Source organism: Staphylococcus durrellii (assembly GCF_015594545.1).
Taxonomy (GTDB): Bacteria; Bacillota; Bacilli; order Staphylococcales; family Staphylococcaceae; genus Staphylococcus; species Staphylococcus durrellii.
In genome coordinates this window covers 173,015-230,685 of the sequence record NZ_JADIIO010000001.1, presented here as the reverse complement: position 1 = coordinate 230,685, position 57,671 = coordinate 173,015, and the positions used below count along the sequence as shown (strand labels likewise).

General features: G+C 32.6%; 57 protein-coding genes and 2 pseudogenes (1 of these 59 cut by a window edge). 17 read left to right on the top strand and 42 right to left on the bottom strand.

Translation table 11 applies throughout. The features are described 5' to 3' along the window. Both ISP02_RS01000 and ISP02_RS13240 read right to left on the bottom strand, forming a co-directional pair. Nucleotides 1-307 carry the 5' portion of a CHAP domain-containing protein gene (locus tag ISP02_RS01000; protein WP_408020140.1) on the bottom strand. The gene continues 317 nt to the left of window position 1, outside the view, so only the first 307 of its 624 coding nucleotides appear in the window; it begins with the start codon at nt 305-307; its stop codon lies beyond the left edge, outside the window. After that, nucleotides 281-451 (bottom strand): annotated as a pseudogene (locus tag ISP02_RS13240) (CHAP domain-containing protein); the annotation flags it as partial. The gene ISP02_RS01000 and the pseudogene ISP02_RS13240, both read right to left, overlap by 27 nt. Before the next feature lie 516 nt (nt 452-967). Here ISP02_RS13240 and ISP02_RS00995 point away from each other — a divergent pair. After that, complete coding sequence (locus ISP02_RS00995) at nt 968-1,885, top strand: AEC family transporter (protein ID WP_195719809.1); 918 nt, start codon at nt 968-970, stop codon at nt 1,883-1,885. Nucleotides 1,886-1,961: 76 nt separating this feature from the next. On the opposite strand, the gene ISP02_RS00990 is transcribed toward ISP02_RS00995, so the two are convergent. Further along, on the bottom strand, nt 1,962-2,711 hold the full coding sequence (locus tag ISP02_RS00990) for a class I SAM-dependent methyltransferase (RefSeq protein WP_195719808.1): 750 nt from the start codon (nt 2,709-2,711) through the stop codon (nt 1,962-1,964). A gap of 205 nt (nt 2,712-2,916) precedes the next feature. Here ISP02_RS00990 and ISP02_RS00985 point away from each other — a divergent pair, with 205 nt between their 5' ends. Then, a complete protein-coding gene (locus tag ISP02_RS00985) occupies nt 2,917-3,489 on the top strand; it encodes a histidine phosphatase family protein (protein ID WP_195719807.1) in 573 nt (190 codons plus the stop codon). Nucleotides 3,490-3,733: 244 nt separating this feature from the next. Here the strand turns inward: ISP02_RS00985 and ISP02_RS00980 are convergent. Continuing rightward, nucleotides 3,734-4,206 (bottom strand): annotated as a pseudogene (locus ISP02_RS00980) (peptide-methionine (S)-S-oxide reductase). A gap of 134 nt (nt 4,207-4,340) precedes the next feature. Here ISP02_RS00980 and ISP02_RS00975 point away from each other — a divergent pair. Together ISP02_RS00975 and ISP02_RS00970 are read left to right on the top strand one after the other, a co-directional pair. After that, a complete protein-coding gene (locus tag ISP02_RS00975) occupies nt 4,341-5,273 on the top strand; it encodes a VOC family protein (protein ID WP_195719806.1) in 933 nt (310 codons plus the stop codon). Nucleotides 5,274-5,424: 151 nt separating this feature from the next. Continuing rightward, nucleotides 5,425-5,796, top strand: a complete 372-nt coding sequence (locus ISP02_RS00970; RefSeq protein ID WP_195719805.1) for a YbaN family protein — start codon at nt 5,425-5,427, stop codon at nt 5,794-5,796. 44 nt (nt 5,797-5,840) lie between these two features. Here the strand turns inward: ISP02_RS00970 and ISP02_RS00965 are convergent, their stop codons facing one another. Further along, nucleotides 5,841-7,952: a DUF4064 domain-containing protein gene (locus ISP02_RS00965; RefSeq protein WP_195719804.1), complete on the bottom strand. Its 2,112-nt coding sequence runs from the start codon at nt 7,950-7,952 to the stop codon at nt 5,841-5,843. Between the two features lie 325 nt (nt 7,953-8,277). On the opposite strand from ISP02_RS00965, the gene ISP02_RS00960 reads away from it, so the two are divergent. After that, nucleotides 8,278-9,063: an arylamine N-acetyltransferase family protein gene (locus ISP02_RS00960; RefSeq protein WP_195719803.1), complete on the top strand. Its 786-nt coding sequence runs from the start codon at nt 8,278-8,280 to the stop codon at nt 9,061-9,063. A 175-nt stretch (nt 9,064-9,238) separates the two neighbouring features. On the opposite strand, the gene ISP02_RS00955 is transcribed toward ISP02_RS00960, so the two are convergent. Beyond that, complete coding sequence (locus ISP02_RS00955; RefSeq protein WP_195719802.1) at nt 9,239-9,823, bottom strand: type I secretion system protein; 585 nt, start codon at nt 9,821-9,823, stop codon at nt 9,239-9,241. Between the two features lie 214 nt (nt 9,824-10,037). Between ISP02_RS00955 and ISP02_RS00950 the strand changes: the two genes are divergently transcribed. Beyond that, the gene (locus ISP02_RS00950; RefSeq protein ID WP_195719801.1) at nt 10,038-10,256 is read left to right on the top strand and encodes a hypothetical protein; all 219 of its coding nucleotides are present in this window, start codon (nt 10,038-10,040) and stop codon (nt 10,254-10,256) included. A gap of 179 nt (nt 10,257-10,435) precedes the next feature. On the opposite strand, the gene bla is transcribed toward ISP02_RS00950, so the two are convergent. Next, nucleotides 10,436-11,281 (bottom strand): BlaZ-like penicillin-hydrolyzing class A beta-lactamase, encoded by an 846-nt coding sequence (gene bla / locus ISP02_RS00945; protein WP_195719800.1) that lies wholly within the window; start codon nt 11,279-11,281, stop codon nt 10,436-10,438. Nucleotides 11,282-11,389: 108 nt separating this feature from the next. On the opposite strand from bla, the gene ISP02_RS00940 reads away from it, so the two are divergent. Both ISP02_RS00940 and ISP02_RS00935 read left to right on the top strand, forming a co-directional pair. Further along, nucleotides 11,390-13,147, top strand: coding sequence for a BlaR1 family beta-lactam sensor/signal transducer (locus tag ISP02_RS00940; protein WP_195719799.1), 1,758 nt, complete (start codon nt 11,390-11,392; stop codon nt 13,145-13,147). Further along, nucleotides 13,137-13,517, top strand: a complete 381-nt coding sequence (locus tag ISP02_RS00935) for a BlaI/MecI/CopY family transcriptional regulator (protein WP_195719798.1) — start codon at nt 13,137-13,139, stop codon at nt 13,515-13,517. Before ISP02_RS00940 ends, ISP02_RS00935 begins: the two co-directional genes overlap by 11 nt. A 278-nt stretch (nt 13,518-13,795) precedes the next feature. Here ISP02_RS00935 and ISP02_RS13115 read toward each other — a convergent pair whose 3' ends face one another. From ISP02_RS13115 to ISP02_RS00915, 5 genes are all read right to left on the bottom strand, one after another. After that, nucleotides 13,796-13,930: a hypothetical protein gene (locus ISP02_RS13115; RefSeq protein ID WP_268933153.1), complete on the bottom strand. Its 135-nt coding sequence runs from the start codon at nt 13,928-13,930 to the stop codon at nt 13,796-13,798. A gap of 126 nt (nt 13,931-14,056) precedes the next feature. Beyond that, on the bottom strand, nt 14,057-14,401 hold the full coding sequence (locus ISP02_RS00930) for a DUF4064 domain-containing protein (protein ID WP_195719797.1): 345 nt from the start codon (nt 14,399-14,401) through the stop codon (nt 14,057-14,059). 28 nt (nt 14,402-14,429) lie between these two features. Further along, on the bottom strand, nt 14,430-15,458 hold the full coding sequence (locus ISP02_RS00925; RefSeq protein WP_195719796.1) for an RNA-binding protein: 1,029 nt from the start codon (nt 15,456-15,458) through the stop codon (nt 14,430-14,432). A 221-nt stretch (nt 15,459-15,679) separates the two neighbouring features. Then, a complete protein-coding gene (locus tag ISP02_RS00920) occupies nt 15,680-16,018 on the bottom strand; it encodes a nucleotide pyrophosphohydrolase (protein WP_195719795.1) in 339 nt (112 codons plus the stop codon). Between the two features lie 4 nt (nt 16,019-16,022). Next, entirely contained in the window at nt 16,023-17,753 is a 1,731-nt protein-coding gene (locus ISP02_RS00915; protein WP_195719794.1) for a DUF2075 domain-containing protein, read from the bottom strand. Nucleotides 17,754-18,226: 473 nt separating this feature from the next. Between ISP02_RS00915 and ISP02_RS00910 the strand changes: the two genes are divergently transcribed. The 3 genes from ISP02_RS00910 (at nt 18,227) to ISP02_RS00900 (ending at nt 21,242) form a co-directional block, all read left to right on the top strand. Continuing rightward, on the top strand, nt 18,227-18,769 hold the full coding sequence (locus tag ISP02_RS00910) for an RNA polymerase sigma factor (protein ID WP_235980485.1): 543 nt from the start codon (nt 18,227-18,229) through the stop codon (nt 18,767-18,769). Further along, nucleotides 18,759-19,607 carry an anti-sigma factor gene (locus ISP02_RS00905; protein WP_195719792.1) on the top strand — a complete coding sequence of 283 codons (849 nt, stop codon included), beginning with the start codon at nt 18,759-18,761 and terminating at the stop codon, nt 19,605-19,607. The genes ISP02_RS00910 and ISP02_RS00905 overlap by 11 nt, the downstream gene beginning before the upstream one ends. Before the next feature lie 162 nt (nt 19,608-19,769). Then, the gene (locus ISP02_RS00900; RefSeq protein WP_195719791.1) at nt 19,770-21,242 is read left to right on the top strand and encodes a Mur ligase family protein; all 1,473 of its coding nucleotides are present in this window, start codon (nt 19,770-19,772) and stop codon (nt 21,240-21,242) included. 49 nt (nt 21,243-21,291) lie between these two features. Here ISP02_RS00900 and isaB read toward each other — a convergent pair whose 3' ends face one another. Continuing rightward, nucleotides 21,292-22,185: an immunodominant staphylococcal antigen IsaB family protein gene (isaB, locus tag ISP02_RS00895; protein WP_195719790.1), complete on the bottom strand. Its 894-nt coding sequence runs from the start codon at nt 22,183-22,185 to the stop codon at nt 21,292-21,294. 709 nt (nt 22,186-22,894) lie between these two features. Between isaB and ISP02_RS00890 the strand changes: the two genes are divergently transcribed. Beyond that, the gene (locus tag ISP02_RS00890; RefSeq protein WP_195719789.1) at nt 22,895-23,251 is read left to right on the top strand and encodes a DUF488 domain-containing protein; all 357 of its coding nucleotides are present in this window, start codon (nt 22,895-22,897) and stop codon (nt 23,249-23,251) included. Nucleotides 23,252-23,292: 41 nt separating this feature from the next. On the opposite strand, the gene ISP02_RS00885 is transcribed toward ISP02_RS00890, so the two are convergent. The 5 genes from ISP02_RS00885 to ISP02_RS00865 form a co-directional block, all read right to left on the bottom strand. Next, nucleotides 23,293-23,466: a hypothetical protein gene (locus ISP02_RS00885; RefSeq protein ID WP_208455759.1), complete on the bottom strand. Its 174-nt coding sequence runs from the start codon at nt 23,464-23,466 to the stop codon at nt 23,293-23,295. A gap of 393 nt (nt 23,467-23,859) precedes the next feature. After that, a complete protein-coding gene (locus ISP02_RS00880; protein ID WP_195719788.1) occupies nt 23,860-24,897 on the bottom strand; it encodes a ferrated catecholamine ABC transporter substrate-binding lipoprotein SstD in 1,038 nt (345 codons plus the stop codon). Between the two features lie 103 nt (nt 24,898-25,000). Next, on the bottom strand, nt 25,001-25,801 hold the full coding sequence (locus tag ISP02_RS00875) for an iron ABC transporter ATP-binding protein (RefSeq protein ID WP_195719787.1): 801 nt from the start codon (nt 25,799-25,801) through the stop codon (nt 25,001-25,003). After that, nucleotides 25,798-26,757 (bottom strand): iron chelate uptake ABC transporter family permease subunit, encoded by a 960-nt coding sequence (locus tag ISP02_RS00870; RefSeq protein WP_195719786.1) that lies wholly within the window; start codon nt 26,755-26,757, stop codon nt 25,798-25,800. The genes ISP02_RS00875 and ISP02_RS00870 overlap by 4 nt, the downstream gene beginning before the upstream one ends. Further along, nucleotides 26,747-27,715 (bottom strand): ABC transporter permease, encoded by a 969-nt coding sequence (locus ISP02_RS00865; RefSeq protein WP_195719785.1) that lies wholly within the window; start codon nt 27,713-27,715, stop codon nt 26,747-26,749. Before ISP02_RS00865 ends, ISP02_RS00870 begins: the two co-directional genes overlap by 11 nt. 414 nt (nt 27,716-28,129) lie before the next feature. Between ISP02_RS00865 and ISP02_RS00860 the strand changes: the two genes are divergently transcribed. The 3 genes from ISP02_RS00860 (at nt 28,130) to trhO (ending at nt 31,933) form a co-directional block, all read left to right on the top strand. Next, nucleotides 28,130-29,296 carry a hypothetical protein gene (locus tag ISP02_RS00860; RefSeq protein WP_195719784.1) on the top strand — a complete coding sequence of 389 codons (1,167 nt, stop codon included), beginning with the start codon at nt 28,130-28,132 and terminating at the stop codon, nt 29,294-29,296. Nucleotides 29,297-29,312: 16 nt separating this feature from the next. Further along, complete coding sequence (locus ISP02_RS00855) at nt 29,313-30,536, top strand: metal-dependent hydrolase family protein (protein WP_195719783.1); 1,224 nt, start codon at nt 29,313-29,315, stop codon at nt 30,534-30,536. A gap of 443 nt (nt 30,537-30,979) precedes the next feature. Continuing rightward, nucleotides 30,980-31,933 carry an oxygen-dependent tRNA uridine(34) hydroxylase TrhO gene (gene trhO / locus ISP02_RS00850; RefSeq protein ID WP_195719782.1) on the top strand — a complete coding sequence of 318 codons (954 nt, stop codon included), beginning with the start codon at nt 30,980-30,982 and terminating at the stop codon, nt 31,931-31,933. Nucleotides 31,934-32,002: 69 nt separating this feature from the next. Here the strand turns inward: trhO and fadH are convergent, their stop codons facing one another. From fadH to ISP02_RS00825, 5 genes are all read right to left on the bottom strand, one after another. Then, complete coding sequence (fadH, locus tag ISP02_RS00845; protein WP_195719781.1) at nt 32,003-32,767, bottom strand: 2,4-dienoyl-CoA reductase; 765 nt, start codon at nt 32,765-32,767, stop codon at nt 32,003-32,005. Nucleotides 32,768-32,935: 168 nt separating this feature from the next. Continuing rightward, the gene (locus ISP02_RS00840; protein ID WP_195719780.1) at nt 32,936-33,967 is read right to left on the bottom strand and encodes a sensor histidine kinase; all 1,032 of its coding nucleotides are present in this window, start codon (nt 33,965-33,967) and stop codon (nt 32,936-32,938) included. Between the two features lies 1 nt (nt 33,968). Beyond that, the gene (locus tag ISP02_RS00835; RefSeq protein WP_195719779.1) at nt 33,969-34,652 is read right to left on the bottom strand and encodes a response regulator transcription factor; all 684 of its coding nucleotides are present in this window, start codon (nt 34,650-34,652) and stop codon (nt 33,969-33,971) included. Between the two features lie 5 nt (nt 34,653-34,657). Continuing rightward, nucleotides 34,658-35,083 carry a DoxX family protein gene (locus ISP02_RS00830; protein ID WP_195719778.1) on the bottom strand — a complete coding sequence of 142 codons (426 nt, stop codon included), beginning with the start codon at nt 35,081-35,083 and terminating at the stop codon, nt 34,658-34,660. Nucleotides 35,084-35,157: 74 nt separating this feature from the next. Further along, nucleotides 35,158-35,598, bottom strand: a complete 441-nt coding sequence (locus tag ISP02_RS00825; RefSeq protein WP_195719777.1) for a DM13 domain-containing protein — start codon at nt 35,596-35,598, stop codon at nt 35,158-35,160. Nucleotides 35,599-35,872: 274 nt separating this feature from the next. On the opposite strand from ISP02_RS00825, the gene ISP02_RS00820 reads away from it, so the two are divergent. Beyond that, nucleotides 35,873-36,301: an Hsp20/alpha crystallin family protein gene (locus ISP02_RS00820; protein ID WP_195719776.1), complete on the top strand. Its 429-nt coding sequence runs from the start codon at nt 35,873-35,875 to the stop codon at nt 36,299-36,301. Nucleotides 36,302-36,462: 161 nt separating this feature from the next. Here ISP02_RS00820 and pcp read toward each other — a convergent pair whose 3' ends face one another. The 8 genes from pcp to ISP02_RS00780 all read right to left on the bottom strand — a co-directional run bounded on the left by pcp (nt 36,463) and on the right by ISP02_RS00780 (nt 44,303). Next, a complete protein-coding gene (pcp, locus tag ISP02_RS00815; protein ID WP_195719775.1) occupies nt 36,463-37,101 on the bottom strand; it encodes a pyroglutamyl-peptidase I in 639 nt (212 codons plus the stop codon). Nucleotides 37,102-37,122: 21 nt separating this feature from the next. Next, nucleotides 37,123-38,049, bottom strand: coding sequence for a DUF979 domain-containing protein (locus ISP02_RS00810; protein WP_195719774.1), 927 nt, complete (start codon nt 38,047-38,049; stop codon nt 37,123-37,125). Further along, nucleotides 38,042-38,746, bottom strand: coding sequence for a DUF969 domain-containing protein (locus tag ISP02_RS00805; protein ID WP_195719773.1), 705 nt, complete (start codon nt 38,744-38,746; stop codon nt 38,042-38,044). The genes ISP02_RS00810 and ISP02_RS00805 overlap by 8 nt, the downstream gene beginning before the upstream one ends. 228 nt (nt 38,747-38,974) lie before the next feature. After that, the gene (locus ISP02_RS00800; protein WP_195719772.1) at nt 38,975-40,558 is read right to left on the bottom strand and encodes a BCCT family transporter; all 1,584 of its coding nucleotides are present in this window, start codon (nt 40,556-40,558) and stop codon (nt 38,975-38,977) included. A gap of 172 nt (nt 40,559-40,730) precedes the next feature. Further along, nucleotides 40,731-41,207: a DUF1440 domain-containing protein gene (locus tag ISP02_RS00795; protein WP_195719771.1), complete on the bottom strand. Its 477-nt coding sequence runs from the start codon at nt 41,205-41,207 to the stop codon at nt 40,731-40,733. A gap of 256 nt (nt 41,208-41,463) precedes the next feature. Next, nucleotides 41,464-42,198, bottom strand: coding sequence for a transglycosylase family protein (locus tag ISP02_RS00790; protein WP_195719770.1), 735 nt, complete (start codon nt 42,196-42,198; stop codon nt 41,464-41,466). Nucleotides 42,199-42,536: 338 nt separating this feature from the next. Next, complete coding sequence (locus tag ISP02_RS00785) at nt 42,537-43,916, bottom strand: cryptochrome/photolyase family protein (protein ID WP_195719769.1); 1,380 nt, start codon at nt 43,914-43,916, stop codon at nt 42,537-42,539. 15 nt (nt 43,917-43,931) lie between these two features. Next, complete coding sequence (locus ISP02_RS00780; RefSeq protein ID WP_195719768.1) at nt 43,932-44,303, bottom strand: YbgA family protein; 372 nt, start codon at nt 44,301-44,303, stop codon at nt 43,932-43,934. A 125-nt stretch (nt 44,304-44,428) separates the two neighbouring features. Between ISP02_RS00780 and ISP02_RS00775 the strand changes: the two genes are divergently transcribed. Further along, on the top strand, nt 44,429-44,854 hold the full coding sequence (locus ISP02_RS00775) for a pyridoxamine 5'-phosphate oxidase family protein (protein WP_195719767.1): 426 nt from the start codon (nt 44,429-44,431) through the stop codon (nt 44,852-44,854). A 51-nt stretch (nt 44,855-44,905) separates the two neighbouring features. Here the strand turns inward: ISP02_RS00775 and ISP02_RS00770 are convergent, their stop codons facing one another. From ISP02_RS00770 to ISP02_RS12925, 11 genes are all read right to left on the bottom strand, one after another. Then, on the bottom strand, nt 44,906-46,402 hold the full coding sequence (locus ISP02_RS00770) for a phytoene desaturase family protein (protein ID WP_195719766.1): 1,497 nt from the start codon (nt 46,400-46,402) through the stop codon (nt 44,906-44,908). Nucleotides 46,403-46,505: 103 nt separating this feature from the next. Next, nucleotides 46,506-47,555, bottom strand: a complete 1,050-nt coding sequence (locus ISP02_RS00765) for a glycosyltransferase family 2 protein (protein ID WP_195719765.1) — start codon at nt 47,553-47,555, stop codon at nt 46,506-46,508. A gap of 76 nt (nt 47,556-47,631) precedes the next feature. After that, nucleotides 47,632-49,119, bottom strand: a complete 1,488-nt coding sequence (locus ISP02_RS00760; RefSeq protein WP_195719764.1) for a phytoene desaturase family protein — start codon at nt 49,117-49,119, stop codon at nt 47,632-47,634. Nucleotides 49,120-49,137: 18 nt separating this feature from the next. Then, a complete protein-coding gene (locus ISP02_RS00755; protein ID WP_195719763.1) occupies nt 49,138-49,596 on the bottom strand; it encodes a glycosyl-4,4'-diaponeurosporenoate acyltransferase CrtO family protein in 459 nt (152 codons plus the stop codon). Nucleotides 49,597-49,610: 14 nt separating this feature from the next. Further along, nucleotides 49,611-50,096, bottom strand: coding sequence for a TspO/MBR family protein (locus ISP02_RS00750; protein ID WP_195719762.1), 486 nt, complete (start codon nt 50,094-50,096; stop codon nt 49,611-49,613). Nucleotides 50,097-50,108: 12 nt separating this feature from the next. Next, complete coding sequence (locus ISP02_RS13110; protein ID WP_268933151.1) at nt 50,109-50,240, bottom strand: hypothetical protein; 132 nt, start codon at nt 50,238-50,240, stop codon at nt 50,109-50,111. Nucleotides 50,241-50,253: 13 nt separating this feature from the next. Further along, complete coding sequence (locus tag ISP02_RS00745; RefSeq protein ID WP_195721799.1) at nt 50,254-51,768, bottom strand: NAD(P)H-binding protein; 1,515 nt, start codon at nt 51,766-51,768, stop codon at nt 50,254-50,256. A gap of 248 nt (nt 51,769-52,016) precedes the next feature. After that, nucleotides 52,017-54,857 (bottom strand): putative mucin/carbohydrate-binding domain-containing protein, encoded by a 2,841-nt coding sequence (locus tag ISP02_RS00740; RefSeq protein ID WP_195719761.1) that lies wholly within the window; start codon nt 54,855-54,857, stop codon nt 52,017-52,019. A 500-nt stretch (nt 54,858-55,357) separates the two neighbouring features. Next, entirely contained in the window at nt 55,358-56,515 is a 1,158-nt protein-coding gene (gene nagA, locus ISP02_RS00735) for an N-acetylglucosamine-6-phosphate deacetylase (protein WP_195719760.1), read from the bottom strand. Between the two features lie 208 nt (nt 56,516-56,723). Then, nucleotides 56,724-57,347, bottom strand: a complete 624-nt coding sequence (locus ISP02_RS00730; RefSeq protein WP_235980484.1) for a mechanosensitive ion channel family protein — start codon at nt 57,345-57,347, stop codon at nt 56,724-56,726. Further along, a complete protein-coding gene (locus ISP02_RS12925; RefSeq protein ID WP_235980483.1) occupies nt 57,328-57,669 on the bottom strand; it encodes a mechanosensitive ion channel family protein in 342 nt (113 codons plus the stop codon). Before ISP02_RS12925 ends, ISP02_RS00730 begins: the two co-directional genes overlap by 20 nt. Nucleotides 57,670-57,671: the final 2 nt, after the last annotated feature.

The following is a 57,671-nucleotide window of genomic DNA, read 5'->3' as shown; positions in this document are numbered from 1 at the left end:
CACCTGCTGATGATTTACCTGCAAATGATGTTGAACCATTGCTATTTGATTGAGGTGCACTTTGTGTTTTTACTTGGACGTTTTTGTCTGAAGTGCTGTAAGATGCGCCTTTTCCGCCAGCATTGTTAGTTGTGTAAGATTGTTTTTGGTTATTTGAACCATAATTATTACTATAACTTTGTTGACTTTGGTTGTTTTGTTGGCCAGCTTGTCCTTGTTGCGCTTGTTGTGATTGTTGACCTTGTTGTGCTTGGTTAGGGCTCCAGTTACCTTGCCAGTCATAGTTATAGTTACCTTGTTTATCTATTGTATATGAATAACTGTAAGATGATGGATCGTTTGGATTGTATGCACCTTGTCCAGTATTTTCTGCTGCGTCAGCATGATGATGTGCCATTCCTAAAGTTGCGATACCTGCAGTTGCTATTGTAGCTGTAGCGATCTTTTTCATAATTAAAAATCCTCCATAAATATAAGTTAAGTTTTATTAGTTAATGAGTTTCTCGTGGCTCATAATTTTCAAGTTTGCTTTAAATTGTATTTTTTCATCGTTTTTTAACGACAAGACATACACTAACAGATTTTTTTTAATTTGTGGTCTATGTTATTGCATTGTAATTGACACATAATAATTTAATAGACACTGTAATTTTTCTGTCTTTTCAGTGATTTAATTACAAAGTTGCTCTCAAGGCGCTTAAGCTTTCATAATATTGTCAGCGTCTTATTCATTGTAATAAGTAATGTAATTTAACGTTTGTAATACATAATACAAATTATCATTATATATGCACTTTAATATTTATTAATTTTAAAAAATCACTATATATAATTTTAAGTTATCACAAAATATTATAAACCATTACTTAAACTTATTAATTGAGTGTGCTAAGGTTAAATTAAGCATTATATACCGTTAATACTAGTACGTTTATTTAGAAATATTTATGCAGATTAGAGGGAGACTATGTTTGTTTTTATTTTATTAGAAGTTATATTACCTATTTTAATATTAATTATCGTTGGTGCTATATTACAATTTAAATTCACTTTTGATTTAAAACAAATTTCGACTTTAATTACTTATTGTTTAATGCCAGCTGCAATTTTTATCAATATTATCGAAATTAACGTCAATACTACCGTTATGCTGCATATTATCTCCTATTTAATTATTTATACAATTGTTTTAATATTGATTGGTAATGCACTAGCAAAATGGCTAAAGTTAGATAAGCCTCAAGGGGCAGCTTTAAAAAACAGCATATCCTTAATGAACTCTGGTAATTATGGTTTACCAGTAAGTCAGCTAGTATTCGCTCACAATCCAATCGGTGTATCAATTCAAATATTCATCCTTATCTTCCAAAATTTATTAACTTATTCTTATGGTCTTTATAATTTACTTTCCGCAACAACTACATTTCGCGGAATTATTACTTCTCTTTTAAGACTACCTATATTCCATGCGCTTATAGTAGGCATTGTCTTTCAAGTTTTCGATATCCCTTTGCCTAAATTTATACATATACCTCTAAAGGAATTATCAGACGCTTTTGTGGGAGTCGCACTATTACTATTAGGAGCACAGCTAGCAAAGATACGCCTTCGTTTTTTCCATCGTGTAATTACATGGTCTTTAATAGGTAGATTAATCATTGGTCCACTACTGTCACTAGCAATTATTTATATATTGAACATTGATGGCGTCGTAGCCCAATCATTATTCGTCGCAAGTTCCTTCCCTACATCTAGAAACACCTCTACGATTGCAATGGAATACGATGTAGAACCAGAACTACATGCGCAAGTGGTATTATATTCTACATTATTAAGTATAATTACCGTTACTACGGTAATTTATCTTTCACGTATCATGTTTTAACAAATACTACCTAAAAAAGCACTACGCTATGATCGAGCGCAGTGCTTTTTAATGATTATATTGTTATATGCTCATATTATTTATAAGCAAAAATACGAACCCTTCTATAATCTACGATCCATTGTCCCGCTTCATATAATTCATCTTGCAATAATCTTGAACATTCTTGATATACGTTGTGCTTTTGTTCATATGTATAGTCTTTAAGCAAGTTATCGCTAAACATGACTAACCAATTGACGAGCCCATCTTCACCTTCTAATGCCGTTGGACGGTCAAAGCTTTCTACTGTAACGTCTTTAAACCCCGCATGAATTAAATCTGCTTTAATATCTTTATCTTGTCTAAAATTCCACGGGAAATAATCGGCACGATATGTATAGCCTAAATTAACAATAGCTTGTTCAATAGCGTCTGACACCATTTTAATATTGTGATACGCGCCAAATTCAGCTATAAATCTACCATTATCTTTTAAAGCGCTATAACAATTTTTAAATATCTTTAAATGATTAAACGTCCAATGTAATACGGCATTTGAAAAAATAGCATCATATTGATTTAATGTACTTAATGTTGATGCGTCAGCGACTTCAAAGTGTATTTCAGGATACTTTTTCTGTGCCTGCATGATCATTTCAGGAGAAGCGTCGACACCTGTTATTATAGCGCCTTGTTGTGCAATCTTATGTGTTAAATCTCCAGTGCCACAACCTAAATCGAGTATGTTTTCACTATTTTGCACATTCAAAAGCGTGGCAATTCCTTCGCCATATTTTGCTACAAAACTATGTTTAGCATCATATAATTCTGAGTTCCATTTCATGCATATCACTCTCCACTACTACATATCTTCAATTTAAAATAACTACAGTGTACATGATTAAATTAAGCAATTGCAAATACAGTCATTGAATTTAACTAATGGTCTTTACTATATTAATGAAATTTTATTACAATAGATAAATAATAAACTTTGAGAAGCGTACATGGTATTATATACGGCAAATCAAAATCAAGGAGCTGTTACGATGACTGAAGTATGTTTAGTCAGACATGGAGAAACTGATTGGAATAAGGCAGGCAAATTACAAGGTCGCACTGACATTCCTTTAAATGAATCAGGTAAGTTGCAGGCACAAGCATGTGGCAACATGTTACAACAACAAAATTGGGACGTTATTGTTACAAGCCCACTGTCACGTGCACAAGACACGGCAGAAATTATTAATACATATTTAAACTTACCCCTTAGAGTAATGCCAGAATTTATCGAACGTGGTTTTGGAGATGCAGAATCCTTAACGCATATGGAACGTACCGAAAAATACCCAAATAAAGCGTATCCCAATGCGGAATCTACCGAAGCATTAAACCGTCGTCTCGTCGATGGTCTAAAAGAACTCAACGATGATTATCCGCACCAAAAAGTATTACTTGTGACACATGGTGCTGCTATTCATCAAATTTTAGATTTCTATGACCCTGACAATGAACATATACGTGACTCTAAATTAGCAAACGGTGGTTTAAGCAATATTTATTTTTATGAAGCGAATTGGCATATCAAAAACACGAATCAAATTGCTCACTTAATAGATTGAGTTGCATTTAAAAAAGAGTGGACTAGAAATCTTTGTATAGATTTCTAGTCCACTCTCATCATTCATATATCGAAGTAATTTATTTTTTCTTTCGTCTTTTTTCTTCCAATATAGCCATAACGATAAATAATATCGTTAGTAGTGGCGACAGCATTATGAATATCATGCAGACAACACCTCAATTATACAAAATAAATTGTATTTGCTATCATTAGTATCTTACATTTATTGTATTATTACAATATTATTGATTGTATTTTTGCATTAATGTGGCAGGAATATGACAATAATCATTTGGATATTTATCTAGTCTTTTTGATGTTCTTCTGCGCTTGGAATATAATTCGTCAACGGCAATACTTCTACCGCGATTTGGTCTTTATCCTCACGTTGATTAATAAATGTTCTAGCATATTCCAAGTGTTGCGCGTTTTCACTATAAATACCTGTACGATACTTAGGACCAACGTCTTCACCTTGCTGATTTATGCTATATGGATCTATAATTTCAAATAAGTATTCCGTTAATTGCATTACCGAAACAATTCGAGAATCAAATGTTGTTTTAACACATTCGATATAACCATCATAATCACCCGTCAATGACTGTGTTTGTCCATTAGCTCTACCTGCTTCAGTGTCTAAAACACCGGGTAATGTTTTAATGAATGCTTGCACGCCCCACAAACAACCACCAGCCAAATAAATTACTTCCATTTCAGCACCCCTATTTATACGTAAATTTACTGTTACTGCTAATTTAATTAATGCGTTTATTTTATCGTACTATAAACTTAAAAACTATCTTTACACATCCTTTTAGTATATTGTTTAAGTAAAAGGATGATAATATGAACATCATTGGTCACCATCATATTTCTATGTATACAAAAGATGCACAAGCAAACAAAGACTTTTATGTTGACGTCTTAGGTTTACGTTTAGTTGAAAAATCAGTCAATCAAGATGACCCTACGATGTACCATTTATTCTTTGGCGATGAAATAGGTACAGAAGGTACGTTATTAAGTTTCTTTGAAATTCCTAATATTGGTCAAAATCGGTCAGGTACTAATTCTATTTATCGTCTGTCATTACTTGTACCTAGTATCGAGGCATTACAATTTTTTGAAAATCGTTTGAAACAAGCAGATGTAATAACTACACCAATGACTTATCTCGGACAACCAGCATTGCTATTTAAAGACATCGATGATCTAGAAATCACGTTACTTGTTAATGATGATTATAAAATTCCTAATAAATGGCGTAATAATAGTTATACAGACGTGCCTACTGACTACCAAATACTCGGTTTAGGTCCTGTAGAATTAAGAGTGCGTGATAAAACGTCTACATTTGACTTTTTAACCGATGATTTAGAATATATAGTTAGACAGAATTTAAATACTGATGAGACTGTAGTTACTTTAGATGAAGATGGTTTATATACAGATTTCGTTATTATCGAACAACAAGGACAAAGAGCCAAACCCGGACGTGGTTATGTTCACCATATTGCAGTTAATACGCCGACAGATTCAGCTCTTGCTGAAGTTTTTGAAAAAATTAATTCACTACATCGTAATAACTCAGGCATTATCGATAGATATTTCTTTAAATCATTATACTACAGACAAAATTCAATCATGTATGAATTTGCAACGGCACAACCCGGTTTCACAGTAGATACGTCGATAGCAGATTTGGGCAAACATTTAAATTTACCTGGATTTCTAGAAGATAGAAGAGCAGAAATTGAAGCAAACTTACATGACCTATAGTATTGAAAAGTCAGCTCGACTAAGTAAATAATGGAGTTGACGAAAATGATTGTCTTACAAACTTATAATTTGTAGCATGTGTTTCAATATTGACAAGCCATGAGATATCTCATAAAATATGTCAAAATCATACTTAAATAAGGATAGAATAATGAGAATAATATTAATTTGTCTAGGTTTCTTTTTTACCTTTTTAGGCTTTTTAGGTGCCATTTTACCTTTATTACCTACCACCCCATTTATCTTACTTGCCGTATTATGTTTTGCTAAAAGCTCACCCAAATTTCATAACTGGCTCGTTGCCACAAAAATTTATCAAGAATATGTGCATAATTTCAAAAAATACAGAGGTTATACATTCAAACAAAAAATCAAAATGTTAATCAGCTTATATATCGTAGTCGGTTTTTCTATAATTATGGTAGACATTACTTTAATAAGAATAGGGCTTGGCCTCATGTTAGTAATACAAACACTCGTATTATTTTTAGTAGTAAAAACATTGCCAGCAAATTACGAATAAAAAGCGATGTACATTCACATGTACACCGCTTTTTTTGCTACTTATTAAAATCTATAATCTTCTGAATCCGTATCTTTTTCAACGTCGTCTTTGTGTTTATTCACTCTATTTTTGAATAAGTTATTATTATAGTTATCTTCTTGATTAGCCGAACCTTCATCATCAAATGCTGATTTTTGTTGGTCGTCTATACGTTGTTCTTTTGAATTCACGTCTGTCGTATTTTCTACATTGCCACTTAAATTAGAATTGTCTCTAGTTTCACTGCTGTCACGTTTACTAATATCTTTGTCAGTACCTTTATTCTCTGTTACGTTGCTTGGTCCAGATTGTTGGCTTTCTGTATCATGTTGTGTACTCGCATCGACTTTGTCTTCTTGACTATGGTTAGCTTTGTTTTGACTTTGGCTTGTTGAAGATTGTTCGGACATGCCATTTTGTTCAAAACTACTAGCCATATCTTCATGTACGTCTTGGTCACCCGAATTACTAAATTGTTGATTAGCGCTATTTCTTCCATCGTGACCGTTTGTGTTACCGAAGTCTTTATCATTCCCTCTATTATCAGTTACGTAACTTGATGAAGAATGTTGACTCTCAGTATCATGTTGTGTGCTTGCATCGACTTTGTCTTCTTGACTTGAAGCACTTTCAGGACGTTCCCCTGATTGGTGGAAACTATCATTGATATCCTCATGTACTCCTTGGCTATCTGTTTTGCCTGAGTGATAATTCGTATTAGTATTAACATCATCATTACTTTGATAAGTTGATGAAGTATTATTACTCTGTTGTGTTGAACCAAAATCTTTGTCATTACCTTGATTGTCAGTTACGCCAGCGTTGGTAGTGTTTTGTGTACGTTCTCCACCACGGTAATTATTAGAGCTTACATTGGTATCATGCGCTTTATAATTGTCACTTGTTGTTTGTTGGCGATCGTCAATGCTATCACTATTAGTATAGTCATTTTGCTGATTGTCATCATTCGTCGTATTATACGGTGATTCGGAGTGCTCTTGTCCAGCGTGACGATATGCATCGGCACTATTTTCATTATCATTTGCACCAGAATTGGTAGTATCTTGTCTATCACCGGCACGATAATTATTAGTACTTGCATTCGTATCGTTACCTTTAAATTCTGTGTCACGTGCCTGTTCATTTGGGTCATGTTGACGATCATCAATGCTTGTACTTGCATTGTAAGTTTCATCATTGCTTTCGTTATTTGTAGGTCTGCCGTAATTATTTACATCTTCGTTACTACTTTGTTCACGGCGATCATTTGAATAAATATCTTTGTCATCACTTCTATTATCAGTAACGTCATTACCTTGATTTGTATTGCGTTCGTCTTCACGTCTGTCTTCAACAACAGCATTTCTGTCATGTCCTGTTTTGTCGTTAACGTCATCGCGTTGATTAGTGTTGCGTTGATCTTCATGTCTATTATTACCCACCCTATCTTTATCATTGCCTTTGTTGTTAGTAACGAATGAATCTTGTTGACGACTGTTGTCACGGTCATGGTCTTGTTCATGTGCATCTTTATCGTTTGTAGATTGAACATCATCTTTATCTTCTTTAGAAGAAGCCGCTACTGCACCAGTCGCTGTCGCGCCTACCGCTGCACCGCCAGCAGCTGCGCCTGCTGCTTTTTTATTAGTACCTTTATTACCATCATCGTCTTTGTCATCTGATTCTGAACCATTACGAACATCATCTTCTCTACCGTCACCTCCGTGTGAATCGTCTGAAGGTTTAGGTTTTCTAACTAATAACATAATACCTGCGATAATCCATAAAATCGCACTAATCCAGTTGAATAAAAGTGAAACAATACCAAGAATTAATAAAATAATGCCGGCTACTTTGGCTTTTTTCTTAATTAGTGCTACTGCTACTAGCGCCAATATTAATACAATAATACTAACTACAATACCAGTCGTAACGAAACTTGATAACATACCTGTTATGCCTGTTACGTCAGATGATGTTGCAGATGGATTGTTTTCTTTAATACTAGTTGTGACTTCGTCTTTAAAGCTTGAATTACCCATGAATAGCGACGTAATAGCTAATCCAATAACAAGAAGAAACTGTACCACGATGCCTATCCAGGTTAATACTTTTTCACCAGTTCTTTTAATCATAGTCAAAACCCTTTCATAGTTTATTTTTCTTACAAAAATATAAATGGAACTAATTGTATTACTTCCACTATTTGCGTTATCAAAATTTACGACTCAACTGCCATTTTAGCTATATTAAGATAACAAATGGCCACAATTTTAATAATTTTGTTAGTTTGAGTGTACAAAATTATTATATAGATTTACTAAATAATAATTTTTATTATTTTATCCTATTTAAACGTTTTCAAACCTATTATTTAAAATCATTCTATTTGTAATGTACAAATTAGCATTATAATCTTAAGTTATTACAAAAATTATTTAATTAGGAGCCCTTTTTCTTATGAATATAAAATTATTCGAAAACTACTTAAATATTGAAACAACTATGTATGAAATGCCTACGTTAGATGCGCTTAATTATTACTTACAGCATTTTATGTTAACGGTCCCTTTCGAAAATATTGATGTACAAAATGGTATACCTATCAAGGTCGATATCGCTCATCTTTTCGATAAGATAATTAATAATCAACGTGGCGGTTTTTGTTATGAGTTGAACACACTATTTAAGTATTATTTAAATCAACAAGGTTATACTGCAGAGAGTGTTTCAGCAACTGTTCATACACCCGCTGGCGGTCGTAGCCAACCTGGTTCTCACATGTCTACGCTTGTAACTATTGACGACAATCAATACATTGCTGATGTTGGGTTCGGAGATTTACCTTTAAAAGCATTACGTGTCACTACGATAGAAAATCCAGATCCCGTTATAGATATTAATGGCCAATTTCGCGCTATTTTAATGAGAGAACAAAACGTTCATCTCCAAAAATTAATAGATGATCAATGGCAGACGTTATATGAAGCAGAATTAATCCCGAGAGCTATTGAAGAATTTGAAGATAATATAGAATATAATCAGTCGAATCCTGATTCTATTTTCGTAAAACAGTTATTGATTACTCAATCACAGTCGTTTGGTAGAGCTACTATGACGTTTAATCATCTTACTTTAACGAAACAAGGAGAAAAAGAACAACAAGATGTAACAAAGGATAATTATCGTCAGTTATTGCATGACTACTTTGGTTTAGACGTGACGATTAATAAACTAGAATCGTAATCAATTTAACGGGAGCGAGACAGAAATCTTATTTGTATAAGAAGATTTTGTAGTCCCGTCTTGGCAAGGATAACTAAGATTGAAAAAAATATGATACAAGCGCATTTTCGATTCAGTCATCTACTGTCAATATAAAAATAGAGTCTGGAGAGAAGATTATCTCTCAGACCTTTTACTATCTATCATTAATAGCATAATTATTTTTTGATTTTATTTCTTCATGTCTTTTAAGTTCAGGCTCAAAAATTTTATGATTATAATTTTTACGAGCAAAGTTACGCATCTTTTGTGTGAATTCATAAACTTCTTTATCTAAGTTGATTTTTGAACCTACTATAGAAGTTCTTTTATTTTTCTTATCTTCGTAAATGTCATCATATATTTTAAATGCTACTTTGAACTTGTTGAATTGTATTTCCAATGGCTCAAAACGTTTTAACATATCTTGAATTAATTCATTTGATTCATTAGTGTGATGGCTCATATTAGTTATTAAGTCTTGAACTTGTTCATCCAAGGACTTGAAATCTTGTTCAATATTATAATAAATCTCAGTAGTAAACTTTTTATTTAAAAATGCAGTGTCTTCATCCAATTTAGTATTTCTAATTCTAGCTACTTTATAAACTATTAAATCAATCATGCTCTTTATATCATTCTCATAATCAGTGCGCTTATCCCTATCTTCTTTACGAAATTGTAACCAAACCCCTATTAGAGCTATAAGACCTCCGGCTAAAGCTGATATAAATTCAGACATAGTAATACACCTCTTTAAAATTATTTTATATTCCAATAACCTATTCCGAACAATAAAAACTTTAATTTTATATATTTATATAAATTTTTAACTAAATATTTTATTGTTGTATGTTTGAAGGTTATTCACCACTTAAATAGTATCTAAGCGTGTATGATTTATAGGCTCATTTATAGGGAAAATAATTATAAGTAACAAAATGGAGGGATTCACAATGAGTAAAATAGATGACAGAATGGAAAAAGATATTGAAGAAAAACCTTCACGTGCCGAGGGAGATTGGAACACACAACAAGAAATGCAACAAAATGCATTTGAACGCTTAGGCAAAGATTCAGTTATTATTGAAACTTTAGTAATTATGAACATCGTATTTGCTGTATTCACTTTTGGATTAATCGGTGCATTAGCATACACATTTAAAAATAAATAATTGAAAAGATATACAACGTCTTAACTCAAAGTTAGGGCGTTTTTTGTGCTATCCATAATGGTTGTACATTATTCTGAGCTTTTTAAAAAATAAAAATTTTAGTTCTTTATTCATTTGATTTGTAATTAAAAATGCCCTAACGTATATAATTTGCTATATACGTTAGGGCTATATAATCCTTAAAATTCTTTCATTACTTTTTTAGCAGTTTCGCTTATCAATTTATCATTTGGCTTAGCATTTTTACCATCTTTATTTGTAAAAATAACTAATACAATAGGTTTAGATTGTCCTTTAGGATAAACGTATGCAATATCATTTCTAGAAGCATATGTTAAGGCTTGACCACTTTTATCTGCAACCTTGTATTTTTTAGAAACACCATCTTTTATCAAAGTATCGCCACTTTTATTGTTAAACATTAAATCAAGTAAGAAATCTTTATTCTTTTTACTTAAATCATCTTTTTCAATAAGTTTTTTTAAAGTCTTGCCGTAAGCTTTAGGCGTTGATGTATCCCTTTTATCTTTTGGTGAGTAATTATTTAGGTCTGGCTCGTATCTAGATGGTTGAGTCTTGTTATCCCCTAGTTCTTTCAGATTTTCTCTGATTTGCTTATATCCACCAAGTTCATCAATAATTTTATTATTTGCTGTGTTATCACTGTACATCATAGAAGCTTTAATAAGCTCTTTTACAGTTATATCCTTGCCAACGTATTTTTCTAACACAGGTGAGTAATCAACAATATCACTTTTGTTAATATGTACTTTTTTATCTAACTTATCATATGGTACTTGTTCTAGTAACATTGCACTATTTATTGCTTTTGAAGTTGACGCATAAGCAAACCTCTTATCTGCATTGAACTTTATTTCCTTACCGCTCTTAGTATCTAATGCATAAACACCAACATTAGCGTTATACTTCTTTTCTAAACTTTTGAATTCATTGGCATGTGAATCCTTTGAATTGCATGCACTTAAAATGATTGCACAAACTAATAACACTATTACCTTTTTCAAATTAAATCCCCCTTGATATTACAGTTGTAATCTTTATGGCACTATAATATTACAATTGTAATCTGTATGTCAATAGTTTATTATTAGTATTTGAAAGAAGGTGAGTACATGGCTAAATTACTTATTATAAGTGTAATAAGCTTTACTTTTATATTTCTATTATTATTATTATTTAGATATATATTAGACCGCTATTTTAATTACCGATTTAGTTATAAAATTTGGTACATAACTATTATTGCAGGTCTAATCCCTTTCATACCATTTAAATTCTCTTTGTCAAAACTTAATCATTTTAATAAATCAAACACTAAAGTAAGTGATGACAATAAGAGTTTAAGTGATAATATAAGTACAACTAATCATGCTCAAGATTTAACAACAAATATTCATAAGGTAAATTGGGAATATATAAATGCTATATTCACAATACTATGGATTGTTCTAATCATCGTTTTCAGTATTAAATTTATAAATTCATTGCTTTATCTTAATAAATTAAGAAAACAAAGTTTTTATTTAAATAAAGATGAAAAATACAAATTAGCTAAGATACTTAATAACCATCAATTAACAAATAATATTGTGATTAAGAAATCAGCGTTCGTTCAATCTCCATTAACTTTTTGGTATGGAAAATTTTATATTTTAATTCCTACTTCATATTTTAAAGATTTAGAAGAACAAAGTTTAAAATATATAATATTTCATGAATATGCTCATGCTAAAAATAAAGACACGCTACACTTAATTATCTTTACTATATTTTCTATCATCATGAGTTATAATCCATTGATGCCTGTTGTTAAACGTTTGATGACTCGTGATAATGAAGTTGAAGCTGATATATTTGTGTTAAAAAATATTCAAAGAAGTGAATTTAAAACCTATGCCGAAACGATTATGATGTCTGCATTAAAGTTTAAATCTTTCAATAAAAATATGTTAAGTCATGCATTTAACGGGGATAAAACTTTACTCAAAAAAAGACTTATTAATATTAAAAAAATTAATTTTAAAAAGCAGCCAAAAACGATTCTGATACTGACTTATGTATTCAGTCTATTTTTAATCATTTTTCAAAGTCAGTTTTTAATGGGACAATCATTGACTGATAATAAATACAGGGATCCATTAAAGAGTAATTATCAGACCATTGATAAAAGTAAAAACTTTGCTACAAACAAAGGTTCATTCGTAATGTATAGCTCGAAGAAAAAAGAATATTATATTTATAATGAACAAGAGAGTAGAAAAAGATATTCTCCGGATTCTACTTATAAAATTTATTTAGCCATGTTCGGACTAGATCGTAATGTAATAACTAGTAATAATTCACTTATAAAATGGAATCACAAAAATTATCCTTTCGCTTCATGGAATAAAAATCAAAATTTAACTACAGCAATGCAAAATTCAGTTAATTGGTACTTTGAACGCATTAGTAATCAAATACCTAAAAATTATACAGCCAATCAACTCAATCAATTGAATTATGGAAATCAAAATTTGGGTAATTATAATGCTTACTGGATGGAAAATGATTTAAAAATTTCTAACCTTGAACAAGTCATCGTTTTAAATCGTTTGATGGAACATAATACTCATTTTAGTAAGGCTCAAAAAAACCAACTATCCTCATCATTATTGATAAATAAAAACAGTAACTATGCGCTATATGGTAAAACTGGAACAGGTATAGTAAATGGCAAACAAAAGAATGGATGGTTTGTCGGTTATGTAAAAACGAATCAGGACACATATTATTTTTCTACACATTTATCTGATGAAAATGCTTCAGGAAAAAATGCTGAATCTATTAGCAAAGAAATATTAAAAGAAATGGGTGTTTTAAGTGCTCAATAATCAAATTGAAATAACCGCCGCTGAATGGGACGTTATGAATGTAATATGGGATAAAAAATCAGCATCTGCTAACGAAATTGTTTTCGAGATCCAACAATATAAAGAAATCAGTGAAAAAACTATTCGGACATTAATAACACGTTTATATAAGAAAGAAATTTTGACGCGCCATAAATCTAATCGTATTTATTATTACTCATCTAATGTTAAAGAAGATAACATTAAGTTGAAAACAGCTAAAAACTTTCTCAATAAATTATATGGCGGAGACATGAAAAATTTAGTGCTTAACTTTGCACAACATGAAGAACTAAGTGCTGAAGAAATTAAAGAATTGCGTGATATTTTAAATGATATTAGCGAAAAATAAATTGCTAACTATTTGAATCACATAAGTGATAAAGAAACCTTAATTATCTAAAACTTACGACGTTGTTGCGATACCACAACACAACCAATTGAATTAGCTAACATCGATACACCAATCCCCTTACTACCAAATAGTGAGGGGATTCATGCATGTGTGGCTAATTACATCGTAAAAACCATACTTAACATTTCCTATAATTTATAACTTGTTAGCCATATAATCAGAAATAATTAATTTAGCCATTAATCTAGTTACTTTTACCAAATATAGATATGATGTTAGTTTTTATTAGAGCAATTACGAATTAGTTTTTTAACAGAAGGTCGCTCAGGCACACCTGTACCCAATTTATCAATTGAAGTCGATAACTTAGACGGATTACTAACAGCATTCAAAGACCATGATTTCAACATCGAATAAGGTCCAGTGAGCGAACCATGGGGCGTAAGACCCTTTTACGTCCGAGACCCATTGGAAATTAATTAATGTGTTGGAACATGAAAAAAGAGTTTGAGGTTATCCCTCAAACTCTTAGTTATTTATTTTCTTAGTAAAGCTAGAATTCCTGCTACTAAAATTAATATTCCAGAAAGAACACCGAAGAAACCAATAAAAATAAAGTTTAAAATACCACCAATAATAAGTAGTATTCCCATAACAACACGCTTTTTATTAATAATGCAACTTAAAATCAAAGTTATGATACATACTAAAATGACACTTATTCCAAGTCCTGTAATTTCACTGCCGCTAGTATTATTAAATGAAGCATCTAATCCATCAAATACAATGGCAAATAAACCACCAAAAATTCCAAATACACTACCTAAAATCCCTAGAATTGTTTCAGCAACTCTGTTTGTTTGTTTTTTATAAGCTTCCATCAATTATTCCTCCATACACTTTTTAAAATTATAATTGTTCTTCCATTTGTTTATCTTCTTTTTCTTGTTGCTCATCTGCAGCTTTCTCAGCTTTTTCATCTTCAGCTTCTTGTTTAGCTTCTTCATCTAATTCTTTCTGATACTCTTCTTCTTCTTTCTTTTGCTGCTCTTCAAATTCTTTGTCTTCTTTAGCTTGTTGTTCTTCATCTGCTTTTTCTTGTTTATCTAGTTCGTCCATTTCTTTTTGATACTCTTTATCCGCTTCTTCTGTTTGCTGATCATATAATTTTTCTATACGATCTTCTAATTGAGTATATTCGATTTCTATAACTTCTCTACTTACATGATCCATCTTTTCTCCATCAGTTAGTCCATTATACTCATCAACTAAGTCATTATATTCTTCAGCTGTATAAGTAATTTCATCACTATCTGAATCACCTTCATCTTCATTATCAGTTGATGTATCAGTTGCGGCCACATCATCATTTGTGCTTTCATCCGCTGTATTATTAGAATTGCTAGCGCCTTTGATATCAGATTTTTTAATTTCCCATTTTGCTTTTACATTTGCAAACTTAGGCGAAGCATTCATTTCCAATGTATAATTATTACTATCCGGCACATCATAAGTTATGTATCCCGAAGCCGTATTCCCTTTATTTAATTGATGGGTAAATCCATCATGCATATCTTCATTACCATACCATTGTTCATAATTCTCACTATTAACTTTCATAGTATAATCTGAAGAATCCATAAGCACTTGATCATCATTGTTATTTTTAAATTTCAAATATACTTTTACAGCCTTACCATTTTCTGGCGCACTGTATTCATCATAGTTAGTAACATATTCAACTTTATCAAGTTTAATGTCTACACCATCTGCATCAATCACTTGCCCTATTTTAAATGTTTTCATTTTATTTGATGCTTTTAATTTATCTGAATTTTTCTTGTCATCTTTTGAATCAGTATCAGTATCAGCATCACCTGTACTACATGCAACTAGCAAAAACAAAACAGAAACTATCAAAAATAAAACTTTTTTCACTCAACAATACCTCCTAGTTTTTTTAAAATTATTTAAGTTTTAATCAATTTAAAAGATAAATAATATCACTAATATAGATTTTATACTATAATTATGTAAAAGCAATACATTTTTTAAATTTATTAAAGAATTTTTGTTAATATATATAATTTTATGATGTTTTGGCAAATTACACATATAAAGTATTTTTAAATAAAAAAAAGACTTCAATTACGAAGTCTTCACAAATCATTATATTTAATTTTATTATTTCTACTTTTTGAAATTGGATACTTAATATTATTTTTCTTTAATTTATCTTCAACTATATCTGTTATATTAAAATCTAAATTATCAGCTAACATATAACTATATATTAAGACGTCTGCTAATTCTTCTGCTAACCTGACTTTTTTTTCTTGAACTACTTCTTCTGAATCTTTCCATTGAAATAGTTCTAACAACTCGGAAGCTTCTAATGAAATTGATAGAGCTAAATCTTTTTCATTATGAAACTGCCTCCAATTACGATCATCTCGAAATTTATTCACTTCTTTAATTAAATACTTAATTTCATCCATAGCCTCACCCTTTATAAGCTTCTTTCAATGCTTCGTTTAATTCTTTGTCTACTGCATATATATACAAACCATTAACTCCACGTGTCATTAAAACATTTAATTCATTTTTCAATAACTGTTCTGCAAAGTTTTGCTTCGATTTATCAGATAATGTTCTATTCTGAGTTGCTTTAGAATTTTGGCTTTCACTTTTATCAAATACTATTTTTCCATCTCTAAATTTAACAGACGGTCCTATAACAACCCCTGCATAGTTCAAGTCAAAACCTTGTATAGTGAATGTTGACCCAACTTCATTTATTGTATTCGTTTGCTCGGCCCAAGAGCGATTTTTTTCTCCTCGCAATGTTTTAAGTTGTAAATTCCAAGGCATTGACCAGTCGCCTATCTTGACCCTCCAATAGTTATCACCTTGTGGTTTTTTGTTTCCATTATATTTCCAATCAAAAGTAGCTAATATCCTAGAAATACCAGATTTAGTTGATTTAGCCTTTTTTCTAATTTCATTTTCCAATGACTGTGGATCATCAAATATTTTTATATCATAGCCTTTATTATCGTATGGTATTTTATTAATAACTTGTTCGTCAATTAGTTGCCTAATCCATTTAATAGTTTCAACACTACTGTTTATCCTCAATTGATTTTTTAATAATATGTAATTATCTTTCTTTTTTGTACTTTCAACCAATTCATTTAAAGTATTAAATTCCCATATTTGTTCTCTACTAAGTATTTGTTTACTATCAAATACCGCAACTACAACTTTTGCTCTTTCAAGAATATCTTTTAAATGTCCCTCTCCTTTATATGACATTTTTCCTTGGGTCAATAACAAATGGGCTTCATCAATAATCACTACATCTACTTTATCATTTGCCTCCCTGTTCATTATAAAACTAGTAGGTTTTTTGATGATATCATGCTTTTTAGATATTAATCCTAACTTTTCTGCAATCTGCTTATAAACTTTCAATTGTTGTTCATGATTTATTAAAAGATGCACATCTAAATTGTTAAAAAAATCTTCATTATTAAATTTTTTCAACTCATAAAAAAGAGTACTCATCAATACCGTTTTACCAGAACCAGCTTCACCTTCTACAAGTATTAATTGATTATCTACTTGTTGATGAAGAGCTATTTTTATTTTAGAAATTATTTCATCTTTTGCATTATTTTGCTCTGGAGTTAATTTATGAAATGGAGATGCTTTAAATATTGCTGAATCTCTCACAACACTCTCTATCGGAAATAAATCACTGTCTTTCTTATGTAAAGAACTCCATATATTATTAAATATTTGATCTAATTTATCTGATGTATAATACTCATTTTGTTTATTTGTTCTACTATTAAATAATGATTTTACATTATCTACACTAGACAAATATTGCATTAATCTATTTTCTATATCTAATGTTAGAGATTTATTAAAAAAAGGATGACCTATAACATACATTGATGAAGTTTTTGAATTTGAGAAGTCGCACCAGTATTGTTTAATTTTTGAATCTACTTTCAAATGTTGTTTCGTTCTACTATTAATGTCTGCAGTTTCTCCAACATATATTTCAACTTCGTGTTTCTTCTTTTTATCATTTATTATATAGACTGTTGGATATCTTAATAAATATTTAGATTCTTCTACTTTAGCCCACTCTTCAACAATATTGTTTAAATTTTCTACAGTATAGTTTATTTTTTTTACCATTAATTTATTATCTGTAGTCATATGAGTCACCTTTTCTTATTTTTAACTATTTACCATAATTATAGAATAGTAATATAGAGCATTCAATAACTTATATATTTATAAGAAATACTATTAATAGTTATTGATATTTGACTGATTTTACAAAATGAGTTCATCAAAAAATCCAGCTCACATAAAAAATGGCATACTTTCTAACGTCCTTTTATCATCAATCCTTTTTATAGTTGTACATATTTATTCCTTTAACATTTATTCAAAGTAGTACGAAATGGTTTTATTGGAATTTTGTACTCATTTAAGCTCATAATGAGTTGTATTTATTATTATGAACAATACATCTTAAAAAAGTTCATCCGGTATGATGAACTTTTTCTTTTATAAATACGTATATTTATTGTAAAGTACTATAAGTTTATATCTTTAGTTTAGGTGTTTTGTTGAGTTTGTAACAAGGAGGGGAAAGGATGCAAGATGAAAATGAGTTATATAGAATGATCATAGAAAAAAAAGATAGCGCATGTCTAGAAATGCTATATGACCGTTACGAATCACTATTATATAATTTAGCTTATAATATCACGCAAGATAAGCAATCTAGCGAAGAAGTGTTGCAAGATATTTTCATGAAAATTTGGCACCAAAAAGCAATTTTCAAGCCCGAAAAGGGAAAATTATCGACTTGGCTCATCACACTGTGTCGTAATAGATCAATAGATATTTTACGAAAAAGAAAAGACATAGAAAGTAGTTTCGATGAGGCATTTCATAGTATAGAAGCCGATAGTCTACCAGAATATGATTTATTAGATAAAGAATGTTCAGAAGAACTACAAAAAATAATTTCATATTTAAGTAAAGATCAACAAAAAATAATTGCCCTGTTTTATTTTAAGGGATTAAGTCAGCAAGAAATTGCTGATAAGTTGAAAACACCGTTAGGTACGGTGAAAAGTAGGTTAAGATTGTCTATTCAACATTTAAGTCATTATCTTGATAATATTTTAAGAAAGGAGCGTGAAGAAAATGAAAAATAACAAAGTTGATATTATATACGATTATTTTAATGATAAGTTAAGCGAAACTGACAAAGCACGTGTTGAGCAAGAATTAAAAGTATCATCTGAGTATAATAAAACTTTGGACAATATTAAAGTTCTTCACGACATTCTTCCTTACAGTAATAAAGAAGTTGAACCGCCTAATGATATGAAGCAAAGAATATTAAGTTCAATCGTAAACGAAGATAATGATTCATCTAAAGACATTGAAAGTGCAAACACTCATGATAAAAACACCACTCATAACTTAGCTAATACACATCAAAATGATACTCACGATGCTTACTCGACTCAACAAGATAATCAGGATAATGCTACGACACAACAAAATCCTAAACGTAATACTAAAAAAGGAATGCGCAAACAAATTCCTCTCATCATCATGGCAGCAATTTTATTGTTATCTCTAATTGGTAACGGCGTGCAATATTTTAATCATAAAGCATCGCCTAAGCAGGACACATCAATGATCAATAAGCATAAAGCGCAATCCATGACTTTAAAACCTATGGCTAAAAATAAGACGAATGGACAGGCATATATTTCCAATAAAAATGGAAATAGTAAATTAATGGTTGAAGCAAATGATATCAAATCTACACAAGGCAACGAAGTGTATCAAGTGTGGGTAATTAAAGGGGATAAACCACATCCAGCAGGTACATTAGCAACTAATAATAATAAAGGCATGGTAGTAGCTGACTTAAATCATATGAATATAGACAAAAAAGACACAATCGCACTGACATTAGAACCATCGCCTAACAATACTCAACCTAAAGGCAAAATGATTATGGCTAGTAGCAAAGTTTAATTAAATATTTATATTACTTTTGAACTATTTAAAAAGGATCACATTCATTTGTGATCCTTTTTTTATTTTTATACGTATATTTTATAGCTGCTTATTTAAGTAGCGTTCGCTGGTCTGTTATTTAATCACCATCAAAAGTCGATCGAAAAGGTGGCAATACCAATGGAAATTACTATTAAAGATATTCTTTTAAACATTGAGCAAAATACACTACAGAGCTTTGAAAGTTTAAAAATAAATACGGGTACAGTTTGCCAAAAGATTACTTCTATGTATCAGGATATAGAGCAAGATACTGTTTTTATATTAAAAGATTCAGCCAACGCGGATTATTACGCTCAGTGCGCCTATCAAATGAATCCTTTACTCATAATTACAGATGTCACACCTGCTATATTTAGTCACCATGAGACCAGTACCCCTATTATTTATATAAATGATTTTCCCGAAGTTGCGAATAACTTGGTCAAATTATTTTATACACCAGCGATTGACAATATGAAATTCATTGCAGTCACAGGGACAAACGGAAAGACAACAACGACTCATATGATTGCGAATTTACTCACAAAACTTGGAGAAAAAGTAGCAATAATTGGCACAATGGGTGTATATGATTGTAATTATAATAAGCTAAGTTTTAATCATACAACCCAAACTACACCGATGTACTTTGAGATGGCCGAGATTATAAATTACTTTTATAAAAAAGAATATAACTATATCGTTTATGAAGCTACTTCAATTGCATTAGATCAAAGACGTACAGATTTTATCCACAATGACTTAGCTGTTTTTACTAATTTCAGCCCAGAACATTTAGATTATCACGGTAATATTGAAGATTATCTATCTGCTAAATTAAGATTAGCTGATCTAAGTTCATTAAATTTAATTAATTTCGATACAGCTGAATATCACTCTATTATGGAAGATCATCGCCACTTTTCAGAATATCAAGACATATATTATCAATATAAAGTGAGTCATAACGAAATTAACTTTGTGGTTGATGAATCACAATTTGTTGTTACTCCTAATTTTAAAGGCCATCATAATTATATAAATCTAGCCACAAGCATATTTGCTTTGCATAAATTAAATTACGACATGAAACAACTTACTGAAGCTGCAATAATGATTGACCCACCATTACATCGCTTTCAAATTATTGAAATAAACAATTATATGATTATTTTAGATTTTGCTCATACTTCTTCAGCAATTGAAGCGTCGATTAATAACGCTTTAAATTACAGTGAAAATATAGGAAGAGATTTAAATGCAATGGTTACAGGTATAGGTCTTAGAGGTTTTGATAAAATAAAAAGAACCGTGTCTAATTTGCCCAAAGGTATTAATAAATTAATGCTTGCTGCTGAACAGGTAGGTTTTGTAGAACCTGAAACAATCATTAGTGTCATGATACAAAATTTGCCTTCAAGTTATAAAACCTATGATGTTTTAAAAAGTTCTTCTCGAAAAGAAGGCATTAGTGGCCTTTTATATGCAACAGATAAAGAAAAAGAAATTATTTTACTTACTGGCATCAATGAACCACAAAATTACAAAGGAAAAAAATACGGGCATGACGATCAAGATTATATAAATAAGTTACTATCATATCTACATTAAAATAATGCATTAAAAAAGAGCCTCATTCGAGACTCTTTTTTGTTATATATTAACCAATCATAACTTTCATTAGATGACCTTGGTCATCGAAGTATGCTTTATACATACCGTTGTTCGTTTTGTAAGTGATATATGATCCATTATCTGTATTACCTTCATCGGACATATGATTAGACATATGCGCTTTTTTGAACATATCTTTACTTACTGTATGGGCTTTTGTATTAAATGATATATGCACTACTTGCCCATCTTTATTCATATCTACCTTTGTGTCATAAACGTGTTTACTAGAAGCAACATCTTTGTCAGTAGCTCCTGAATTCACTTTGTAACCGTCAATCATGACATTATCGTATTTCAATGCTCTTACAAAATCATAATCTTGAGTGAATTGACCGTCATACGTTGTATAACCGTTGTAATTATAATATGGCATCATAGTTTTTTGAGTCATCTTATCCATGCCTTGGTTCATTGACATGTCTTTCTGATCCATATTATTCATGTTACCCATATTGCCTTGGTTCATTGACATGTCTTTCTGATTCATATTGTTGTTCATGTTATTCATATTGCCTTGGTTCATTGACATATCTTTATGGTTCATATTGTTGTTCATGTTACCCATATTGCCTTGATTCATTGACATGTCTTTCTGATCCATATTATTCATGTTACCCATATTGCCTTGGTTCATTGACATATCCTTATGGTTCATATTGTTGTTCGTGTTATTCATATTGCCTTGGTTCATTGACATATCTTTATGGTTCATATTGTTGTTCGTGTTATTCATATTGCCTTGGTTCATTGACATGTCTTTGTGGTTCATATTGTTATTTGCTCCAGTATCGGCGTGAGCTGCATTACCTGTCCCTAAACCTAATAGTAAACCTGTCGCTAATGCTGAAGATGAAAATAGTAATAATTTATTACTCATAAATCCGCACCCCTTTTCAATTTTTTATTATGCATAAGTCATGTTGTTAAAATTTCTAATTCTTACGCTAAAAAAAGCAACTGTCTATCATGCAATAAATTTAAATGCGTAAGGCCCCCTTTTTATTCTACTCATTAAAACATACGTATTATCTGATTACTAAGTTCACTTTTTATAAAATTAAATTAAAAAAATCGTGTAAACAAAAAAGAGTTCAAGGTTATATTAACCTTGAATCCTAACTTTTTATTTTCTTATTAAAGCTAAAATGTCTGCCACTACAATTAAGATGCCTGACAAAACCCAGAAGAAACTAAATAAAACGAAGTTTAAGATACCACCTACAACAAGTAGTATATCTATAACCACACTTTTTATTAATAATACAACTTAGGATTAAACTAACTATACATACTAAGATAACACTTACTCCAAGACACGTAATTTCACTACCCTTTTTTATTATTAAAAGTAGCATCTTAACCACTAAAAACGATTCTAAATAATTCATCAAGAATACTACTCAAAATGCTAGAATTATTTCAGCCACTCTGTTCGTTTGCGGTTTATATCCTTCGATTGATTATTCCCTCTATAACTATTAGGAATTATTGAGCAAAGGCTAAAGTTCGGCAATTTTTATCATTTGCTTCTTTTCCCTTTAATTTAATTATTTTCCGGGTAATATCTTTGTAGAGGGTGATAAATAATGACGTTAACTATTAATCGTATATATGATGCAAAGGATGATAAAGGTACGCGTATTCTTGTGGACAGAGTTTGGCCGAGAGGTATTTCTAAGCAAGATGCGAACTTGGATTACTGGTTGAAAGAAGTAGCGCCGACGAGTGAATTACGAAAATGGTTTAATCATGATCCAAAACTTTTTGCTACGTTTAGAGAGAAATATGAAAAAGAATTACGCGAAAACAAGAACCAAATAGAGGCACTCGATGAATTAAAAGAGATTGCGCGTTCGAATAATGATATTGTGTTGCTATATGCCGCAAAGGATACGGAACACAATCAAGCAGTCGTGCTAAAAGAAATATTAGAAAATAAATAAAGGCACAGTCTAATTATTGTGATTGTGCCTCTTCATTTATATTATTTTTTATCCATTTTTAAATAGGTCATGTATTTAAGCCCTAGTGCAAATAACGTATACCCCATCACTATTTGTGATAGAGATTGTTTAACTTTAAAACTTTTCGTAAGCGTTTGTGAAATCACATTACATAGAGTATAAAGCACAAATACTTTAACGTATCTTTTGTTCATTATTATTAACTCCTTTAGTTAAATTTTTGTCGACAATCGTTAATTAAATAGCAACTTAATTTCTTTATAATACTGAAATGAGTTGCTTTCAACCGGATTAGCTATATTTTACTTCAAAATTCATAATATTTATTATTAATATTCACAAAACCTTCAAATAAACGATTCATATATAGTTGTTAATACGAAAGAATTAATCGGTCAATGTGAACAGTGTCATAAAAATGTATATTGTATGGATGGCTTCTTGAATGGCGTTCATCAAGACAATCACTTATATTGTCTGGAATGTGCCGCTAAGTAATAATAAACACCCTACATTTGTCTTAACCACTAGACAATTTGCAGGGTGTTCATTCATTTATGTGTACCTATTAGAGATACTTGGTACTATTATTTTTTATCTAGTGCTTTTTGTACTTCATCAATTTGTTTCATTAATACTGTTGTTGAACCAGTTGAGAAGTACCAAAGTTTTGGATCTAATTCAATAATTTTGTTGTTTTTCACTGCGTCTACATTTTTAATAACGTCGTTGCTTAATGTTTTCTTAGCTGTTGATTTACCACCAACTACTTGACCACGGTCCATCGCAAAGATGATACTTGGATTTTTTTGTGCAACATATTCATTTGTTACGTTTTGGCCGTGTGTGCTGCCTTTAATTTTGCTGTCAGCAGGTTTGAAGCCCATAGTATCAAAGATAGCAGAACCGAAACGTTGTCCAGGACCAAATGTAGATAATTCACCTTCGTTCACTAATAAGAACATTGCTTTATTGTCTTTTAATTTTTCAGTTTTGTCTTTGATGCCAGCAATTTTATCGTCTAATTTTTTATTTAAAGATTTAACTTTATCTTCTTTATCATAAATTTGTCCTAATTTTTTCGCGCTGTCTTTCATTGAATCTACACTAGATTTTTCATCTGGACCAACGTATACAATTTTAGCTTTTGGTGCTGCTTTTTTGAATTCATCAAGATTTTTTTGATTTGCTACACGACCAGAAATGAAAATGACTTCAGGTTTTGCTTCTGCTACTTTGTCAAAATTAACTTCTTTTAAGTTACCAGTGTTTATGTATTTATCATCTTTAAAGTCACTTAAGAAGTCTGGTAGAGACTTGCTACCTTCGCCTTTTGGAACGCCCTTAACTTTATCTTCAAGACCTAATTCTTTCAATGTGTCTAATGCCCCATAATCAAAAACAACTGCGTTCTTAGGATTTTTAGGTACTTCAACAGTTTCTTTGACATTTTTTGCATCGCTACCGTCTTTTTTCTCGCCACCTGCTTGGTAGTTATTCTCGATTTTTACCGTTTCATTTTTTGATTCGGACTTCGTCGATTTATTCTCATCTGATTTTCCATTGTTACAAGCTGCTAATAAAAACATTAAACCTACAATTAGTATTAAAGCATATTTTTTCATATCTAAACTCCTCTATAATTTTTTAAATTGTCCCCCATATATACACCCTAAACTTGTTATAAATTTAAAGTGGCCTCACTCCCTTCAAAATTCACTGTTAATTCTAGATGGTTTGAGCTAAAATTGGTGTTTCGTTAACTGACGTTTCATCAAAGTAAATACATATACGTTGACCACTCACTTCTTCAATACGGACTTCCATGTCATATAAGGTATTCAAGACGTTTGATTGAATGACGTCGTCCTTCGTACTCGCTTCGATAATTTCACCTTCTTTGAGAGCAATAATGTCGTCTGAATAACATGAAGCAAAATTAATATCATGGATAACAACAATAATTGTTTTATTCAATGATTTTGCGAGTTGGCGCAAAGTTTGCATAATTTGCACGGAATGTTTCATATCTAAATTATTTAATGGTTCATCCAATAAGATGTAATCTGTGTTTTGAGCGATTGTCATTGCAAGATAGGCACGTTGCCTTTGACCGCCGGACAATGTTTTTAAATAGCGATCTCTAATTTCTTGTAGTTGCAAGATTTCGAGTGCATATTCTACTTGTTCTTTATCTTCCTTTTTCAAACGCCCTTTAGAATATGGAAAACGTCCAAATTCGACTAATTGCTCTACAGTAATATTCAATTCTGTGTGATTGGTTTGCTTTAGAATGGATAACTTTTTAGCTAATTCATTACTTTTATAATCATTAATCGATTTATCCTCTATTTTTACATCACCATCATCCGACTCTGTAAGACGTGTAATAATCGATAGTAATGTACTTTTACCAGCACCGTTAGGGCCAATCATAGAAGTTAGACGTCCCTTTTTAATATCGACGTTGATATCTTTTAAAATCGATTTATCTTGAATCGTTTTATTCAGTCCCTGAATACTAATCAATTTGTATGCCTCCTTTTTATTAATAGGTAAATGAAGTAGCTACCTCCGACTAAATCAATAATAATACTGACTTGCGTCGTTGCTTCAAATAGGTTTTCCACTACGCCTTGTGCGATAAATAAACTTAACCAACTAATACAAATCGTCGCCGGTAAGATATATTTATGCTTAAAGGTATGCAACATTTCACGGGCAAGGTTAACTGTTAATAATCCTAAAAATGTAATTGGCCCGACTAGCGCGGTCGACACAGAAACAAGTATCGCTACAAGTATAAGTAATAAGCGCGTCATAGTTTGGTAAGAGATACCTAAATTAATCGCCTGACTTCTGCCTAATAGCAATACATCTAAATAAGGTAAAAAAAGCACGGTAATTAAAACCAAAATAATGAGTATAACCGTACATAACAACATCAATTTGCTATTAGAGGCATCAAAGTTCGCAAACATAGAACTTTGCACGGCTAGAAAATCTTCTGGGTTGATAATTAACTCTAAAAATCCTGTTAAACTTCTAAAGAAAGTACCTAATACAACACCGATAAGTAATATAAAGTAAACTGATACGTTAGCCATGCTAAAAATGCCTTGGAAGAGTATTAATGAAAAAGCAATCATGACAATTAACGTAATCGCAAAGCTATAATATGTATTTGTCACTAACACTGACTGCACGCCAAACACAAAAACAACCAAAACTTTGACAAACATATAAATAGCATCTAGACCAATAATAGACGGCGTTAATAATCTGTTGTTAGTAATCGCTTGAAAGATGACGACTGATGATGCAATAGCTGCTCCAACTAATAGCATCAAACTTAATTTTCTTAAGCGACTAAAAAACTGATATTGGAAAATATCAAAGTTGATACCTACGATGAGATAAAGTCCACCGACTATTACCGTTAAGAGCACCAATATGAGCAATTTTGTTTTGTCACTAATTTGCATAATTGTGTCGCCCTTTCATCAGCAAGATTAAAAAAATTATAGTCCCAAAGACGCCTATTGTTAATCCGATATTAATTTCATACGGATATACAATAACTCTGCCAATTATGTCCGAAAACATGACAAATATTGCCCCTAATAGTGCCGTTTGTGGTAATGCATTCTTCAAGTTATCCCCCTTGAAAATGGATACGATATTGGGAACAATTAAACCTAAAAAAGGCAATGTACCAACCGTAACTACAACCAGTGCTGTAATTACAGACGAAATAAATAATCCAATGTTCACTATTTTTTCGTAATTAACGCCTAAGTTACTGCTAAAATCTTTTCCCATTCCGGCAATCGTAAAATGATTTGCAAATATATATGTAAGAAATAATAATGGAATGCTTAAGTATAATATTTCATATCTGCCACTAGTAATAATCGCAAAGTTACCATTTAACCAATTACCAATACTTTGAACAGTATTCGTTTGTAAGGCTACGAAAGTTGCTAAACTAGAGACGATACCACCAAGCATAATACCTAGCAAAGGAATGAAAATGACGTCTGTAAAACGAATATATTGAACTAATTTCACAAACAAGAAAGTACCACAAATACTTAAACCTACAGCAAAGATCAATTTAATAAGAATGTTTTCTTGTGGAAAAAATATCATCGATATCAGAATGCCCAATTTCGCCCATTCCATCGTCCCTGCCGTCGTAGGACTAACAAATTTATTTTGCATCATTTGTTGCATAATCAACCCTGCAAGCGCTAAAGTGCTGCCAGAAATTAATATGCTTACTGTCCTAGGTATACGGCTAGAAATAATAATATTGGTTTGCTCTTTGGTTAAGTGGAATATATCGGTGATTGATATTTTACTTACGCCAATAAAAAGAGAAAGTATGGTTATTAACAATAAAATAATAAATAAAAAAGTACTACTGAAGAAGAATTTCATAATGACTTACCTATAACCTTTCGGAGAAATGCTAAAAACTAGTTGATAATGACATTGATAATCATTTTCAATAATTTAATTCTATCATCCTCTATATTAAATACAATAGGTATTGAATAAATTTTTATAATAAATCCATTAAATTACAATTTAAATATTTCATTTGAACTGCTACATAAAGCCAATTAAACACAATTATAATTTTTCTAACAATATGCCGAAACAATGATGATTATATTTAAAAAGTAGAGCCTTCCACTTTTGCATTTCCTCATATACAAATATTGGACTTTCCTAATAATAATTAAAATATCGTATTCAAAATATATTTTCTGAAAATTCTCAATTTAATGTTAACAACTTACTTTATAAGTGCTATGATACTTATTAACTCATTTGGGGAGGGGAAGTTTTATGTGGAGTGAACCGATTATTTCTGCAACTGCGTTATTTGCGCTAATTGCACTTGGGGAAGTTATTTCGACCTTGTCTAAGGCAAGGATCCCGATGCTACTGACGGCAATGGTCAGCTTTCTACTGCTCAAATGGTTTGGCGTATTTCCTAAAAATATCTTAGATTCGGCTGTGATACCGTCATTGGGAGCTCTAGCTATTGCACCAGCAATTATGCATATGGGGACAATGATGCCTCTAGCAACATTAAAGAAACAATGGAAAGCCGTTGTGATTTCAATTTTTGGCATTATTGGCTCTACGGTAGCTATTCTAATTATCGTGTCACTCGTTTATGGTTTCCGTATCGCTGCATCAGGTGTGGGGCCCATTTCAGGTGGTATAGTAGCGCTATTAATTACCATCGACAAATTAAAGGAATTACATTTAAGTTATTTAATCGTCTTACCTGCTTTAGTACAGGGTTTACAAGGTGTTATTGGTTTGCCTTTAAGTTCAATCATTATGAAACGTTACAGCAAACACTATTTGGAAAATGAATTTAACTCAACTGAAGAAGCTGCGACAGTAGAAGAAGGACAACAATCTCAATCTATACACGATCGTTTTCCTATCTTACAAAATGACATATTACGTTTGTTTATTATGTTCGTATTAGCAAGTTTGGCATTTTTACTTGGTGAAGTTACACATATTCATTATTCATTGATTAGTTTAGCCTTTGGTGTTATCGGTTTAAAACTGGGCCTATTCCAACAAGCAGAGTTAGAGAAGAACAAGTCATTCTCACTCATTATCGTGATGATTATGTTAATCGTTATCGGTTCTATGGGTGACGTAACACCTCATGATCTATGGCATCACCTGCCAGCTATTCTGCTTATATTATTGATTGGTACAACTGGCATTTTAATCGGTGGTTCAATTGCCGCTAAACTTATCGGTTGGCGTTACAGTAAGGCTTTGCCAGTAGCATTAACTGCCTTATACGGTTTCCCTGGGGACTTTATGTTATGTGAAGAAGTGAGCCGTACGATGGCTAAAAATAAAAAAGAACGCGAAGCACTGTTCAAGGAACTATTAAGTCCAATGTTAATCGGTGGCTTTACTTCCGTAACCGTAGCTTCGGTTATTTTAACTGGTATATTAATGAACTTTATGAAATAACAAATGGAGGGTTACAATGTTAATTAAAAATATTAATTTGATAGACGGAACAGGACGCGAGGTACAAAGTAACGTAGACGTGCATATTCAAGATGATGAATTTGCTGCGATTGGCTCAAACCTTAATGTTGAGGACAATGAAGTCATTGATGGACAAGGTAAATACATATTGCCCGGCATGATAGATAGTCACGTACATCTTATGGAAGAAATGAAGCCTCTAGGACAAAAATTAGCTACGCCATTTTCATATACTTTTTATCAAGCAATAGATCATTTAAAGCGCACCGTTGATTGTGGTGTCACAACAGTACGTGACGCATTAGGTGCCGATCAAGGCATTAAAGAGGCTGTTCAAGACGGTTTAATACTGGGACCACGCATGCAAGTAAGTATTAATGCTTTGACTATTACAGGTGGCCATGGTGACAAACTCACTAAGTCAGGTATTGTGATGCCCAGCTTTTTAGAAGACTATCCTGGTTTACCTAATGGTATTTGCGATGGCGTAGAAGAAGTGCGTAAGAAAGTGCGTCAAATGTTACAAGCTGGCGCCGACGTCATTAAAGTACATGCAACTGGTGGTGTTACAAGCCCTACCGATCACCCAGACTATACGCAGTTTTCTGTCGAAGAACTCAAAGTGATGGTACAGGAAGCCCAATTTAGAGATAACCGTAAAGTTATGGCACACGCTCAAGGATTACAAGGCGTGAAAAACTGTATCGAAGCAGGCATTCACTCTATCGAACATGGTATTTATTTAGACGATGAAGCAATTGAAGGCATGAAAGCTAAAGATATGTTCCTCGTACCAACACTTTTAGCACCCGTTTCTGTTATTGAATTTGCCGATGAATTAGGCATGTCAGAAACATCAATTCAAAAATCAAAAGAAGTCATTGATGCGCATACGACAAGTTTTAACAAAGCAGTAAAAGCCGGCGTTAAAATCGCTATGGGTACAGATGCTGGCGTCTTTAAACATGGTACCAACTTACGTGAATTAGAACTCATGGTTGAACACGGTATGACACCTATGCAAGCCATCGTCGCATCAACACAAACCTCAGCACAATGTCTCGGCTATCAAGACTACCTAGGCACGGTCGAAATTAATAAAAAAGCCGACTTTATTATGGTAGATAATAATCCATTAGACGACATCGGTTTACTTAAACATCCAGACAACATCCAAGTTGTAGGCATCGGTGGTAAAGTCGTCAAAGACATTCGATAAAATAAACAGGCCTCCTACTTTGAATACAGGAGGTCTGTTTTTATTATTTCTAAGAATCAGTTAATTTTTGCTAAAAATATCGAAATTTTAGACACCCCGCACTACAACTTCAGACAAACGGCAGACTTTCCTCTAAGATAATGTTGTAATTATTTGGATAAAAGTTTATAATTATACTCTTATGAATTTCTTCTACGTCAAGTTTCTCAACTCTTTCTCCCCACCCTATTTCTTATATTATGGAAAAAGAGTAAACTTAATTATATTAATACATTGAATATTATCGCTTTTTTGTTAAAATATAATATGGAATTTCTTTGCCCCTTCATCAATTAAGTAATCAAGGGTGCAGGATACAATTATTGATACTTATATCATTCAACCACACAGACACTTTATATAAATGATTAAAAACAACATTAAAATTAAGAGGAGTTAGAATAATGGATTATAGAGTATTATTATTTTACAAATATGTAACGATTGATGACCCTGAAACTTTTGCAGCTGAGCATTTACAGTTTTGTAAGGACAACGACTTAAAAGGTCGTATTTTAGTATCTTCTGAAGGTATCAATGGTACAGTGTCTGGGCCTAAAGAAGTAACTGATAATTATATCGCTCACATGAGAGCCGATACTAGATTCAGCGACATCGTCTTCAAAATTGACGAAGCTGAAGGTCATGCATTCAAAAAAATGCACGTTCGTCCACGCAATGAAATTGTCGCTTTAGATCTTGAAGATGACGTTAACCCTAAAGAATTAACAGGTAAATATTTATCACCTACTGAATTCAGAGATGCATTACAATCAGATGATACTATTGTCATCGATGCTCGCAATGACTATGAATATGACTTAGGTCATTTTAGAGGGGCTATCCGTCCTAACATAACTAGATTCAGAGACTTACCAGACTGGATAAAGGAAAATAAAGAACAATTTATGGATAAAAAAATTGTCACTTATTGTACTGGTGGTATTCGTTGTGAAAAATTCTCTGGTTGGTTATTAAAAGAAGGTTTCGAAGATGTAAGCCAACTTAAAGATGGTATTGCAACTTACGGTAAAGACCCTGAAACAAAAGGTGAATTATGGGACGGTAAAATGTACGTTTTCGACGAACGTATTAGCGTAGAAATTAACCAAGTTGATAAAACGGTTGTAGGTAAAGAATGGTTCGATGGTACGCCATGTGAACGTTATATTAACTGTAGTAATCCTGAATGTAACCGTCAAATTTTAGTTTCTGAAGAAAACGAAGAACGTTATTTAGGTGCTTGTTCGCATGAATGTGCAGCACATGACAAAAACCGTTACGTTCAAAAACACGACATTAGTGAAGAAGAAAAAGCTAAACGCTTAGAAAACTTCAAAGATTTAGTAAACCAATAATATTAATCACTAAAAAGCACCCCATCTTTATTAAGATGGAGGTGCTATTTTTTATTTTAATCCGCATTTCTAAAATGGATTACGGTTTAACCACTGTCCTCCGTCCATTGTGATGCAATCACCATTTATGTAGTTCGCTTCATCTGAAAATAAAAAGCGCGCTAATCCAGCGATTTCTTCTGGTTGACCCATGCGGTTTAAAGGTACGCTATCTAATGTTTGTTGTCGCGCATCTTCTGAAAGTGTCAGTCTTTGAGCGCCTCCAGTATTATCTATCGGTCCGGGCGCAATAGCATTAGCGCGTATACCATATTTAGAACCCCATTCTACAGCAATCGTACGTGTCATTGATAACACGCCTGCCTTGGCACTTGCAGAGTGAATAACTCCAGGTCCAGAAGACCATGAATACGGCGCAACAATATTTACAATAACACCTTTATGTCCTCGTTCAATCCAATGCTTACCTACAGCTTGTGTGCAATACCACGTGCCATTTAATACGATATTAATGACTGAATTCCAACCATTAATAGATAAATCTTCGGCAGGACAAATAAAATTACCTGCGGCATTATTAACTAAGCCATCAATTTTCCCGAACTTATCTAGAGTTTGATTGACAGTCTGCTGTACCTTTTCAGGGTCACGTACGTCCATTGCCACACACAATACCTGTCCTTCACTTTGTTCGATTTCTTGTTTCGTTGTTTCTAATTTTTCTGGAGTACGCCCTGTAATGACGACATTAGCTCCCTCTTGGACAAATCGTTTAGCCATTGCCTTACCCATACCGCTACTGCCACCAGTTACAATTATTACTTTATCCTTCATAAGCAAGCTCCTTAACTTTATGTATTTATACCAACTATATGAAATCGCTTACATATAATGCAAGAAAAATCACTTATCTCTATAGTTTGTCCCCTATTAATTATTTAGTATGCAACCCTCTTTCATATTAACGAGAAAAAGCACCTAGTAGATAGATGCTTTTCACAATTATTGTATTGGAAAGATGAGCGTCATCGTCGTCCCCTTACTAAATATGCTATTCACTTTTATTTCGCCACCTATACGTTCTGTCAACGTTCTTGCAATATAGAGACCTAAACCTGTGCCACCAGTTGTTTTATTACGAGAATCTTCTACTCTATAGGTACGATTAAAAACGTGCGGTATATGTGCCTCTTTTATTCCTATACCTTCATCAGTCACTGAAATGGCTATTTGTTTTTCATCGATACTTGCGACATCTATTTTAATTGGCGACCCTTTAGCAGAAAATTTCAATGCATTATCGATAAAATTAGTTATGATTCTTTCAAGTGCCACCTTATCTTGTTGAAATGGTGAGATAGTATCATTGATATTTAATTTTAACTCTCTTGCTTCTTTTAATAATTGTTGTTGGTAACTTTCTAGTATAGGTATTAACAATTGATCAATATTAATCGATACTTGTAGCTTTTCAATGCGATTGACTGCTATTAAGTCTGTGAGGTCATCGAACATCTGTGATAAACGATCAGTTTGCGTAATTAAAATACGATAAGCCGCTTCAACATCTTGCTGATGATGAATAACACCGTCTTTCAGTCCCTCTGAATAGGATTTAATGCTTGCTAACGGTGTTTTTAAATCATGTGCCAAGTTTTGAATCATTGTTATCTTTTCATCTTGTTCTAATTGGATAGCTGTCATTTGTTCTTGAATTTTAGCAACCATCCTCGTAAACGATATATTCAACTCTTTTAATTCATTCGGTGAAGTTATGGGTAAGCATTCAATATTAAAGTTACCTTGTGCGATTTGTTGCGTTTGTATGTTTAGTTGTTCTATTTTTTGAATCGTCGGCGCTAGTAAAAATATCGCTATAATCATCGTAATCATACTTGAAATAAAAGATCCTAATGTTAACATGACCGTTTGATGAACGTTAAACCACATTAATTTATACAGTACAAAAACGAATAACGTGGTAACAAGTATAGAAGCAATAAATGCATAAAATAGTTGTTTGCGAATAGACATGTTAAACACTCCTTTGAAATTTATAGCCAAGCCCCCACACAGTTGTTATCGTATAATCATTAAATTGACAGCTTTCTAGTTTTTCTCTGATACGATGAATATGTACATTTAATGTATTCATATCTTCATAATACGCATAGCCCCATACTTGCTCTAACAGCTCTGATTTTGAAATAGCCATTGTTTCATGTGTTGCAAAATACCATAATAATTCAAACTCTTTTATTCTAAATCCCAATTCTTGCCCATTAATTTCTGCTGTTTTGGTTGAATTATTAAGTATTAAACTCCCACATTCAATAATATCTTTCTGGGTAGGTTTCTGTGCCGTTCTATTTAAAATATTTTTAGCACGAATAACTAACTCTCTCGGACTAAAAGGTTTCTTAACATAATCATCGGCACCTAGCATCAAACCATAAATAGTGTCACTCTCAGTCGTCTTCGCCGTTAAATAAATGTAAGGGATATCTATCCCTTGCGCTTTCATTTGTTCTACAACTTTATAGCCATTAAGTTCTGGCATCATAATATCTAAAATGATTAAGTCAACGCCATTATTTAATTTGTTCAGCGCTTCTTTGCCATCACAAGCAGTCGTTACATTATAACCTTCAAACTCAAAATAAGTCTTACAAATCTCTCTAATGTCTTGTTCATCATCTACGATTAACACGTGACTCATCTTTATCAACCCTTACCTGTTGTTCTTTTTAAGAAATGACTTAAACTTAATTTTTTCATCTTTTCTTTATTCATTAACAATATTATAAAGAAAAACAGTTGCGTTGGGTATGTAAAAATCATGTCAGCCAAAATATAATTTAACATGATAAACACACCAAAGAAGCTCGCTACATAAGACAGTACACCTAATATCAACGCCAAACCTATTGCTATTTCACCTAAAGGAATTATCCATTTAAATAATTCCAGATTAGGTGCCACAACGTATTCAAAGAAATCTTTGTACCAATATGGCGAATCTTGATTTTCTTTTACCACTGGTACTAGTCCATCTACCGCAAAACCGCCAGTCAGTTTTTCATAACCTTGAAATAACATATAGCTACCAGAACCTAAGCGAATAAATAATACTATCAATTCCCTTATCATAATTATTTTCACTCCTAAAAAAGGGCAGCAAAGTATTGTTAATGTACATTAATAATACTCCTCCGCCCGTCATATTATTTTAATTTAGCCGATCCAAAGATAACGTGTGCTTTATCACAATATATTGTTACTGTGTCATACTGTTCAGCATCGATGTTATCAAGGTCAAACGTTTGTGTTGCTTCATCATGTTTAACGGCATCAATCTTTTTACCTTCTTTAATTTTGTTACCTTTAGTTAAGTAAACATGTAAATCTGGGCCCTTAGAAGAACTATAATCAGTTAGCATTAATTTACCATCTTTGATCATCGCTTTACCTTCTACTTTTTCTTTATTTTCAGATTTGAACATACCTTCTTTTTCTATTTTAGTGTTGTCATAAGATTTCTTCTCGTCTTTCATTTCTGTTTTAGTCTCTGCCTTCTCACTTTTCTTATCATCCATATTGTTACAAGCGCCTAATAATAAAGTTCCTGCTATAGTCGTTGAAAATACTAATGTTTTGAGGTTCATATGATTTCCTTCTTTCAATTTAGTTTATGCTTTAATCATAATAAGCCCTCTCCATAAATCACATTAACTTAGGATTAACTAGCATTAACTATTTCTTAAATATCGATAAAGTCAGTTAATAACTCAAAAAGTCAAAATAAGTTTTTGACTTTGACTTTCTTTGACCTTTTTGCTATTATATAGTTGTAAGGTTAAAGAAGGCATAATACAGATGATAATGAAGTACTAATTATTATGCCGATACGCCAATCACAAGATAAAGGAGAGATGTTTTATGGCATTTGAAATGAAACCTTTCAACAACTCATTTTTCGACGTGAACCCAAGTGATTTCTTTAAAGATTTTGGACGTCAATTCTTTGATCAATTCCCAAGTCAAAATATAAAAACTGATATTACAGAATTAGACGATGCTTTTGAAATAGAAGCAGAATTACCTGGTATGGATAAAGACAATATACAACTTCAATTCGATAACAATATTTTAACTATTGCAGGCAAACAAACAGTTGAAAACGAAGAACACGACGACGCAGGTCGCGTTATACAACGCGAACGTAGTTACAGTAACGTAAGTAGACAATTTTCATTTAATAATATAGATAAAGACAATATTACTGCTTCTTACAATAATGGAATGCTTCACGTGAAACTTCCTAAAACACAACAAGAAGATACAAGTTCAAATATTCAAATTGACTAATCAACTCACTGGTTAAAGACATGAATAACGAAATAGAGTGGGACTATAAATTCTTAAGTGAATTTGTAGTCCCACTCTCGCTAGGGTTATCTTCTCTTTAGATAACTAACACGCCCTTATTATCTACTAATAGAGGGCGTGTTTTATACATATTATTCAATTTAATGTGTTTCTCCTAATGCTACATGGCTATCATCTGAGTTAGATATCGCTTTGATTGCAGCAGTCAAACCTTGCACAATAGTGTCTAATGACATTGAAGGTACATTTTGTTTCGTAGCGACTTGGTCAGGTATAAATGGTACGTGAATAAAACCAAATAGTATATTCTGATGTGTTGTCGCTTGCAAATGACCCATTTGATATAAGATATGATTACACACAAACGTACCGGCTGTATTTGATAGACGTGCAGGCACACCTGCGTTTTGAATTGCTTCTGTCATTGCCTTTACTGGCATATTAGAAAAGTAAGCCGGAGCGCCTTGTGGTTGAATCTGTGCATCAATAGGTTGATTTCCTTTGTTGTCTGCGATGCGGGCATCATCAATATTGATGCCGACACGTTCGGGTGTTAGTTCAAAACGTCCACCCGCTTGACCGATTGTTAATACAGCATCATAGCTGTCTTTTACTAAAGCTTCAGCAAGTACATCTCTTGATTCATGGAAAACGGTAGGGATTTCTAGTTTCGTAATATCATGCTCTCCAATTTGCTCAGCTAATTGCTTTACCGCTTCTAATGCAGGGTTTACTTTCTCTCCACCAAATGGGTCAAATGCTGCTACTAACATTTTCATAAAATTGTCTCCTCCTTATAATTAAAATGCCCAAAAATACATCAGTACGATATGTATGATGATTAATGATATAGCAATAGGTACTTGCGCTTTTATTACGCCAAACTCTTCTTTCATTTCTAGTAAAGCTACAGGCAATGTGTTAAAGTTAGCAGCCATTGGTGTTAATAAAGTACCACAAAACCCTCCTGTCATAGCTAAAGCTCCAGCTATTGCTGGATCTCCTCCTTGTGAAATGACGAACGGCATACCAATACTTGCCGTAATAACCGTAAACGCAGCAAATGCATTCCCCATCAACATCGTAAATAAGACCATACCTAAGATATAAGCCGTCACACCTATCAAGTGATTGCCTTCTGGTAAAAATGTCGATATCCCTTTTGAAATCACACTTCCTACTCCACTAACCGTAAATAGGACGCCTAATGCGGCTAAAAATTGAGGCAAAATACCTACTGTACCGACCTGTTGCGTAAGTCTATCACTATCATATAATATGTATGATGCTTTAGGTTTAATAACCATTACCGCTGCAATAATACCTACGATAGATGCTACGCCTAATCCAACTGCGCCTCCGAGTGGTGTCCAATTGGATACTACGACTGCTACGACTGCTAAAATAATCGCCGGAATAAATAACTTGTTGCCATATTTTGATGCACCTTGTTCTACCTCTTTATCTGTAACATCTACAATATTTTTAATAGCAACTTGTTTAAATAACGTTAATGCACCCATACATAATATCAAAACACCATTAATACTATTCGGTATGTATGGTCCAAAAATAAATAATACACCTAATATAATCCAAAAAAGCGACGTTCCATATTTTTTTCTATTATCTTGAGCTGTTAGCGTACGGTAAGACGTATAGAACAATTGTAAACCAATTAATACATAAAAAATTTCTAATAAGGTATTTAAAGTCTGACTACTCATCTTTCGTCACCTCTTTTTGTTCATATTTACGTTGAAAATAACGATCGATACGTATATTATTCAACCACACTATAATGAACGTAATAATCGCAATTGGTACCGATGCTAAAGCCAAATCAACCGCATCGACATTAATTTTTAATGATTTAAATGTACCTACCATTAATAAAACACCAGCGCCGCCAACGAATAAATTTTGACCAAAGAAATTACCATAATTTTCCATTGCTGAAGTTTGAGCTTTAATAAGTTCGACGTCTTTGTCATCTACTTGTTTATTGTTCAACTTAAAACGTGTGCGCAAAGCACCTTGCACCATCGGATTAATTAATGGCCGCACAAATTGAGGATGCCCTCCAATTCTAATAGACGCTAATCCTGCAAGTTCTCTAACACCTAAATAGACGGTCATTAACCTACCACTTGTAACCTTATTAATCTTACCGATAAGCTTAGAAGCTTGTTGTTTTAACCCATAACGCTCGATTAAACCAACCATAGGTAATGTGAGTAAAAATAGTGTCACTAACCTATTGTCTGTGAAGGCTTTACCTAACGTAGACAAAATATCTGTGAAATCCATTCCAGACACAAGGCCCGTCACTATTGCCGCTATTAATACGACTGCAATCGTGTCAATTTTTAGTAAAAAGCCAACGATAATAATGACTATGCCAATCAATTTCAACCATTCCATGATAACTCCTCCTTTTATGTTAACGCTTTCTAAAAACATACCACAGTATGCCAAACGATAAAAGATGCCCAATATAATAGGCTATAAAATAAATAACATCACATAAAAACAAACTAAATGGTTTAAGTCTGCTAAGAATGATCTAAACTCAATTAATTACGCATAAAAAAACTGTGACATTTACTTATGCCACAGCCTAACCTATACGAATTATGCTTATTAAGTTGATTATTGCTGCTTATCCGCATTGTCAGTTGTATCCTTTTGATTCACTTGACGGTAATGTAATAATTTTTCGTCACCAACATAAAATTTATTTTTTTGATGTCGTGGTTTTTCTAAGGCAAGGGATTTGAACAATGCCCACATCATAAAGATAATGACGACTGAAAATGGTAAAGCTGCAATAATCAATAGGTTTTGAATAGATTGCGTACCGCCAGTATAAATCATAATAATTGCAAATAAGGCTAAAATAATGCCCCAACTTACCTTCACGATACCTGATGGGTTAATTTCACCTTTAGAGCTTAACATGCCTAATACGTATGTCGCAGAATCCGCAGATGTTACGAAGAATATCATGATAACAACGAGCGTTAGAATACTCAGTATAAAGCCTAATGGAAAATGTTCTAACGTTGCGAATGTCGCTGTTTCAGTTGCTTCCTTAGCAATATTGGCAATGCCTTGTTGTTGTACGAAAATCGCAGAAGCGCCAAATACTGCAAAAAATATAAAACAAACAAGTGCTGGTACAAATAAGACACCTAAAATAAATTCTTTAATCGTTCTACCACGAGATACACGTGAGATAAAGATACCTACGAATGGTGCCCACGAAATCCACCATGCCCAATAGAACAATGTCCATTGTTGGACCCATTGGAATTTTTCTCCGCCACTTTGCGGAATACGTAAACTCATCTTGAAGAAATTGAAAATATAATCACCAAGCGCATTTGTAAACGTATTTAATATTTGTAGTGTCGGGCCTACTAAGAATAATCCTAGTAAGACAATAAATGCTAACACCATATTAATATTACTTAAACTTTTAATACCTTTATCAATGCCTGACCATGCAGACCAAGTAAATAATATTGTAGCTATGACGATAATCGCTACCTGCATACCAAAGTTAGATGGTGTTCTAAATAAAAAGTGTAATCCTTGATTAATTTGAAGTGCACCAAAGCCTAATGTCGCTGCCACACCTGTAACGGTCGCAATTATTGCTAATACATCGATTGCACCACCAATAGGTCCTCTCATCATTTTACTACCAAAAATAGGTGTGAGCGTGGCACTCACGAGACCAGGATAGCCTTTATGAAAATTAAAATAAGCAAACACTAGGGCAACGATTGCGTATACACCCCATGCATGAATCCCCCAATGGAAAAATGCAAACTGCATTGCATCGTTAATAGCCGTCTGTGTACCAGCCTTGTGTACCGGTGTTAACGTATACGCATGGCTAATAGGTTCAGCTGTTGTCCAAAAGACAAGTCCCATGCCCATCCCGGCACTAAACAACATGGCAAACCATGATTTAAGTGAGAACTCGGGCTCTTCACCTTCTTCTCCCAATGTAATTGAAGAATATCTAGAAAATAATAAATATACACATACAATAAGTATTACTAAAACTAACAATAAGTAATACCAACCAAAATTTACTGCTATGAAATTTGTAATTGCTTGAGTTTCCGATTCTAATTGTTTAGGCCATATTGCACCATAAACAACAAATAATGTACAAATTGCTAGGGCAACCCAAAACACTACAGTTAATTTATTCAAACGCATAAAAAATAGTAGCCCCCTATATAGTTTATGAATAACTTATACCCTAAATTTACGTTATTATGTATTGCACAAGTATTAATATTCCAAAAATATGATTAATGTCTATCTTGTTAATTATTAAAATAAAAAACAGTGATTCCAAATAAGGAAATCACTGTTTATATATAATAAATTATTTAACTGCATTTCTGAATAACTCAATACTATTCATCCAAATAATGTGTCCTAATAGTTCAGAAACATGTTCTTGTATCGGTAATTCATTTGCTTTAGGCGTTAGTTTTAATTTCGGTAATACCCATTCATGAAATATAACGTGGATAGCAACACCAAATACTAAACCTTTACCTAAAGTAATTTTATTACATCTTTCAGCTAGCATTGCATAAGCGAACGCATTAGCAACAGAAAAACCATAATGAATTCCCATTACCGCAAGCGGTATTTCATTTTCATTATACGTAACTGTATAGTTTTGAATACTATTTGGTACCTTAAACTTTTTCATCATAGTTACTGGAGGCGGCGCTTCATCGCGTTGTGGGGTCCTAGGTGGAACAATGCTCTCCCAACCCATTTTAACCATACCACCAACTAAACCACCTGCTAAACCAGTTAGTAAAATACGTTTGCAAGAAATATTCGTCATATTAGATTCACCTCACCCATTGTCCCTTTACCCTAAAAAGAAAATAAACAATCAAATGGTAAATTGCTGAATTACTAATAAATTAGTCTTATTTTTTTATAAATCTAGTTATTTTTGATGTGCGAAGTTTATATTTTCTAAGGATGAAAAATATAATAATAAACTTTTTAATAGCGTAATGATTTGAGCAAAAAATAAGCCCTACCTCTCTTGAGGTAAGGCTTATTTTTAGAGTTGAACATAATTTATTTTGAAATTATGCAGTTACCCATTGTGAAGCACCAGCAGAGTTGTATAATTTAACAGCTGCTGCGTCTTGTACTGATTCAGGTGCTGATGAAGCTGGTTGACCTTGATATTGAGAAGGTGCTACTGAATCCCATGTAGTTTGTAAGAATTGATATTTACCTGATGCACCTGAAGATGCATTTGTAGCATGGATGTCGCCACCTGATTCACGTTGAGCAATTTGTTGTAAGTGACTGTTAACATTTACTGAAGAACCACTGTCGTCACTTGAGCTTGAATTACTTGAACTTGATGTAGATTCTTGTTGTGTTTGTTCAGTTTGAGGTGCTTGTTGTTGTTTAGGTTGTTCTTGTTGTTGTGTTTGTTGAGCACCTTGTTGTGTTTGTTCAGTTTGAGGCGCTTGTTGTTGTTTAGGTTGTTGTGTTTGTTCAGTTTGTTGTTTTTGTTGTGGTTGAGCTTGTTCACTATTTGATGATTGGTCAGAACCTCCACCAAATCCCCAAGTCCAGCTCTTACCATTTGAAGAGAAGTGATAGCTTGTACCATTTTGAGTAAAGCTTATATTATATGAACCTTCTTGAACAGGTTTTGCGTCTAATTGAGATGGATTATTTTGTGCTAATTGTGCTAATTGTGCGTGGTCAGCTCCAGTTGTTTCTGCTGCACTTGCATGATGTCCTGTCGCTAATCCTGTTACACCCAATCCTAAAGCTAATGTTGAAGTTAATACTGTTTTTTTCATAATTTAAAAAATCCTCCTATAAGGTAATAAGTTTATTTGTATGATTAATTTGCTGTAATCACTATAACATCTAAAAAATAGGTGTAGGTTACAGGCAAATAAAAAAAACACTTGTTTTTTTACATCCTAATTACATAAAATATGCTAAAAATAAGCACAAAAATATGCTCTCAAAACTATCATGAAAGTTTCGAGAGCATATTTCTAACGCTAAATCTCTGTAACACTAGTGTAATACTCGAATAAGATTTAGCTATTTTTGTAACTTATTTCCTCTATTTGTTACTTATTATTCCCAGGAAATTTAACTTTAAAACACTTAAAAGTAAATTTTTATTCTATTTTCCTACATTTTTAAATTTTGTCATTACGTGCTCTCTACTTGTTTTGTGATCAACGAGTTCTTTCGGATAGTCTTTCCCTAATTCTATACCGTATTCTTCTTGTAGCTTTGTTGCATAAGACATAGGGTGATGTATATATTTTGGTTGGACATCATCAAATATTGGTAATTCTTCTTTAATAAAATAGCCATTTTTATCGAAACGCTCACCTTGTGTACTTGGATTAAACATTCTAAAATAAGGCACAGCATCAGTACCGGTAGAGGCCGACCATTGCCAACCGTGGACATTTGATGCGTTATCGTAATCTATCAAGTGTTGTTTGAAATATGCTTCTCCCCAAGTCCAATCTATAAATAAGTCTTTAGTTAAAAATTGTGATACTACCATTCTTAAGCGGTTGTGCATATGACCCGTTCTATTTAATTTGCGCATCGCAGCATCAACTAGAGGATATCCTGTTCTACCCTCAGTCCAAGCTTTAAAATTCTTTTTATTATAAGACCAACTCAACTTACGGTATTTCTCATTAAATGATTGATGTGCTGTGTTGGGAAATTGGGTCATCAATACATAGTAAAATTCTCGAAACATTAACTCTCTAATATAAGCTTCATAATTCTCCTCATCGTTCGGATAATTTTCCAATAGATCATTCATTACCATAGTAATATCTAGTAAACCATATGCTAAATCAATACTCATGCCACTAACATATGCTTGTGCTACGTCATCTCTATTTGAGGCGTAATATCCTATATCATTTTTTAAGAATGTTTGCCATGCTTTAATAGACTGTTGTTCAAGATTTTTATCGGGATTAAATGTAATTTTAGTCTTGTTTTCACCTTTAACACAAAGGTCACTTATATTGTTAAGGTTATCGTTATATGTAGGTTTTTTCACTATCTTATCTCTGTTTGCTTTATAAAAACTTGTAAAAACCTTATACGGTTCTTGTTGCTTATTAAAAGTTAGTGATGGTTGTAAGTAATGGTTAACTCTTCTACCTATAATTTCGATATTCTGTTTTTTTAATCTAGTGCTAATATGTGGATAATCATTTTCTTCATTATTGTAGCTCATAATATCCTTAGCAAGTAATACGTGTGTTAGTTCTATGCTACGACATAATTCTTCTAGTTCATCGTAAGATATTATAAATGGCTGAATATTGTACTGCTTTAATGCCTCAATAAAGCTACCAACAACATCATAATAATATTGTTGTTTCGTTTTACTAACATCGTCCATGTTTTCAATAGGTATTAATATCGCAAGTTGTTCAATACTATCTTTATGTTCATTAATATAATGAAATAATGGATTGTCATTTATCCTAAATACACGATTTAAAATAACGCCTAAATTCATTTTTGTCCTCCTCGTCTATCTATGTAAAGCTGTACTTTCTATTAAATATTGCACTTCATACTGATATGCTAAATTTTTCAAAAACTGTTGCAGCTGTGTTACTTCAATTTGATTATCTTGGAACTGCCGCTTCAACGTTAAATATTGTTCCTTTTCATCAGTTGTAGCACTATTTTTAAAATAACCCCACATATGGTCATAGGCATTAACTATAGACCCTGTTGTCGGTTTGATTTTTAAAGCCTCATTAATTTTTTCTTCAACTGTTTCGTATGAAGGACCTTGTTTAAGTAACTCACGTATCTCATCATAATGTTGTTTACTATGAGTTAGCACACGATATTTTTCTTCTCTCCATAAACGTTCTATATATCCTCGTTCTTTCATGCTTCAATCTCCTTTCACTTCCTTCATTATAATCATTTTAAAAACACTGTAGGTAATATAAAATTTTGCGCTATATTGTTACATCTATTTAATGTCGGGTATAGAATATTACGAGGTGATAAATAATGAATAAAACACAAGTATTAAATGAAGTTGAAAAAATATTAAATACTTCTAGAGTAGGCGTATTATCAACAGCACATAATAACGTTCCAAATAGTCGTTACATGGTATTTTACAATGATGACTTAACTTTATATACGAAAACAAATATTGATTCTACAAAAGTAAGTGAATTTGAAGATAACCCACGCGCTCATATATTACTTGGTTATGATGACACGAACAATCGCAGTTTCTTAGAAATTGACGCTCAAGTGGAAGTCATCAATGATCAAGCTACTATTGACTGGCTATGGGAAACACAAGACAAAACATTCTTCGATTCAAAAGATGACCCAGAGTTATGTGTACTTAAAGTGACTCCAAACTCAATCAAAATAATGAACGATGATGCAATAGATTCACCACAAACAATCAATTTTGATTAATATATAAGAGAAGTAAGCGTTTAGTAAATTCACTAAACGCTTACTTTTTTATTACTCAATATCTTCTAACATAGCCTCTACTGTGATTTTTGCACTTGTTAATACAATCGGCACGCCAGAACCTGGATGGGCACTCGCACCTGCAAAGTATAAATTATCATAATCCCAGCTCACATTTGGAGGACGATAATAGTTACTTTGTGCCAATGTTGGCATTAAACCAAACGCCGAGCCAAACTTAGCATTATATCGTGATTCGAAATCTTGCGGTGTAAAAGCAATTTCAGTTTCAATATGTTCTTGTACATCTTTTAAACTATCAATCGTACTAAGCTTATTATAAATTAATTGCTTAGTGTGCTCAATCGTCTCAGGATTAGACCAGTCCATTTCGCCTATTTTCAGTTCGGAAATCGGCATTAATATATAGAGAGCTGTTTTACCCTGTGGTGCTAATGATGGATCTACCACACTAGGTGCATAAACATAAATAGATGGATCTTCTGGCATTTTCCCATTGAAAATCTCATCGATATTTTGATCAAATCCTTCAGAAAAAATAACATTATGAATTAATATATCGTCAGATAAGTCTTTATCTATACCCATATAGAGTAAAAATGCAGAACATGAGTAATCCATTTTTTCTATTTTGTCAGTACTATAATTTTTTAAAGCATTAGGTTCTGAAATTAGATTTTGAACTGCATAAGGAAAATCTGCCGTACATAAAATTTTATCAAATTTCTTAATTTCACCATTTACCTTTAGTCCTTCGGCACGCTTATATCTAGAATCAATAATAATTTCATCGATAGGTGCTTCGGTAATAATTTCCGTACCTAAATCATAATTAAGTTGTTCTAGTGCTTTAGTATATTGATACATGCCACCTTTGATGTAATGTACGCCAAACATCATTTCGACCATCGGTATCATGGTATATAATGAAGGCGTTCTTTTAGGATCAATACCTATATATAACGTTTGAAACGCTAATAGTTTTTGGATTTTTTCATTATCTACATAATCACTAATTAAGTCACTGGCATTGTTAAACGTCTTCAAGCGCAATCCTTGGTATAAAGTATGCAAGTTAAAAAAATCAGAAGGTTTTCTAAATGTACGTTCTAAAAAATGCTTACGTGCGATTTCATATCTTTTATATATGTCGGTTAAAAATGACATAAAACCATGTGTTGATCCAGGTTCTAAACTTTCTAAAGTGTGCTGCAATTCAGCTAAATCCGTAGGCACAGTCACTTTATCATCTTTACTAAAGTAAACATCGTAAATATGTGCTAATTGGTTCATATCAAGGTAATCATCTATGCTTTTATGTGCATATTTAAAAACATCTCGATATATTTCTGGCATCATTACGATCGTAGGCCCCATATCAAAAGTGTAGCCTTTACTTTGAATTTGACTCATTCTTCCGCCAACTTGTTCATTTTTTTCATATAGCACGACATCATGACCTTGTGCGGACAATCTTGCCGCGGCTGCTAAACCCGTTACACCTGCGCCTATAATTCCAATATTCAACTTTATCATCCTTACTATATTTTATTATGTTTATTGTAGTCGTTTAAAAACTACGCTAATGTTGGTCATTTTCTTTACAATATAAACCTATTTGATAAATCATTTATTTAGTTTTAATCTTTCTGCCTTTCCATTTCACTGTTTTTATTAAATTTATATCAATCCACGATTTGGCAAATATCACTATAAAGAATAGAAATAAGAAAGGATGAAGTAAAAACAACACAAATACATTAAAGTTACCTATTCTTCGCATAAACAATGTAAATTGCAAACTATATATTGTGTATAACGCTACGCAAAAAAGTACTTGTCCAATATTGAAAGTCATTGATAATATAAGAATTATTAAGCTTAAAACTGAACCGCTTAGCCAAGTTAATATAAGCCGTATTACTGATTTCTTTGTCATACTCGATCCAGCAGCGATATGCTTAGACCAACCACCAATAAGTTCACTCAGCCCATTAGGATACATTCGAAAATCTGCTACCCCCACACCTTCATACAGTTCAACAGGTAAGTGCATTTTATTATATGCCTTACTTATGGCAAACCCTTCTATAATTGAATGACGTGCATTATAATGTCCCTTGGTTTTAATGTAGTCTGCTTTATTAGTACATAAAATAGGGCCAAAAGCACCTTTTTCATCATCCGGCGTTGTGTTATATGAAAACACATTTAAACCAATTACTGTCATTAGATTAAAGATAGCTGAAAAGTTTTCGTATAATTTATTAATACGGTGATAAGGCTGAATAGTAAGTAATCCTCTATAATTTTGATGCTTATATTTATGGAAAATATGTTCAAGACTATAACGTTGTGCTAATCGCACGTCAGCATCTAAAAATAATAATAAAGAGTACTGTGCTTTTTTGGCACCTTCCCAACAAACATATGATTTACCTTGCCATTCCTTATTTTGAGGCATATCATATACTTTTACTCCATAACTTTTAGCAATATCTTTAGTATTATCTGTGGATTGGTCATCCATTACAATAATTTCTATACCTTCATATTTATTTAAAGAAGTAAGTAAATGGGGTAAATTTGTTGCTTCATTACGTGCTGGGATAATGATGGTTGCTTCATAAAAGTCAGCAGGATTATGTTCGAACGTAATACGACGCCTGTAGCGAAACATTAAGAAACCACTGAGCATTGCGCAAAGTAATAGAATGATTAAAATGCAAATAATAATAGCAGTTACCATTTCATCACTACTTTCTATCGGCTTTTAGTATTTTATCCGCCACTTGCATACCACTAAGAGTTACCATTGGCATACCTGGGCCTGGATTGACTGAACCACCAACAAAATATAAATTATCGTAATACTGACTATGTTTTGGAAACTTAAAGCCATGATTTTTCTTTTTATCGGAAACAACGCCATATATTGCTCCCTTATTAGAGCTATAAGTACTTTCTATGTCATGAGGTGTCCAAATATCTTCATATATAATATGTTCCCTTAAATTATCTAAACCCATATTTTCAAGTTTTTCTAATATGCGTTCACGAAATAGCGCATATTGTTCTACTGAAAATGGTTGTTCTTGTAGATAAGGAATATGAGGTAAAACTTTAATATTTTCATAACCATCAGGCGCTTGGCTTTCATCGGTCTTATTTACATTTACAACGTAAATCGTGGGATCTGATGGTAGCTGATATTCTTTAAATACCTCATCATAATTAATTTCGGCGTCGCCAGAAAAGAAAAAGTTATGATGCTTAAGAGCTGGATATTTTTTATTTACGCCAAGATGCATCACGTAACCAGAACTGGCTGGTTCAAATTTAGTTTCAAGTTTATCAATAACTTCTTGTTTAAAATGTAATAAATCTCGATAAACCGGTATGACTTCCATATTTGAAATAATATAGTCGGCATATACGATATGACCATCTTCTAACACAATGGAACTGACTCTATTTTGATTATGAGATAGATGTTTTATTTTATTATTCAAATGAATATTTACGCCTTCTTCTTTGGCTAACTGTTCTAAAGCTTCGACTAACTTATGAATTCCCCCCTTCACGTACCACAATCCTTGTTCATGTTGCATTTGAGGCAATAAAGTTAAAACAGCCGGCGCATCATATGCTGAAGATCCAACATATTTAATAAAATAACCCAACATCTGTCTTAAATATGGACTACTTACTCGCTTATTAATGGCTTGTTGCATCGTTGAAAAGAAATCAAACTGCCTTAGAGAGTTAATTGGACCATGAAATTTAATCAATTCAGGAATGGTATCTAATCCTTTGCCAAAATACCCTTTTTCAGTTATTCGATGTATTTTTTGTGCATAATCAAAAAAACGAGTTAACTCTTGGCGATCTTGTTCATCTAAGGTTGCATTATTGTCTATTGTTGTATCGACAGATTCAAATAAATCAATGACCGTTGCATCAGGATAAAAGTTGCGTATTTGCAAATCTAATCGTTGAATTTCGACATAATCTGCGAGCTGCTTGTTACTATAACTGAATAGCTGTTGAAATATTTTAGGCATCGTTAATATAGATGGTCCTAAATCAAATCCAAAACCTTCTGTTTCAAGTCTATTTACTTTACCTCCAATATGTTTGTTTTGCTCATACAAATCGACTTGATAACCTTCTTGAGCCATTCTAATAGCAGCGCTTATGCCTCCTAAGCCACCACCAATGACTGCCACATGCTGATTATTCATAACCTCACCTCCTTAAAATTATAATTTTTTATACAAACGTTCCAACTTCGGTCGGTTATAGCGTTGCGCTATAATAAACGGCGCATTTGCTACAAATGGGTAAATTATATTTATATATTTAATTAACGGTCGCTTATTATAAAAAATAAATCCTGGAATTATACATAATAAATGAATAAATTCCGCTCTTCGTGTTTCAATGATAAATATTTTTATATTTTCTTTATCATTAAAGTTTGTTAGCTGTCTTTTACTTTTTACTTTAGGATTCATTTTACTACCATCAGGTAAATAATCTTTCCATAACTTAACTTTAAAATATTGCTGCCAAAATTGGCCATTGTGTTCCCAGCTAAATGTTTTAAAGTACCTACGTTTATTCGTAAAGAAGTGATCCGGCATAAAGGTACCTAATAGTGACAACGACATGTGTACAACAAACCAATAGAGCGTGCAGAAGATTGCTGCTTTTTTCATAGTTGGCACCTCATTTAATTATTTGAATAGTAAGCTTTGTCTTTATTTAATATCCAATTACCAGTAGCTAAATAGCTGGCATATCCTGACCATGCTACATAAGGTAACATTAGCGTACCGCTTGTTTTATTGGCTTGGTAATACGTTACAGTTGCTGTCGTAACGGCAGTAAATAAGACATAACTCTCAACTACAGCAGCACCACGTAATTTATATCTGAAATAAAGTAATGACCATAAGAAGTTCAATCCTAGTTGCGTATAGTGAACACTACTTATTATGGCGCTATTATGCGCTTTCTTTTTAGCCGAAACATATGCTATACCCATACTAACGTATAAGATTGGCCACACAATTGGGAAAATATATCCTGGCGGCGATAGTGGGGGCTTAACATTTTGTCGGTAATCTTTGCGCGCATTTTTGACAGCATATTTACCTATTAGATTGCCGCCTATAAATGGCAATAGCGCTTGAGCAATTAATTTAATGTATTTCATTATAAGACACCCCTATAACTCTGCATTAGACATATTATTATTTTTAGCTAAACATGATTTTATTTGCTTCAATACTATTGCTCCGATAACACCTATACCTAGTATTGACCCCACTATTGTTAAAATTAGTTTTAAATTATTCATAATCATTCTCCTTTTATAGTTCTGCGTTTGACATATTATTGTTTTTTGCCAAATATGATTTAGTTTTTTTAGCAGCTAATATACTTGCTGCACCTATAATGACAGGACATGCCAGTTTAACTACTTTATTTACTGTCGCAGGTTTGTTACGAGCCAGCTTTTGCATTTCCAATGCGAATAAGTTCATTACAGTTTTGTGGAGTCTTGCTTGTGTAAATTTATAAACAAACCACGGTAAGGTCGGTTGATATTCTTGCAGTGCTACCAATCCTTGCGACGAATTAATTAATCTACGGAATTCTAAAGTCGCACTGCCACCATTATCAGCATAGGCTAGCTCACCACCAATAATTTGATATACTACACGATCATCGTCTGAGGCTTTATGATCTTTTTCTAATAATAATAAAACCTTGTCTAACCACAACAATTTAATTGTAAAATAATTTTCATCGATAGCACTTTCTACCATATTAAGAGTTATTTTATTTAGAAAGTCTCCGTAGGTACTCGCTACGTTATTCATCGTAAAGTTTTCAGGTACTGATATACGTGTTATTGCTCGCACATCTTTAATTTGTAATGATTGCTTTGATTTTTTCTTTTTCTTAGGTTTAGGTGACGTAGATTGTTCTTCTTGAAGCGCGCGTTCAACGCTTTTTTCAAAACCGATTTCACCTATAGAAATATCTTCAACCATTTTGTCTTTGTGTCTTGTCATATCATGAATCAAACTATCCATTAAGGGATAGACCATTTCTTTTGGAACTCCCGAAACTAGCTTCACCCAATACTTACTTAGCCAAATAGGAATAATTGGGACATCGAACATTGGTAATTTTTTATCAAGCACATGTGCAGTATGACTGAATAAATCTTTATAAGTCATATGTTCTGGGCCACCGATATCAATCGATTCATTTTGATTAGGATTTCTGTCGACCATGTGTTCTAATCCATTAATAACATCTTCGATAGCCACCGGTAATGTTGTATTATAAGCCCAACTCGGTAACAATAGCATTGGTAAACGCTCAACTAGTTTTTTCAAGATGGGATAAGAACTTCCTTGAGAACCAATAATCAAACCCGCACGTAATGTACTTACCGGAATTCCATAAGATCCTAATATACGTTCGCACTCTAAGCGGCTTCTTAAATGTGGTGATAATTCCTCGGCGTCAGGTATTAAACCACTCATAAACACTATATGTTTAACGCCATTAGCCTTCGCTGCTTTAGCAAAGTTATCGGCCAGTAAAGCATCCATATCTTCAAAATTCGCTTGCGTTAATTTGGCGTTTGGCATCATAGAATGTACTAAATAAACTGCAGTATCAACGTCTTGCATGACTTTTTCAGTTTCTTCTAAATCAAACATGTCCGCAGCTCGCCAAGTAACATTAGTTTCTTGAGGTTTATTATCGATATTTCTTGAAACTGCAATAACCTCATACTTTTCTTTTAATTTCGCTTTTAGATGTCCACCAATATAGCCAGTGGCTCCAGTTAGTAATACTTTTTTCATCATTTCACTCCCCTACGTGATTAATCATGACGCTTTTTTATTGAATATATAAATATAAATTATTAGTAAAATAGTTATGTCCTTTGATTAAATCACTGAATTCATTGTTCTTACTTAATTCCCGTTATAAGTGTTGCAAAACTTATTTTTTTGCATGCTATATGTATAAAAAAAGACACTTACAACACCTAAAAATTTAAATGTGTAAGTATCTTTTATTTAATCTTCACAGAAAATGTGAAGATTGATTATGAAAGGTTAAATTTATCGAGATAAGGTTTTACACGTTGTAATATAAGTTCTCGATATTGCGCATCAATGTGATTAATACTACGCACGATTTTACTCAATATCACCCTGTAATCACCATCAGGACGGTCCTTGATTTCTTTTTCAAGCCTTTGAATGTCTGCTATAACAGCCATTGTATAACGACTACTTGTTCTAAAGTCCGCTTCATCATTAATTTTGAATCCCTTATCCGTTAAAGTGTAAGTAATTGTTTCATTTCCAGAAAATGGCACTTCTATAGATTTCTTAGTTTCACTACGTAGAAGCACTCGTCTACTCTTAGGTTCTCTATGCTTAACAATAATTTTATCTCCATAATTTAATGAGAACTGTTGTGTTTTGGCAACGAGATTGTGATTACCAACAATTGATTCATCTAACAGTACTTCACCATTTTGTTTAATAATTTTAATGTGTGCATATTCATTTATAAAATAATCATGTGGTGATCCTGCATACTGTTGAATCGTTATGCTTGCATTTCCCGGGTTATAATTAATACCTAGAAATTCTCTATTGCCTATCCCTTTTAAGGACAAACGTTGGTTATAAAAGGTTTGCTTTTCATCAACATTAGGGTATGCAATCGTTATATTATTAGCATTACCTTCTCGGGCAATTAAAAATGTATGATTCGGTAATGCTTTCATTTGCGAATGAGGTGCTACAACTTTATATATTCCCGGTCTTACACGCTCAAAGTTCGCTATACCATTTCGAACTATTGCTTCAGCTACAACCTTTTTGCCATCTACTAGCTTTACTACAGCTTCTTCTGCTAATTTATGACCATTGAGCTGTAGATTAACTTGCACATCTGTTTTAACTTTTGTATCTGCTAAATCAGAAGATCTGACAAGCTCATATTCAGTAGTTAAACCTAGTTTTTTTACATATCTTTCGCGCTCTTCACTATTATTAATTAATAATGCCAAAGGATAGACATACGTTTGTTGCAATGATTCAATTTTATCCTCAACCTCTTTGGAGACTGGAATATTATACAAATTGAAGTATGCTAAAATATTGGCATTATATTTTGCTAACCAATTTTCACTAATCCACTTTGGCAAATCAGTAGCTATATTGTGCTTACTTGCTTCTTCACGTACATCTTGTAACATAGCTGTTAGACCTTCTATGCCCGTCAACCTCACCATTCGCGTCATAAAATCAAGACGTTCTTTAAGTGTCGCTCTCTGAATATCAAATTCCATGTTATTTTTAATCATGCGATTATGGATATTTGCTTGGAATAGATGTTGATTATTATTGTATAACCATCCATTTTTCTTTTTCTCTATATATTGTTGATATTGATTGGCAAATATATTATTCCATACTTCATCTAATGGTAGATGTGGGTCATTCGTCATTATACCGTCATAACCATGACCTACTTCGTGTAATGCAAGCCAACCCTTAGTTAAATAATTCGAAATTGAAGGGCTGTTTGTTGCTATATGGTCTACTGAATAATATGCTATTCCCCCACCGTGTTTGTTTGCAAAGGCGAAATATTTAGATTCATTATTGAAGTTAACGGAATTAACATCGTTATTTAGTCCCGCCCATTTACTATACTGTGTAATCATATTATCGTAGTATGTTATTAACTCATCCAGATTTTTAAATTGATAATCTTTTGTATTATTTTTCATATTTAGTATGTGATGACGATCTATTTTAGGGATTAAAAATGAACTGTGTGTTCCATCTACATAAGCATAACTAGCATCTTCTTCAGTCCATCTATGTTCAAATAACTTTTGATTCCAACCTTTTCGATAAGTAGGTAGCGCTTTACCTAAGTTATTTTCTACATAATATTCAATCTGTGGTTCGTTGTCTAATCCTCTTGGCATGTAAATGAATGCTGCACTATCGATAGTTGTTTTAATCGCTGTCCATCTACCATTACTATTTACAGTTGCAATTTTATTAAAATGACTATCATTAGTCACTAAATTCACACGCAAGTTACCTGCCTTATTTCCCTTCACTTGTCTCACATACAAATTCGTATTTGCAGGTACAATAAAACCAAGACTGTCACGTGCCTGGTTTATCCCTCTATTCGCACCTAAAGTTTGTGCTTTTTTACCTACTTTAAGAACATGCACCGATTTGCGATATACCTGTTCTCTTACTTCTTTTACTTGTACTGGTCTAGCATTTGTTTGAGGTAAAATTATCGTTTCATTAAAGTTAGCTTTATGAGCAGGTTCAGGTGTTGATTTTTGGTTATCTAGTGATCTTTTTACTCTACTAGCGTCTTGTGTATTATTTTGAATGTTTGCATTGCCGTTATTGCTCTTGTGGGCATGATTTTCCGAATTTTGTTGATTGGCAGTTTTAGTCTGTGGTGGTGTTACTGATGATTGTGGCTGTTGTTGCTCATTTTGAGTACGAGTTGATTGTTGTGTGTTATTTGCTTTATTCAGATCCGCTTGTGATGTTGCATTACCTGGTGATTGATTGATTACATCTGAATGTGACTGTTGTTGCTCAATTTCACGATTAGATATTATGTTAGCGTGTTGTTGTTTTCCTTGAGTTGTTTGAGATATATTATTTTGATTATTAGCCTTCGCAGCATTATTTTGAGTTTGAGGCGATATACTTTGTTGCGTATTTTGTAACTGAGTTGTCCCTTTATCATTGCTTTCGGCAGCTTTTGACTCATCACTTAATCCTAAGTAGCAAAAAGTACCAAATAATACCGATACAATACCTACATTAAGTTTTCTTATCGCAAATTTTTGTCTTTGTTGTATTGTTTTATTTTGTCGTTTCATCGTTAGCAAAAATCCCTTTCCCTATATAGATATTTCGACCTTAAATGTATAAGTCGTTATTATGTTACTTGTTTTTTATGCATTGATTTTTACTAAATAAGGTGGGATTTTTACTTTTTTAACTGAAGATTTTTCGTGCTTATTATGTGTCGTCATACATAATAAGTATAGATTTAGCATTCAATAGAGTGGCTAACGCTAGGTTGTTGTTTAATTGCCTCATTCTTCTTGTTATCCTTGCAGCCACCATTTAATTAAATACTTTCTTTCAAAAATATCAAACCTATATCAATATCAATTATTTATCTTTAGAAAAGATTTTAAATACAATATTAGATTTTTAGGAAGCTTTACAATCATCAATCATTGAAGTTATTTATTAATATCATTTGTTCCATGTGAAACTTATTCAAAGCGTCCTCTGTGACTTGGATATAAATGTAAAAAGTATGTGCCAATTTTGCAAAATAAAAAGAGCGACACGAACGTCGCTCTTTTTATTATTTATAATTATGAATGATGCCTTTTTTAATTGTCGTTAACACTTCCATATCATTATCTAACAGAACAATATCAGCATCTTTTCCTATTTTGATACTTCCTTTTTTATTGTCAATATTTAAGGCGATTGCTTGGTTCAAACTTGTGACACGCCACAGACGCTCAAGTGATTCACCTGTAAATTCAATTAAATTACGTAATCCATCATTCATCTTCAAAATACTACCAGCCAATGACCCCGACGCTAGTCTCGCTTCAGAGCCTTTCACGATAACATTTTGTCCACCTAAATCGTACTCACCATCAGACATCCCTTTGGCACGCATGGCATCAGTAATTAGATAAAAATGTTCATTACCCTTTTGTTTATAAGCAATTTTAACTGCAGCAGGATGCGAATGAATACCATCGCCTATTAGTTCAGTGTGTAGACCTTCATTAAGCCAAGCAGCTCCAAATACACCTGGATTTCTATGTTCAAAAGGTGTCGCAGCATTATATAAATGCGTAATATGTTTAGCTCCGTGAGCAACTGCTTCCATAGCTTCATCAAATGTTGCTACAGTATGACCTATTGAAAATATAATGTCATCTTTAAATCGTGATAATGCTTCTTTTGCACCTTCTACTTCTGGCGCAAAAGTCATTATTTTAATATTGCCTTCTGCGACTTGCTGTAATTTTTCGATTTGTGCAACGTGTGGTCGTTGAACATATTTAGGATTTTGCGCTCCCACTTTATGTTCAGAAATAAAAGGCCCTTCTAAGTGGATGCCCGCAATTTCAGCTGCATTATGCTCATCTTGTTCTTTTGAATATTTGGCAATATTAGCTAATGCACGTTCAATATTTTCATTAGATTGAGTCATTGTTGTAGCTAAAAATGATGTAGTCCCTTCAGACATTAGAGATTCTGCTAAAAGTTTTAGCCCATCATAAGAAGCATCCATTGCATCTTCACCATAACCACCATGAATATGGATGTCTATAAACCCTGGTAAGACATTGGCTCCCTTTACATCGACTGTTTCAAGTTCTCCCTTATAGTCCCCATGACCTATTTCAGTAATTTCTCCATCTTGAATAACAAGGTAACCGTGTCTAATCGTTTCATTTTCGGTATAAAATACGCCATTTGTTAATACATAATTTCCCATCGCTTTTACCTTCTTTTCACTTCGAATATTGTATTTAATATATCAATTCATTCCACATCTATTCTACTATAGTTATTTATAAACATCACATAAATACATATAATTTTCATTCGCATAATAAAAACGCCTGCACACTACTTTTTCTATGCGCAGACGTCCTTATTGTTTATTCCGTTTTAATGAATATTTTGTCCCTTATTTTCAAACATTATTTACGATCGTTATCGTTTTTTGATTCCATTTTTTTAGAAAACTTACTCAGTTGTTGTTCTGCAAATCCTTTGCCACCTATACCAAATGAAATCGCAAACGCTACCGCTACGGCACCTAAGATTAATAAGAATGCTACATTAACAATACTCTTCGCAAAATGTAACTGATCTAATGTCATAAATACAGAAACGATAATAACTAAGTATTTAACGATTTCTGCTAACATTGCATTACCAGTAGATTTGTTTAATAGTTTTGCAATTAAGTTACCTCCGATAAAGCCTAAGGCTAAAATAATAGCACCAGAAATTACTAATGGTAAGTAACCGATGATTGCATCACCTATTTTGTTTAATACTTTTAAATTAACAGTATTTAATGCTTGTACCGCAAAGAATAATCCAACAAGTGTAGTAATAACCCAACCTACAGCTACAGGAATATCAATACTGTTTTTGTCCTCACCAAAGTTTACATATTTGTTAAAGCGACTAACTCTAAAGTTAGTTAATACATTTTTAACTAATGTACCTAATATTTTAGCGATAAATAAACCTACGATTAGGATAATTGCCGCTACAATAATTTTAGGAGCAAAGTTAAGCATACTTGTCATCATACCCTTGATAGGAGTAGAGACAGATTTCATATTTAATATCAAATACAGGTGGTAAAAATAATAAAAAGATAAAGAAGTATGCTAACTTACCAAAAGTTTGCACAATACCGTCATTTGAATTGCCACCTTGGTCATCAACTAAGCCTTTTTTCTGTAACCAAGCTTCAAAACCTAACGCCCCTAAACCTTTCACTATAATTTTCTTAACAATTATGGCAATAATCCATGCGATTAATAATAATACAATAGCCCCGATAAGGTTTGGTAGAAATCCTATAATCTTATCGAGTACACTAGTAAATGAACCTATAATATTACTCATAA

Bases quoted from the DNA above. Each gene is read 5' to 3' on its own strand.
- ISP02_RS00745 (WP_195721799.1), bottom strand. From the start codon at position 51,768: ATGAAAAAAGTATTACTAACTGGAGCCACTGGCTATATTGGTGGACAT.
- ISP02_RS00970 (WP_195719805.1), top strand. From the start codon at position 5,425: ATGAGAATAATATTAATTTGTCTAGGTTTCTTTTTTACCTTTTTAGGC.
- ISP02_RS00765 (WP_195719765.1), bottom strand. From the start codon at position 47,555: ATGTTTCGCTACAGGCGTCGTATTACGTTCGAACATAATCCTGCTGAC.
- ISP02_RS00800 (WP_195719772.1), bottom strand. From the start codon at position 40,558: ATGCGTTTGAATAAATTAACTGTAGTGTTTTGGGTTGCCCTAGCAATT.
- ISP02_RS00740 (WP_195719761.1), bottom strand. From the start codon at position 54,857: ATGAAACGACAAAATAAAACAATACAACAAAGACAAAAATTTGCGATA.
- ISP02_RS00995 (WP_195719809.1), top strand. From the start codon at position 968: ATGTTTGTTTTTATTTTATTAGAAGTTATATTACCTATTTTAATATTA.
- ISP02_RS00805 (WP_195719773.1), bottom strand. From the start codon at position 38,746: ATGGAATGGTTGAAATTGATTGGCATAGTCATTATTATCGTTGGCTTT.
- ISP02_RS00840 (WP_195719780.1), bottom strand. From the start codon at position 33,967: ATGTCTATTCGCAAACAACTATTTTATGCATTTATTGCTTCTATACTT.
- ISP02_RS00865 (WP_195719785.1), bottom strand. From the start codon at position 27,715: ATGAAATTCTTCTTCAGTAGTACTTTTTTATTTATTATTTTATTGTTA.
- ISP02_RS00810 (WP_195719774.1), bottom strand. From the start codon at position 38,049: ATGAGTAGTCAGACTTTAAATACCTTATTAGAAATTTTTTATGTATTA.
- ISP02_RS00960 (WP_195719803.1), top strand. From the start codon at position 8,278: ATGAATATAAAATTATTCGAAAACTACTTAAATATTGAAACAACTATG.
- ISP02_RS00940 (WP_195719799.1), top strand. From the start codon at position 11,390: ATGGCTAAATTACTTATTATAAGTGTAATAAGCTTTACTTTTATATTT.
- ISP02_RS12925 (WP_235980483.1), bottom strand. From the start codon at position 57,669: ATGAGTAATATTATAGGTTCATTTACTAGTGTACTCGATAAGATTATA.
- ISP02_RS00730 (WP_235980484.1), bottom strand. From the start codon at position 57,347: ATGATGACAAGTATGCTTAACTTTGCTCCTAAAATTATTGTAGCGGCA.
- ISP02_RS00795 (WP_195719771.1), bottom strand. From the start codon at position 41,207: ATGACGAATATTTCTTGCAAACGTATTTTACTAACTGGTTTAGCAGGT.
- ISP02_RS00910 (WP_235980485.1), top strand. From the start codon at position 18,227: ATGATCATAGAAAAAAAAGATAGCGCATGTCTAGAAATGCTATATGAC.
- ISP02_RS00885 (WP_208455759.1), bottom strand. From the start codon at position 23,466: ATGAACAAAAGATACGTTAAAGTATTTGTGCTTTATACTCTATGTAAT.
- ISP02_RS00915 (WP_195719794.1), bottom strand. From the start codon at position 17,753: ATGACTACAGATAATAAATTAATGGTAAAAAAAATAAACTATACTGTA.
- ISP02_RS00965 (WP_195719804.1), bottom strand. From the start codon at position 7,952: ATGATTAAAAGAACTGGTGAAAAAGTATTAACCTGGATAGGCATCGTG.
- trhO (WP_195719782.1), top strand. From the start codon at position 30,980: ATGGATTATAGAGTATTATTATTTTACAAATATGTAACGATTGATGAC.
- ISP02_RS00855 (WP_195719783.1), top strand. From the start codon at position 29,313: ATGTTAATTAAAAATATTAATTTGATAGACGGAACAGGACGCGAGGTA.
- ISP02_RS00890 (WP_195719789.1), top strand. From the start codon at position 22,895: ATGACGTTAACTATTAATCGTATATATGATGCAAAGGATGATAAAGGT.
- ISP02_RS13110 (WP_268933151.1), bottom strand. From the start codon at position 50,240: ATGAATAATTTAAAACTAATTTTAACAATAGTGGGGTCAATACTAGGT.
- ISP02_RS13115 (WP_268933153.1), bottom strand. From the start codon at position 13,930: ATGTTGAAATCATGGTCTTTGAATGCTGTTAGTAATCCGTCTAAGTTA.
- ISP02_RS00955 (WP_195719802.1), bottom strand. From the start codon at position 9,823: ATGTCTGAATTTATATCAGCTTTAGCCGGAGGTCTTATAGCTCTAATA.
- ISP02_RS00825 (WP_195719777.1), bottom strand. From the start codon at position 35,598: ATGAACCTCAAAACATTAGTATTTTCAACGACTATAGCAGGAACTTTA.
- ISP02_RS00975 (WP_195719806.1), top strand. From the start codon at position 4,341: ATGAACATCATTGGTCACCATCATATTTCTATGTATACAAAAGATGCA.
- ISP02_RS00880 (WP_195719788.1), bottom strand. From the start codon at position 24,897: ATGAAAAAATATGCTTTAATACTAATTGTAGGTTTAATGTTTTTATTA.
- ISP02_RS00905 (WP_195719792.1), top strand. From the start codon at position 18,759: ATGAAAAATAACAAAGTTGATATTATATACGATTATTTTAATGATAAG.
- ISP02_RS00820 (WP_195719776.1), top strand. From the start codon at position 35,873: ATGGCATTTGAAATGAAACCTTTCAACAACTCATTTTTCGACGTGAAC.
- ISP02_RS00985 (WP_195719807.1), top strand. From the start codon at position 2,917: ATGACTGAAGTATGTTTAGTCAGACATGGAGAAACTGATTGGAATAAG.
- ISP02_RS00990 (WP_195719808.1), bottom strand. From the start codon at position 2,711: ATGAAATGGAACTCAGAATTATATGATGCTAAACATAGTTTTGTAGCA.
- ISP02_RS00900 (WP_195719791.1), top strand. From the start codon at position 19,770: ATGGAAATTACTATTAAAGATATTCTTTTAAACATTGAGCAAAATACA.
- ISP02_RS00760 (WP_195719764.1), bottom strand. From the start codon at position 49,119: ATGAATAATCAGCATGTGGCAGTCATTGGTGGTGGCTTAGGAGGCATA.
- isaB (WP_195719790.1), bottom strand. From the start codon at position 22,185: ATGAGTAATAAATTATTACTATTTTCATCTTCAGCATTAGCGACAGGT.
- ISP02_RS00950 (WP_195719801.1), top strand. From the start codon at position 10,038: ATGAGTAAAATAGATGACAGAATGGAAAAAGATATTGAAGAAAAACCT.
- ISP02_RS00790 (WP_195719770.1), bottom strand. From the start codon at position 42,198: ATGAAAAAAACAGTATTAACTTCAACATTAGCTTTAGGATTGGGTGTA.
- ISP02_RS00860 (WP_195719784.1), top strand. From the start codon at position 28,130: ATGTGGAGTGAACCGATTATTTCTGCAACTGCGTTATTTGCGCTAATT.
- ISP02_RS00830 (WP_195719778.1), bottom strand. From the start codon at position 35,083: ATGATAAGGGAATTGATAGTATTATTTATTCGCTTAGGTTCTGGTAGC.
- nagA (WP_195719760.1), bottom strand. From the start codon at position 56,515: ATGGGAAATTATGTATTAACAAATGGCGTATTTTATACCGAAAATGAA.
- ISP02_RS00930 (WP_195719797.1), bottom strand. From the start codon at position 14,401: ATGGAAGCTTATAAAAAACAAACAAACAGAGTTGCTGAAACAATTCTA.
- ISP02_RS00870 (WP_195719786.1), bottom strand. From the start codon at position 26,757: ATGCAAATTAGTGACAAAACAAAATTGCTCATATTGGTGCTCTTAACG.
- ISP02_RS00750 (WP_195719762.1), bottom strand. From the start codon at position 50,096: ATGAAATACATTAAATTAATTGCTCAAGCGCTATTGCCATTTATAGGC.
- fadH (WP_195719781.1), bottom strand. From the start codon at position 32,767: ATGAAGGATAAAGTAATAATTGTAACTGGTGGCAGTAGCGGTATGGGT.
- ISP02_RS00755 (WP_195719763.1), bottom strand. From the start codon at position 49,596: ATGAAAAAAGCAGCAATCTTCTGCACGCTCTATTGGTTTGTTGTACAC.
- ISP02_RS00835 (WP_195719779.1), bottom strand. From the start codon at position 34,652: ATGAGTCACGTGTTAATCGTAGATGATGAACAAGACATTAGAGAGATT.
- ISP02_RS00785 (WP_195719769.1), bottom strand. From the start codon at position 43,916: ATGAATTTAGGCGTTATTTTAAATCGTGTATTTAGGATAAATGACAAT.
- ISP02_RS00920 (WP_195719795.1), bottom strand. From the start codon at position 16,018: ATGGATGAAATTAAGTATTTAATTAAAGAAGTGAATAAATTTCGAGAT.
- ISP02_RS00775 (WP_195719767.1), top strand. From the start codon at position 44,429: ATGAATAAAACACAAGTATTAAATGAAGTTGAAAAAATATTAAATACT.
- ISP02_RS00780 (WP_195719768.1), bottom strand. From the start codon at position 44,303: ATGAAAGAACGAGGATATATAGAACGTTTATGGAGAGAAGAAAAATAT.
- pcp (WP_195719775.1), bottom strand. From the start codon at position 37,101: ATGAAAATGTTAGTAGCAGCATTTGACCCATTTGGTGGAGAGAAAGTA.